General features: G+C 40.5%; 55 protein-coding genes, 1 other RNA gene and 1 riboswitch (2 of these 57 cut by a window edge). Of the genes, 12 read left to right on the forward strand and 44 right to left on the reverse strand.

Annotated elements, in window-relative coordinates:
- The 6 genes from ACJ9PY_RS16110 to hmpA form a co-directional block, all read right to left on the reverse strand.
- On the reverse strand, nt 1–960 hold the 5' portion of the coding sequence (locus ACJ9PY_RS16110) for a hydroxyacid dehydrogenase (RefSeq protein ID WP_411738570.1). It extends 15 nt beyond the left edge of the window; 960 of the gene's 975 nt are visible here — the first part of the coding sequence; it begins with the start codon at nt 958–960; its stop codon lies off the left edge, out of view.
- 188 nt (nt 961–1,148) lie between these two features.
- Nucleotides 1,149–3,083, reverse strand: a complete 1,935-nt coding sequence (locus ACJ9PY_RS16115) for a sigma 54-interacting transcriptional regulator (RefSeq protein WP_411738571.1) — start codon at nt 3,081–3,083, stop codon at nt 1,149–1,151.
- Between the two features lie 645 nt (nt 3,084–3,728).
- The gene (locus tag ACJ9PY_RS16120) at nt 3,729–4,163 is read right to left on the reverse strand and encodes a general stress protein (protein WP_063575789.1); all 435 of its coding nucleotides are present in this window, start codon (nt 4,161–4,163) and stop codon (nt 3,729–3,731) included.
- A gap of 80 nt (nt 4,164–4,243) precedes the next feature.
- A complete protein-coding gene (locus ACJ9PY_RS16125; RefSeq protein WP_411738572.1) occupies nt 4,244–5,491 on the reverse strand; it encodes a glutamate-5-semialdehyde dehydrogenase in 1,248 nt (415 codons plus the stop codon).
- 35 nt (nt 5,492–5,526) lie between these two features.
- A complete protein-coding gene (proB, locus tag ACJ9PY_RS16130; RefSeq protein WP_063575787.1) occupies nt 5,527–6,615 on the reverse strand; it encodes a glutamate 5-kinase in 1,089 nt (362 codons plus the stop codon).
- Between the two features lie 334 nt (nt 6,616–6,949).
- Nucleotides 6,950–8,158 (reverse strand): NO-inducible flavohemoprotein, encoded by a 1,209-nt coding sequence (gene hmpA, locus ACJ9PY_RS16135; RefSeq protein ID WP_063575786.1) that lies wholly within the window; start codon nt 8,156–8,158, stop codon nt 6,950–6,952.
- Nucleotides 8,159–8,328: 170 nt separating this feature from the next.
- Between hmpA and ACJ9PY_RS16140 the strand changes: the two genes are divergently transcribed.
- Nucleotides 8,329–8,793: an RrF2 family transcriptional regulator gene (locus ACJ9PY_RS16140; protein ID WP_411738573.1), complete on the forward strand. Its 465-nt coding sequence runs from the start codon at nt 8,329–8,331 to the stop codon at nt 8,791–8,793.
- On the opposite strand, the gene ACJ9PY_RS16145 is transcribed toward ACJ9PY_RS16140, so the two are convergent.
- The 4 genes from ACJ9PY_RS16145 to ACJ9PY_RS16160 all read right to left on the reverse strand — a co-directional run bounded on the left by ACJ9PY_RS16145 (nt 8,738) and on the right by ACJ9PY_RS16160 (nt 10,690).
- Nucleotides 8,738–9,025: a hypothetical protein gene (locus ACJ9PY_RS16145; RefSeq protein WP_411738575.1), complete on the reverse strand. Its 288-nt coding sequence runs from the start codon at nt 9,023–9,025 to the stop codon at nt 8,738–8,740. The genes ACJ9PY_RS16140 and ACJ9PY_RS16145 overlap by 56 nt on opposite strands.
- 8 nt (nt 9,026–9,033) lie before the next feature.
- On the reverse strand, nt 9,034–9,594 hold the full coding sequence (locus ACJ9PY_RS16150) for an HD-GYP domain-containing protein (RefSeq protein ID WP_411738576.1): 561 nt from the start codon (nt 9,592–9,594) through the stop codon (nt 9,034–9,036).
- A 233-nt stretch (nt 9,595–9,827) separates the two neighbouring features.
- A complete protein-coding gene (locus tag ACJ9PY_RS16155) occupies nt 9,828–10,013 on the reverse strand; it encodes a zinc-finger domain-containing protein (RefSeq protein WP_034307842.1) in 186 nt (61 codons plus the stop codon).
- A gap of 5 nt (nt 10,014–10,018) precedes the next feature.
- Nucleotides 10,019–10,690 (reverse strand): reverse transcriptase-like protein, encoded by a 672-nt coding sequence (locus ACJ9PY_RS16160; RefSeq protein ID WP_222619895.1) that lies wholly within the window; start codon nt 10,688–10,690, stop codon nt 10,019–10,021.
- Nucleotides 10,691–10,911: 221 nt separating this feature from the next.
- Here ACJ9PY_RS16160 and ACJ9PY_RS16165 point away from each other — a divergent pair, with 221 nt between their 5' ends.
- Together ACJ9PY_RS16165 and ACJ9PY_RS16170 are read left to right on the forward strand one after the other, a co-directional pair.
- On the forward strand, nt 10,912–11,325 hold the full coding sequence (locus tag ACJ9PY_RS16165) for a reverse transcriptase-like protein (RefSeq protein ID WP_063575784.1): 414 nt from the start codon (nt 10,912–10,914) through the stop codon (nt 11,323–11,325).
- Complete coding sequence (locus ACJ9PY_RS16170; protein ID WP_063575783.1) at nt 11,309–12,217, forward strand: DMT family transporter; 909 nt, start codon at nt 11,309–11,311, stop codon at nt 12,215–12,217. Before ACJ9PY_RS16165 ends, ACJ9PY_RS16170 begins: the two co-directional genes overlap by 17 nt.
- Nucleotides 12,218–12,258: 41 nt before the next feature.
- Here the strand turns inward: ACJ9PY_RS16170 and ACJ9PY_RS16175 are convergent, their stop codons facing one another.
- The 8 genes from ACJ9PY_RS16175 to ACJ9PY_RS16210 form a co-directional block, all read right to left on the reverse strand.
- Nucleotides 12,259–12,552 (reverse strand): DUF6123 family protein, encoded by a 294-nt coding sequence (locus ACJ9PY_RS16175; RefSeq protein ID WP_057277834.1) that lies wholly within the window; start codon nt 12,550–12,552, stop codon nt 12,259–12,261.
- 268 nt (nt 12,553–12,820) lie between these two features.
- Nucleotides 12,821–13,696 (reverse strand): 5'-3' exonuclease H3TH domain-containing protein, encoded by an 876-nt coding sequence (locus ACJ9PY_RS16180; RefSeq protein WP_057277833.1) that lies wholly within the window; start codon nt 13,694–13,696, stop codon nt 12,821–12,823.
- An 85-nt stretch (nt 13,697–13,781) separates the two neighbouring features.
- Nucleotides 13,782–14,609, reverse strand: coding sequence for a sulfurtransferase (locus ACJ9PY_RS16185; RefSeq protein ID WP_411738577.1), 828 nt, complete (start codon nt 14,607–14,609; stop codon nt 13,782–13,784).
- Nucleotides 14,610–14,620: 11 nt separating this feature from the next.
- The gene (locus ACJ9PY_RS16190) at nt 14,621–15,382 is read right to left on the reverse strand and encodes a DNA polymerase beta superfamily protein (RefSeq protein WP_411738578.1); all 762 of its coding nucleotides are present in this window, start codon (nt 15,380–15,382) and stop codon (nt 14,621–14,623) included.
- A gap of 15 nt (nt 15,383–15,397) precedes the next feature.
- Nucleotides 15,398–19,111 (reverse strand): dynamin family protein, encoded by a 3,714-nt coding sequence (locus ACJ9PY_RS16195; RefSeq protein ID WP_411738579.1) that lies wholly within the window; start codon nt 19,109–19,111, stop codon nt 15,398–15,400.
- 188 nt (nt 19,112–19,299) lie between these two features.
- Entirely contained in the window at nt 19,300–19,458 is a 159-nt protein-coding gene (locus tag ACJ9PY_RS16200; RefSeq protein WP_186442078.1) for a hypothetical protein, read from the reverse strand.
- A gap of 146 nt (nt 19,459–19,604) precedes the next feature.
- Nucleotides 19,605–20,135, reverse strand: coding sequence for an isoprenylcysteine carboxyl methyltransferase family protein (locus ACJ9PY_RS16205; protein ID WP_063575780.1), 531 nt, complete (start codon nt 20,133–20,135; stop codon nt 19,605–19,607).
- Entirely contained in the window at nt 20,135–21,223 is a 1,089-nt protein-coding gene (locus ACJ9PY_RS16210) for a type III polyketide synthase (RefSeq protein WP_411738580.1), read from the reverse strand. Before ACJ9PY_RS16210 ends, ACJ9PY_RS16205 begins: the two co-directional genes overlap by 1 nt.
- 342 nt (nt 21,224–21,565) lie before the next feature.
- On the opposite strand from ACJ9PY_RS16210, the gene ACJ9PY_RS16215 reads away from it, so the two are divergent.
- Entirely contained in the window at nt 21,566–21,745 is a 180-nt protein-coding gene (locus tag ACJ9PY_RS16215) for a hypothetical protein (protein WP_411738581.1), read from the forward strand.
- A gap of 349 nt (nt 21,746–22,094) precedes the next feature.
- Here the strand turns inward: ACJ9PY_RS16215 and ACJ9PY_RS16220 are convergent, their stop codons facing one another.
- Nucleotides 22,095–23,408 carry a nucleobase:cation symporter-2 family protein gene (locus ACJ9PY_RS16220; RefSeq protein WP_411738582.1) on the reverse strand — a complete coding sequence of 438 codons (1,314 nt, stop codon included), beginning with the start codon at nt 23,406–23,408 and terminating at the stop codon, nt 22,095–22,097.
- The gene (locus ACJ9PY_RS16225) at nt 23,401–24,000 is read right to left on the reverse strand and encodes a xanthine phosphoribosyltransferase (protein ID WP_057277826.1); all 600 of its coding nucleotides are present in this window, start codon (nt 23,998–24,000) and stop codon (nt 23,401–23,403) included. The genes ACJ9PY_RS16220 and ACJ9PY_RS16225 overlap by 8 nt, the downstream gene beginning before the upstream one ends.
- Nucleotides 24,001–24,161: 161 nt before the next feature.
- Nucleotides 24,162–24,263: riboswitch (purine riboswitch) on the reverse strand.
- Between the two features lie 432 nt (nt 24,264–24,695).
- Between ACJ9PY_RS16225 and ACJ9PY_RS16230 the strand changes: the two genes are divergently transcribed.
- Nucleotides 24,696–24,923, forward strand: coding sequence for a hypothetical protein (locus ACJ9PY_RS16230; RefSeq protein WP_098864328.1), 228 nt, complete (start codon nt 24,696–24,698; stop codon nt 24,921–24,923).
- Between the two features lie 252 nt (nt 24,924–25,175).
- Here ACJ9PY_RS16230 and ACJ9PY_RS16235 read toward each other — a convergent pair whose 3' ends face one another.
- From ACJ9PY_RS16235 to ACJ9PY_RS16285, 11 genes are all read right to left on the reverse strand, one after another.
- On the reverse strand, nt 25,176–26,687 hold the full coding sequence (locus ACJ9PY_RS16235; RefSeq protein ID WP_411738583.1) for a carboxypeptidase M32: 1,512 nt from the start codon (nt 26,685–26,687) through the stop codon (nt 25,176–25,178).
- A 132-nt stretch (nt 26,688–26,819) separates the two neighbouring features.
- Complete coding sequence (locus ACJ9PY_RS16240; RefSeq protein WP_095679354.1) at nt 26,820–28,733, reverse strand: ATP-dependent DNA helicase; 1,914 nt, start codon at nt 28,731–28,733, stop codon at nt 26,820–26,822.
- Nucleotides 28,734–28,958: 225 nt separating this feature from the next.
- Nucleotides 28,959–29,159, reverse strand: a complete 201-nt coding sequence (locus ACJ9PY_RS16245) for a cold-shock protein (protein WP_034307871.1) — start codon at nt 29,157–29,159, stop codon at nt 28,959–28,961.
- Nucleotides 29,160–29,352: 193 nt separating this feature from the next.
- Nucleotides 29,353–30,501: a class I SAM-dependent RNA methyltransferase gene (locus ACJ9PY_RS16250; RefSeq protein WP_063575774.1), complete on the reverse strand. Its 1,149-nt coding sequence runs from the start codon at nt 30,499–30,501 to the stop codon at nt 29,353–29,355.
- 609 nt (nt 30,502–31,110) lie between these two features.
- An RNA gene (rnpB, locus tag ACJ9PY_RS16255) (RNase P RNA component class B) lies at nt 31,111–31,500 on the reverse strand.
- 80 nt (nt 31,501–31,580) lie between these two features.
- Nucleotides 31,581–31,892: a cell division regulator GpsB gene (gpsB, locus tag ACJ9PY_RS16260; protein ID WP_034307876.1), complete on the reverse strand. Its 312-nt coding sequence runs from the start codon at nt 31,890–31,892 to the stop codon at nt 31,581–31,583.
- A gap of 198 nt (nt 31,893–32,090) precedes the next feature.
- On the reverse strand, nt 32,091–32,642 hold the full coding sequence (locus ACJ9PY_RS16265) for a DUF1273 domain-containing protein (RefSeq protein ID WP_411738584.1): 552 nt from the start codon (nt 32,640–32,642) through the stop codon (nt 32,091–32,093).
- A gap of 66 nt (nt 32,643–32,708) precedes the next feature.
- Nucleotides 32,709–33,206, reverse strand: coding sequence for a CotD family spore coat protein (locus ACJ9PY_RS16270; RefSeq protein WP_411738585.1), 498 nt, complete (start codon nt 33,204–33,206; stop codon nt 32,709–32,711).
- A gap of 452 nt (nt 33,207–33,658) precedes the next feature.
- Nucleotides 33,659–34,915: a ribonuclease H-like domain-containing protein gene (locus ACJ9PY_RS16275; RefSeq protein WP_098864332.1), complete on the reverse strand. Its 1,257-nt coding sequence runs from the start codon at nt 34,913–34,915 to the stop codon at nt 33,659–33,661.
- A 36-nt stretch (nt 34,916–34,951) separates the two neighbouring features.
- Nucleotides 34,952–37,228, reverse strand: a complete 2,277-nt coding sequence (locus ACJ9PY_RS16280) for a DEAD/DEAH box helicase (RefSeq protein ID WP_411738586.1) — start codon at nt 37,226–37,228, stop codon at nt 34,952–34,954.
- Between the two features lie 123 nt (nt 37,229–37,351).
- Nucleotides 37,352–38,113: an alpha/beta fold hydrolase gene (locus ACJ9PY_RS16285; RefSeq protein WP_098186732.1), complete on the reverse strand. Its 762-nt coding sequence runs from the start codon at nt 38,111–38,113 to the stop codon at nt 37,352–37,354.
- A 141-nt stretch (nt 38,114–38,254) separates the two neighbouring features.
- Between ACJ9PY_RS16285 and ACJ9PY_RS16290 the strand changes: the two genes are divergently transcribed.
- Nucleotides 38,255–38,707 carry an Hsp20/alpha crystallin family protein gene (locus tag ACJ9PY_RS16290; protein ID WP_057277819.1) on the forward strand — a complete coding sequence of 151 codons (453 nt, stop codon included), beginning with the start codon at nt 38,255–38,257 and terminating at the stop codon, nt 38,705–38,707.
- 69 nt (nt 38,708–38,776) lie between these two features.
- Here the strand turns inward: ACJ9PY_RS16290 and ACJ9PY_RS16295 are convergent, their stop codons facing one another.
- From ACJ9PY_RS16295 to ACJ9PY_RS16310, 4 genes are all read right to left on the reverse strand, one after another.
- Nucleotides 38,777–39,376, reverse strand: a complete 600-nt coding sequence (locus ACJ9PY_RS16295) for a YppG family protein (RefSeq protein WP_411738587.1) — start codon at nt 39,374–39,376, stop codon at nt 38,777–38,779.
- A gap of 76 nt (nt 39,377–39,452) precedes the next feature.
- Nucleotides 39,453–39,821 (reverse strand): YppE family protein, encoded by a 369-nt coding sequence (locus tag ACJ9PY_RS16300; protein WP_054400300.1) that lies wholly within the window; start codon nt 39,819–39,821, stop codon nt 39,453–39,455.
- 69 nt (nt 39,822–39,890) lie between these two features.
- Nucleotides 39,891–40,166, reverse strand: coding sequence for a hypothetical protein (locus ACJ9PY_RS16305; protein ID WP_048688368.1), 276 nt, complete (start codon nt 40,164–40,166; stop codon nt 39,891–39,893).
- A 355-nt stretch (nt 40,167–40,521) separates the two neighbouring features.
- Nucleotides 40,522–41,463 (reverse strand): DUF2515 family protein, encoded by a 942-nt coding sequence (locus ACJ9PY_RS16310; protein WP_411738588.1) that lies wholly within the window; start codon nt 41,461–41,463, stop codon nt 40,522–40,524.
- Between the two features lie 141 nt (nt 41,464–41,604).
- Here ACJ9PY_RS16310 and recU point away from each other — a divergent pair, with 141 nt between their 5' ends.
- Together recU and ACJ9PY_RS16320 are read left to right on the forward strand one after the other, a co-directional pair.
- A complete protein-coding gene (gene recU, locus ACJ9PY_RS16315; protein ID WP_034307899.1) occupies nt 41,605–42,216 on the forward strand; it encodes a Holliday junction resolvase RecU in 612 nt (203 codons plus the stop codon).
- A gap of 26 nt (nt 42,217–42,242) precedes the next feature.
- Nucleotides 42,243–45,005, forward strand: coding sequence for a PBP1A family penicillin-binding protein (locus ACJ9PY_RS16320; RefSeq protein WP_187049691.1), 2,763 nt, complete (start codon nt 42,243–42,245; stop codon nt 45,003–45,005).
- Nucleotides 45,006–45,035: 30 nt separating this feature from the next.
- Here ACJ9PY_RS16320 and ACJ9PY_RS16325 read toward each other — a convergent pair whose 3' ends face one another.
- The 4 genes from ACJ9PY_RS16325 to asnS form a co-directional block, all read right to left on the reverse strand.
- Nucleotides 45,036–45,587 carry a YpoC family protein gene (locus ACJ9PY_RS16325; protein ID WP_411738589.1) on the reverse strand — a complete coding sequence of 184 codons (552 nt, stop codon included), beginning with the start codon at nt 45,585–45,587 and terminating at the stop codon, nt 45,036–45,038.
- Nucleotides 45,584–46,240, reverse strand: coding sequence for an endonuclease III (nth, locus tag ACJ9PY_RS16330; protein WP_063593994.1), 657 nt, complete (start codon nt 46,238–46,240; stop codon nt 45,584–45,586). Before nth ends, ACJ9PY_RS16325 begins: the two co-directional genes overlap by 4 nt.
- A gap of 22 nt (nt 46,241–46,262) precedes the next feature.
- The gene (locus ACJ9PY_RS16335) at nt 46,263–46,958 is read right to left on the reverse strand and encodes a DnaD domain-containing protein (RefSeq protein WP_053535560.1); all 696 of its coding nucleotides are present in this window, start codon (nt 46,956–46,958) and stop codon (nt 46,263–46,265) included.
- 114 nt (nt 46,959–47,072) lie between these two features.
- Complete coding sequence (gene asnS, locus ACJ9PY_RS16340) at nt 47,073–48,365, reverse strand: asparagine--tRNA ligase (protein ID WP_034307905.1); 1,293 nt, start codon at nt 48,363–48,365, stop codon at nt 47,073–47,075.
- 485 nt (nt 48,366–48,850) lie between these two features.
- Between asnS and ACJ9PY_RS16345 the strand changes: the two genes are divergently transcribed.
- The 3 genes from ACJ9PY_RS16345 to ACJ9PY_RS16355 are packed head-to-tail and all read left to right on the forward strand — an operon-like array spanning nt 48,851 to nt 50,828.
- Nucleotides 48,851–49,639 (forward strand): fumarylacetoacetate hydrolase family protein, encoded by a 789-nt coding sequence (locus tag ACJ9PY_RS16345; protein ID WP_063575767.1) that lies wholly within the window; start codon nt 48,851–48,853, stop codon nt 49,637–49,639.
- A complete protein-coding gene (locus ACJ9PY_RS16350; RefSeq protein ID WP_187049693.1) occupies nt 49,636–50,424 on the forward strand; it encodes a fumarylacetoacetate hydrolase family protein in 789 nt (262 codons plus the stop codon). Before ACJ9PY_RS16345 ends, ACJ9PY_RS16350 begins: the two co-directional genes overlap by 4 nt.
- Before the next feature lie 17 nt (nt 50,425–50,441).
- Nucleotides 50,442–50,828 carry a 5-carboxymethyl-2-hydroxymuconate Delta-isomerase gene (locus ACJ9PY_RS16355; RefSeq protein WP_063577680.1) on the forward strand — a complete coding sequence of 129 codons (387 nt, stop codon included), beginning with the start codon at nt 50,442–50,444 and terminating at the stop codon, nt 50,826–50,828.
- 78 nt (nt 50,829–50,906) lie between these two features.
- Here the strand turns inward: ACJ9PY_RS16355 and hpaB are convergent, their stop codons facing one another.
- Nucleotides 50,907–52,379, reverse strand: coding sequence for a 4-hydroxyphenylacetate 3-monooxygenase, oxygenase component (gene hpaB / locus ACJ9PY_RS16360; RefSeq protein WP_063575765.1), 1,473 nt, complete (start codon nt 52,377–52,379; stop codon nt 50,907–50,909).
- A gap of 164 nt (nt 52,380–52,543) precedes the next feature.
- Here hpaB and ACJ9PY_RS16365 point away from each other — a divergent pair, with 164 nt between their 5' ends.
- On the forward strand, nt 52,544–53,431 hold the full coding sequence (locus tag ACJ9PY_RS16365; protein ID WP_176526383.1) for a LysR family transcriptional regulator: 888 nt from the start codon (nt 52,544–52,546) through the stop codon (nt 53,429–53,431).
- A gap of 157 nt (nt 53,432–53,588) precedes the next feature.
- Here the strand turns inward: ACJ9PY_RS16365 and ACJ9PY_RS16370 are convergent, their stop codons facing one another.
- From ACJ9PY_RS16370 to hpaE, 4 genes are all read right to left on the reverse strand, one after another.
- The gene (locus ACJ9PY_RS16370; RefSeq protein ID WP_411738590.1) at nt 53,589–55,157 is read right to left on the reverse strand and encodes a cation acetate symporter; all 1,569 of its coding nucleotides are present in this window, start codon (nt 55,155–55,157) and stop codon (nt 53,589–53,591) included.
- Between the two features lie 3 nt (nt 55,158–55,160).
- Nucleotides 55,161–55,499 (reverse strand): DUF485 domain-containing protein, encoded by a 339-nt coding sequence (locus tag ACJ9PY_RS16375; RefSeq protein WP_411738591.1) that lies wholly within the window; start codon nt 55,497–55,499, stop codon nt 55,161–55,163.
- Between the two features lie 542 nt (nt 55,500–56,041).
- On the reverse strand, nt 56,042–57,025 hold the full coding sequence (gene hpaD, locus ACJ9PY_RS16380) for a 3,4-dihydroxyphenylacetate 2,3-dioxygenase (RefSeq protein WP_134782127.1): 984 nt from the start codon (nt 57,023–57,025) through the stop codon (nt 56,042–56,044).
- 32 nt (nt 57,026–57,057) lie between these two features.
- On the reverse strand, nt 57,058–57,671 hold the 3' end of the coding sequence (gene hpaE, locus ACJ9PY_RS16385) for a 5-carboxymethyl-2-hydroxymuconate semialdehyde dehydrogenase (RefSeq protein WP_057276308.1). The gene runs 901 nt beyond the window's last position; 614 of the gene's 1,515 nt are visible here — the last part of the coding sequence; its start codon lies beyond the right edge, outside the window; it ends in the stop codon at nt 57,058–57,060.

The raw sequence follows: 57,671 nt of genomic DNA on the forward strand, positions 1-57,671 counted from the left end.
TTTAGTTAAAGGCTCATTTACAGCCCAGTTCGGTTTCACCCCAGAAAGAACTTTTTCCACCTGCATCGCGGCATGTACAGCCATGCGTACGGAACCTTCCTTCGTCAAAGCGGCATTATGAGGGCTGACAATCACATTATCCAATTTAAAAAGTGGATTCCATTTATCAGGAGGTTCAACTTCAAATACGTCTATTCCGGCACCGGCAATCTCGCCTGCTTGCAAAGCGTTTACTAGATCAATTTCCTTCACCACACCGCCTCTGGAAGCGTTTACAAAAAAGGAGGAAGTTTTCATCAAGGAAAACTCACGGCTTCCTATTATTCCTTTTGTTGTTTTCGTTAACGGCAGATGCAGACTAATAACATCAGCGTTTCTTAATACCCATTCTAAATCTGTTGCTATCTCCAGCCCAGAATTCGGGCTGGCGGTAACATAAGGGTCGTAGCCAATCACTTTCATATCGAAGCCTTCGGAAGCTTTTTTTGCCAGTATTCTGCCGATTCTCCCCAGTCCGATAATCCCCAAAGTCTTGCCTTCCAAGTCCATGCCAAAAAGTTGATTACGGATAGCAAAATTCCCGCTGCGCAGCTCTTTGTCAGCCAAGCTTAAGTTTTTGGACAAAGATAAAATTAATGCCATTACATGTTCCGCTACAGAATTCGCATTTGCCTCTGGGGTATTTGTTACATAAATGCCACGCTCTGTAGCAGCTTCAATATCAATATTGTCCAAGCCCACTCCATACTTGGCTATTACTTTGAGGTTTTCAGCTGCTGTAATAACTTCTCTATTTATTACAGCCGTTGATCTCGTTAGTACTGCATCACAACCCTTGATTTCTTCCATAAGAATTTCTTGCGACAAATCAGATCCTACTTTAATCTTAAAGCCTTTTTCTACTAAATAACTTTTCCCCTCTTTCTCAATATCTTGAGGAATATACACTAAATGACTCACACATTCCCACCAACCTTTCATGTTAACCTTGAAGGAAAAACCTTTCCTACTACATTGTTTATATACAATTATTGTGCCAACATAAAAAACATCCGTTTATTCAAGAAAGAAGCCAATTCGTTCTCAAATTAAGAGATAAATAAAGTAAACAATTTGTTTCATAATGAATGAATTTGTTTCAATCCGTTTCAATTTGTTTCGATATTCAAATTTTTCATCTTTCTCCATAAAGTCGTCCGACTCATCCCTAACTCAAAAGCAGCTTTTCCTTTGTTAAAATTCACCTTCATTAACGTTTGAACAATTCTTTCACGCTCGGATAAATGTATCCCAGGTGATATATCCATCTCTTCGTTTTGTTCCGAAAGAAGTATTTTCTGATTACTTTTATTCGGAAAATACATTTCGATATCGTACACATCAATTATCTTGTTCTTATAAAGAGCGCATAATCGCTCACAAAAATTTTGCAATTGGCGAATATTCCCTTCCCAATTCCCTTCACTCAGCCTTTTCATGGCAGTTTCAGAAATTTTGATTTGTTTCTGATCCGAATGACCTTTCCGAATAAAGGCATTCACCAATAACGGAATATCTTCTCTGCGTTCCCGAAGCGGAGGCAATACAAGGTCCAGCACACTCAAGCGATAATACAGATCCTCCCGAAAGTCATTACTCTTTACCATTTGCATGAGGTCTTTGTTCGTTGCCGACACTATTCTCACATCAACAGGGATTACTTTATCATCACCGATGCGCATGATTTCACGCTCCTGCAGGACACGCAGCAGCCGGCTTTGCATTTTTGGGGAGATTTCTCCTATTTCATCCAAAAAAATCGTACCTCTATGAGCCAGTTCAAAAAATCCTTGCTTTCCGCCTTTCATGGCTCCCGTGAAAGCTCCTTCTGCATATCCGAAAAGCTCACTTTCCAATAAATTTTCGGGAAGCGCTGCGCAATTAATGGCAACAAATGGGTTATTTTTCCGATTGCTATGATTATGTATGCTTTGGGCGAATATTTCCTTTCCCGTTCCAGTTTCTCCAATTATAAGAATGTTTGAATCCACTTCACTATAACGTTGAGCTGTTTCAATCGTCCTCTTGATTTCCGAACTCCGATACAATATATCATCAAATGTGTACTTTGCCACATGTCCGCGTGAATGAAGCTTTCTAAAGAACTTCCCTTCCATCTCCTGAATGCGGGTAACATCTTGAAAGGCGACCATATCCCCCACTTTTTTACCTTTTAAAAATATCCCGACCTTTTTTACCGATAATTGAATGGATTGGTAAGCAACGGTATCTTTTTCGTATTCATCGTCGCTTAAAAGCATATTACGAAATGTTCCGGGCTTTATTATATCGTATATAGAACTTCCAATTAAGCTCCCCTTGGAAATGGCTAATATCTCCTGAGCGGCCGTATTGAATACGGATATTTGTCCTTTTAAATCTATTGCAATAACCCCTTCATAGGCATAATTAAGAATCGTTTGGTAACGCTTGGTCTTCTCCTGTTCCCTTCTGCTGACAAGAGCTACCCTTTTCGCCTCAATCAACGCCTGCCGAAATGATTCCTTTCCAGTATCAACCAGAATGGCCCCCAACCCTATCTCTTCAGCATATTTACAGGTACTTAACCCACTTAACACAACCTCACAGCCATCTCTGGCGGCTAAATCCACTAAACTGACTGAGGACTCGATATCATTTAATATATAGGACTGAATTGGCAAATCAACGATATCCGAAAGGTTTTCCACGCCATAAATCATATTCAAAGCTCCTATGACGGCCACTTTTTTACTGCCGAAACGTGCCTTGCAATCATGCAGGGAACGAATGAGGTCAATGCCCTGCACAGGAATATCAACGATAGGAATGGATTCATTGCATTCTTTTAATAGTTTCGTGATTAATCCCCTTGAGATGATTACATCGGCATCAAGTTTCAACTTCCCAATCTTATCGGCATCCTCAACTACCTCCTCTAAAACAAACTTCACTGAAACGTTACCACCATTTTCTGATTCTTCCAACTTGTTGAACTCCTCAAATCTTTCAAAAGCATCCGTAATATACCCTTTTCGGGGAACAACGAGTTTTATTTTTATCAAAATACCCACCTCCAGCGTAAAATCAATTTGGTTTATTGGATGTAAGCTCTGGCAACCTGTTATTCTAGCCAGATCAAATAAGGACGAGATATAATAAAGGTAGCTAATACGCCGCAAAAGTTTTCATTTAAAGCCGCGATAAGAAAAGTAATGGCCATAAGTACGATTGAGGTTATTTCTGCATTTTATTAAGATTTTTCATTTTGAAAAATAAAAAACCCTGTTATCCTGGGTTTTTAAGGATTCCGATTGATATTAATTATTACAAAAAGAATGGACATTCAGTCATCTCATTTAAAACTAGAGAACGATTTTTAACATAACATCATCATAATGATCCTTATGGTGAAATTCATCATGCCTCTTTAATTTCTTAAAGGGCGGCTTCCATCTACGTTATTTTCCATAATTCCCCTTCCTTTCACGCTAACAGGACTATATTCCTTTTATTCTTCATACAAATGTGGAATTCCTTTTGATTTTATCGTTAGTGACAATAAAATTAGCCTACAAACAGATTAACCCCGTTCAAGAATCTTGAACGGGGTTTATCAATAAATAAGAGCTGTTTAATTTTGATTTTTTATGGAGTTTAGTTCTCAAACATCATAAGTCTGTTCATTCAAGGTAGTTTTACTTACGAACTTAAAAAGGATCGGCGATGACAAGGATTTTCCCTGCCTTAATATCCTCTAGATATTGATCGGCTTCGGCTTCCTCCAGTCCAATGTCCAATAATGGCTTTCTCAATCCGCCTGCTCCCGATGCTGCCCCGGCTGCGGCTCCGCCAAATGTGGTGAAAATCGGACCCGCTGCCAATATCGGACCTATTCCTGGTACGGCCAATGCACTCATTCCAATAAGCAGGCCTGTCAATCCGACAGCTCCGCCGGCTGCTGCCCCGGCTACTAATCCATCAGTTTTTGCCGGGCTGACTTCCTCTGCTTCAGTTGGTAATTTATCTATGTTTTTTGCCACTACTGATATTTGATCGGATGTATATCCTTGTTCCTTTAAATTTTTGACTGCTGAAGTCGCTTCATTTTCATTATCATATATTGCTATAAACCTCTTGTCCATGGTATCTGCTCCTTTAAAAGTAATGTATTGTACAATACCCTTAATTGAGGTTTAATAACCTTCCATGAAAGAAATGAATTCTATTCCCGGATTTGCCCCTGGCCGTATATGAAGTACTTGCTTGATGTTAAGGCAGGTAAACCCATTGGTCCGCGTGCATGCAGCTTTTGAGTGGAAATGCCGATTTCTGCGCCATAACCGAATTCAAAGCCGTCGGTAAAACGGGTGGAAGCATTGTGATAAACGGCTGCGGCATCCACTTTATTCAAAAATGCGTAAGCATTTTGTTCATCCCTCGTTAGGATTGCTTCAGAATGCTTGGAACCGTATTGGTTTATGTGATCAATGGCATCGGATACACCTTTTACAGTTTTCACGCTGAGTTTTAAAGCCAGGTACTCAGTTGACCAATCTTCCTCCGTAGCCGTTTTCGCTCTCGGAAAGGAGCTGCAAACCGCTTCATCTCCATATAATTCAATACCCTTTTCGTCCAGGAGTTCCAGAATACGCACTCCATTTTCTTCAAACCATTTTTCATGGATCAGAAGCCCTTCAATGGCATTGCATACGGATGGTCGCTGAGTTTTACCGTTTAAGACAATTTTCTCGACCATCGTGATATCTGCGGTCTGATCGATGAAGATATGGCAATTGCCTGCTCCTGTTTCAAGGACGGGGACAGTGGACTCCTTAATCACCGTTTCAATTAAGTTCTTTCCGCCGCGTGGAATCAAGACATCTAAATAGTCATTTAGATGAAAAAGTTCCTTAGCGGTTTCACGACTCGTATCCTCGATCAACTGAACAGCTTCTACAGGGATTTCCGTATTCTCCAATGCTTTATGAATGGAAGAGACTAGTGCGATATTGGAGTATTTGGCTGACGAGCTGCCTCTTAAGATGACAGCATTCCCCGTTTTCAAGGATAATGTAGCTGCATCGATGGTCACATTCGGCCTTGCTTCATAAATCATTCCGATTACCCCGATAGGCACCCGTTGTTTTTTAACCAATAAACCATTCTCTTTTTCAATCGTTTCCAAGCGTTCCCCAATCGGATCATTTAAATCGATTAAAAGCATAATGGCCGCTGCCATGTCATCAATACGGTTACCATTCAACATAATTCGATCTAAGATAGACTCGCTGAGACCTTTTTTCCTGCCATCTTCCAGATCCTTTTGGTTTTCCTTTATCAAAAAATCTTTATCGATAATAAGTTGTTTCGCAATTTTCCCAAGTGCCTCATTCTTTTTTTCCGTACTCAATCCGATTAGCTGATAACTGGCTTTTTTGGCTGCCTTTCCTTTCGCCGTCACTTCACTCATTTCTAAACTCCCCCTTTTTTCTTGAAATTGATTTTTTATGCTTTCACCCATTTATCGCGATGAATAACTTCTATGGAAGTGATTATAAGCTCGGATGTCCTCTTTCCCATCGCCTGTTTTAATTCTTCGTCGGAATAAAGGACCTCACCCCGCCCTAATAACCCATTTGCACCAAAGACTTCGACAACATCACCCTTATTGAAGACTCCTTTAATTTCATAAATTCCAGCTGGCAGCAGACTGCTTCCATTTGAAACTAAGGCCCTTTCGGCACCTTCATCAACGAAAATTTTCCCGGATACTTTTGAATGAAGGGATATCCATTGTTTGTTTTTCGTTACCATCGCCATGTCTTCATTCCCTATATATGTGCCATCACCATTGCCTTCAAGGATAGTTAGAAGTTTATCACTCCCCAAACCAGATCCGATGAATACTTTCACCCCTAGTGACAATGCCGTTTGCGCTGCAATCAGCTTCGATTTCATCCCACCGGTTCCGACATTAGATCCTGCACCTTCTGCCATTTGCAATAAATCATCCGTAACTTCGGATAATTCATCAAATCGTTTCGCCCCTGGATTTGTCTGTGGATTGGAATCATAGAGCCCATTAATGTCCGTTAATATGATCAAGTTCGTGGCGTGGACTAACCCGCTTACCAAGGCGGATAGCATATCATTATCACCAAAAGTCAACTCCTCGACCGATACTGTATCATTTTCATTTATGATCGGAAGGATGCCGCGTTCAAGCAATTCCATCAATGTGGCATATGCATTTTTATATCGATCTTTTTTCGAGAAATCTTTCCTTGTTAATAAAATCTGCGCCGGAATGATTCCAAAATGCCCCAATTGTTCCATATACGATTGAATCAATAGGCTTTGACCTACAGCTGCAGCAGCTTGTTTTCCTTTGAGAGTGACAGGTCGCGTAGGGTAGCCAAGCTTGCGAAAACCTGTCGCTACAGCACCTGATGAAACAAGGACAACTTCATGTCCGGCTTTCCTTAAAGCTGCCACTGCCTGGATATGATCGGAAAATTTATTCTGGTCGATTTCACCTTGTGTGTTGGTCAAAGAACTACTTCCTATCTTTACAACGATGCGTTTCTTTTCCATCGATTACTTCCTCCAATAAATATCTAAGACATGAAAAAAAGCCCTTTTCATCCTCGAAATAAGGACGAAAAGGGCTGCTCTCCGTGGTACCACCTTCATTGAATGCAAATTCATGCATTCCACTTTGCCTGATAACGCCAGGATTTGCGCCTATGTTTTGCATAGGACTCAAGAAGCAGGTTCAGCGCATTCCTGTCGCGGGCCTTCCAGCAAATGACTCCGCTCTCTGTCACAGTGATTCTCGCATACTAATCTTCTCTCAACGTTCATTGTTTTAATATAGTATGCAAAATTATCTGCTTGATGTCAATAACATTCCTTCGATGAATGAACCTTATAGCGCCATGGCCGGGCCGAAGAATTCATAGTGGATTTTATCCGTATCTACCCCAAGCTCTTTCAGGTAAGTGATGATGGCCTTCATGAAAGGCACAGGGCCGCACACATAATAATCAGCTTCAGGTTTAACAATACTGCTCAATAATTCCTTATCTACATACCCTTGCTTTGCAAAATTCGGCAGGTTCTTATCATCCTCACTCGGATTTTTAAAGACAAAGGATAATTGATAGTTGGTAAGTTTGTGTCCTAGTTCTGTCAGTTCCATTCTGAACGGCTGTAAATGGCCATTATCGGTTGCATGAATGAATTGTACATCACGCTCAGGTGTCTTTTCAGCCAACGCATGTACCATGCTCATGAAAGGCGTTATGCCAACGCCTCCGCTCAAGAATACTGCCGGTGTTCGTTTACCCAAGTCGATGGTGAAATCACCTGCAGGAGCCGTTACGTCAATACTGTCACCCATCTGAATGGATTCATGCAAGTAGTTAGAGACCCTTCCATCAGGAGAGGTTCCCGGCTTTTCTTTTTTAACGGAAATACGGAAATAATCTTTACCCGGTACATCAGATAAACTATACTGACGGTTGAATAAATGAGATTCACCCGGTATCTCGATCCGAACGGTAATATATTGTCCTGGAAGAAATGCCGGAACCTGATTTCCATCTGATGGCTTTAGATAAAAGGATGTGATTACGTCACTTTCCCGTACTTTTTCCACCACTGTGAATCGTTTGAAATCAGACCATCCGCCGACCTGATTGGAAGCTTCGTCGTACATTTCCTTTTCGATGCTAATGAAAACATCCGCAATGACTCCGTACGCCTCTCCCCAAGCTTGAAGGATTTCTTCTGTAGCCGCATCTTGTAACACTTCTTTGATTGCGCCTAATAGGTGTTCTCCAACAATCGGATAATGTTCGGCTTTGACTGCAAGGCTTCTATGTTTTTGTGCTATTTGCTTCACGGCAGGTAAAATCGTTTCAAGTTGATCTATATATTTAGCTGCTGCCAATACCGTGTTGGCAAGTGCAGTTTGCTGGCGCCCCTTTTTTTGATTGGCATGATTGAAAACATTTAATAATTCAGGATGTGCTTCGAAAAGATTTTTATAGAATACAGTTGTGATAGTTGTACCATGCACTTCTAATACAGGTACGGTTGATTTTATAATATCGATAGTTTTCTGGGATAGCATAGGTAAACCTCTTTTCATAAACAAGTATTTTGAATACATGTTTATATTAGAACTTAAATGCATTAAAAGCAATATTTTTTATACATCTTTTCAGATAATAAGTTTTCATGTTTATAAAATGTTCACATTTATGATATAGTCAAATGGGGATAGAATGTGAGGCGATAAACATGAGGTTGACGAGTTATTCCGATTACTCACTTAGAGTGTTGATTTACCTGGCTACCCACGACCAAAGCAAATTATCAAATATCAAAGAGATTTCTGAAGTATATCAACTGTCTAAAAATCATTTGATGAAAATTGTTCATAATCTAGGTAAATTAGGCTATATTGAGACGATACGTGGAAGAAATGGCGGTTTCCGGCTTGCAAAAACACCCGCTGAAATAAATGTAGGGGAACTTGTGCGGAGAACCGAAGAAGATTTTTATCTAGTGGAATGTTTTAAAGATCACGATAACTGTGTGATTTCTCCCGTTTGTTCATTGAAATTTGTCCTTAACAATGCCTTGGATGCTTTTCTTCAAGTCCTTGATCAATATACGATTGCAGACTTCAGCGAAAATAAAGTGATGCTCAAAACCTATTTTGATTCGGTAAAGCAGAATGACGAAGAGCCCGATTTTTTATAATCGGGCTTTTTTCCATTAACCGATGATTCATTCGATTTTCCATTCGTAAATCTATGATCTCTGTACCGGTTTTCAATAAAGCTTTATGGGGATTGTATGGATCGATCATGATGATCGTCCCGAATCGTCCATTGGTAAGCATGACTTCTTTTCCTACCAACGTGGACATTAATCGGCTTACAAGCTCCATTAGGATCTCAGGATTGAATTTACTGACCATTTCCCTGTTCATTTGCTCAATCACCTTATAAAACGGCATGGCCTGATGATGATGACATCGCATGGACTACGTCGGCTATCGACGATTTTCGCATGAAGATGGATATCCTTTCCACTCTTCCCTTGAGGATAGCCTTGCCCATCTTCCCGTTCATGGTGCTGGAGGGCTGTTAATGCAATCGATGGTGGGATTCCAGGGATATTTTTAAGTAATTCATATCCATAAATGGCATGGCGTTTCATATCTTCATATTCTGCCTCATTCAGTTTACCCGGTTTTTCCACTATATTATCCGAAATCCTTGTTTTCCCCACATCATGCAGCATGGCTGCCAAAGTCAGGGCTGAAAGGTTTTCTTTGGATAATCCAAGCTTCATCCCTAGATAAGTGGCGATTATCCCGACACCTATATTATGCCGATACGTGTACTCGTGATCTGCATGCGGCTCATCGAAAAGGGAATAAATATCAGGGTTCATTGCAGCTTCTGCAATGACAGGTGCAACTTTTGCTTTAATCAATACAATCTTTTCAAGCTGTATTTTTCCTTCTTTACGTATATCTTGAAAGATGTTTTTCAAATGAAGAGAAGCTTAATTGATTCTATCCTGAATATTTACGTTAGGTTGTACATGTTCTACCCTTAAAGCAAATGCATCTTTTATCAATTCTTCCCTTATGAAATCATTTTGGGGGTATGGTAAGAGGCTGTTTCACATGCTTCCCTCTTCTATTTTTCATTGCTCTCACACTTTTCTCTATTTTTTATCTGTAATACCATATCCTTCTTTCTCTTGTGTCTTAATGAAAGCAATTAAGTTCGGTCACTAAGTTCATTGCCGAGCTGTTTTAGTTTTTCACCAACCGTGCATTCTGAAATACAGAACTGATGGGCATACGTACGCCCCTTCTCTTTTCGAAAATGCTTTCTTAAAAAACAATCTTGGCAAAATGAAGCGAGAACATCTTCCACTTCTTCATATATTTTTTTCCTGTTCATTTTTGTTATGGCTCCTTTGACCCAGCAATTTCTATTTTACTGAAAATGGCCTTGCCCTGCAGTGCAAGTGTGGCCAGGCGATCGGCTTCCTGGTTTTCCTTTCGAGAAATCGGCTTGCAGACAGGAATGATCTTTAATTTATCCAATTTCGCTTCAATGCGGTCCAGCCATTTATTTAAGTTTTCTTCCATACAGGGCCATTCACCGGAAAGTTGATTTAAGACGACAAGAGAATCACCTTTAAAGACACAGCTTTGATGGTGGATTCCAAGTTCGTCCATCTGCCTGACCGCTTCATGAAAAGCCGCATATTCAGCTTCATTATTGGATTCGAATTGCTCCAATTTCACATTGGTGCGTAACCGTAAGAACTTCTTTCCTTGACGATAATAAATGGCAACACCAATTCCTGCCACCTTTTCATCTTTTTGAAAACCTCCATCAAAGAAGACCGTCACATCCTGCGGTTCTTCCTCAATTTCCGTCAGGAGTTTCTTTAACTCCTTCTTGTTCCATGTTGTATCGAATTCATCCTTGAATTCCACTTCTTTCAGCCTTCCTGCCTTTTCAAGATCTTCTGTAATGACCAGTGCAGTCCCGGCATCAAGCCAATCCGAAACGAAATCGGCAGATGGTTTTTTTGAAGCTTGATATGTCCATTGCATAATTACCTTCAAAGATTTCCAGCTCCTTATCCATTCACGATTCATGCAGAACAGCTTACATTTTTCATACCTTTTTTTCGTCATACCCTTTATAATATATTGTAAGCATTTTAATCACTCTTTTTAATTATAGTTCCCATATAAGCCTGAAATTCTCATGTTTCAATCTTAATTTTAAATGGAACGTTATTATATCGAACATTTAAACAGTTAAACTCGAGGAGGAGCACATCTTGATCGAAGTGTATATTGATGGTGCCAGTGCGGGCAATCCAGGGCCTAGCGGTGCAGGTGTTTTCATAAATAATAACGGTGTGGTCGAGAGGCATTCCTTTCCGCTTGGGAATATGGAAAACCATGAAGCGGAGTACCATGCCTTAATCAAAGCATTGGAGATTTGTGTGGCCAATGAGTATCAAGTCGTTTCTTTTCGTACAGACTCCCAAGCCATCAACCAAGCCATTGAAAAAAGATTTGCAAAAAATAAGTATGCCCTTTTGCTGGAACGGGCGTTAAAGCTTTCCGACGAGCTTGATTTATTTTTCATGAAATGGATTCCAAATATCGAAAATAAGTCCGCGGATGAGTTGGCGAGACGGGCCATTCGCTTGAATAAGGCTGAGGAAAATCATGAACAAGACAGCTGATTTTTCATTATTATTCGTTGTATTCATCTGGGGCGTCACTTTTGTCATGGTCCAAAATGCGCTATCTTTTCTTGACCCCTTCACGTTTAATGCCGTCCGTTTTTTCATGGCATTCGTATTCTTGCTCATCCCTTATTTATTTACTCTACACAAAAAGGGGAAAAACGGGAGCAAAGGCCTTTTTAAAGCTGGGTTTCACATTGGTGTATGGCTTTTTCTCGGCTATGGACTTCAAACGATCGGATTGAATTATACAACACCTGCCAAGACTGGCTTTATAACAGGATTAAGTGTTGTCATGGTACCTGTTTTTTCCCTGCTGCTATTAAAGCATAGGCTTTCCCGCAATACAATAATAGGTGTCGCAGCCGCAACCATCGGACTTTATTTAATGACTTTCGCTGACCGCTCCAATTTGAATATCGGTGATTTGCTGGTATTTTTGTGTGCAATCAGTTTTGCCATGCAAATCATCACTACCGCTAAATATGCCAAGACCCTTCCCGCTTTACCGCTGACGTTGATTCAGGTTTCCACCGTATCTTTATTATCATTTGTTTCAGCTTTCATTTTCAAAGAGAATCATTCCGTCATCTTCAGCTCAGAGGTCATGTTACAGAGAGATGTATGGACTGCTTTGCTGGTTACGGCAGCCCTTGCCACGGCCTTCGCCTTTTTCGCACAAACCTTCTTCCAAGCCTACACGACACCTACAAGAGTGGCGCTGATCTTTTCAATGGAACCGGTTTTTGCAGCGTTATCCTCATACATATTGATAGGGGAAAAATTAACTTCCGCTTCCATCATCGGCTGCGCATTCATATTCTTGGGAATGATTTTTGCAGAACTGCCTGTTAAGAAAAAGAAACCGGTGACACAGGGGTTTTCTTGAAAAGCCCAAAATAAATCGGACTTCCAGTTACGAAGTCCGATTTATTTAAGTAGCCCCTGTTCTTTTGCAAACGATACCGCTGCACTACGCGTTTCAATGCCATTTTGTTTTAAGTTTTCCAAAAAGGAGATATAAAAGCTGCCATCAAAATTCTTTTGTACCTTTAATGTCAACTCTATTGCTGCATTGACTAAAATATCACTTGCATCCGTGTAGCGCTTACCAAAATAAATAAAACCAATCGCGTCATTACCAAAAGTGAATCCCTTACCCTCTAAAAAACTAACATACTCTTCAGTTGATTTCGCCACTTGCTCATCCACTCCATACTTCATGCCTTATTTTCATCTTACCGTATATCAAAGAATTTGACTATCCATTTTTCGACAAAAAAATCATCGTACAAAATAAAGGACCGATGTCCCGGACTGTACAATTTGAACGTTGATTGGAACTAGGGCACTCGCTTTCCGCGGGCGGTCCGCCTGCGGGGTCTCCCTTCGACTCGCGGGCTAGTAGGTCCCCAAACTCTTAAATTCAGGCGAAAATTTAAAGGGAATTTCAAAAGGGGGAGCTCCCATTAGGAAGCTCCCCCTTGTTTGATTAGATCATGCGCAGTAATGTCCTGAATTCATGATCCCTAGCCAGGTTTTTGACCTTTTCGCGATCATACTGATAAACCGCATCGTCCAAAGGACATGAAATTGGTACATCGCATTTTATTTCTGCTAGCTTTCTGGATAAATGAAGCATATCGACAGCGGATTCAATTTTAGCACGTTGCCCATTCGTCAATGATGCAACATTTTCAAGAATGCCTTCGATACTTTGATACTGTATCAATAATTTCAACGCTGTCTTCTCCCCAATTCCTTTAACTCCGGGATAGTTATCAGCTGTATCACCCATTAAAGCTTTTAAATCGATCATTTGCCTTGGTGTAATCCCTTTCCACTCAAAAAAGCTATCGGGATTATGCACCTCATAGTTACCATACCCTTTTTTTAATAATAGTACGGAAATGTTTTCCTCTATTAACTGAAGCATATCTTGATCGCCAGTCAATATACCCACTCGGCTATGTTGTGCAGATGCTTTGGCAATTGTTCCGATACAGTCATCCGCCTCATAACCAGATAGTCCTATGTTAGGGATATCGAATGCTTCAACCGCTTTTTTCGCTAAGTCGAATTGAGGAATCATTTCGACTGGAGCTTCTGATCGATTCGCCTTGTATCCATCAAATAATTCATTTCTGAAAGTCTTGCTGCCCATATCCCAGCATACCGCTACATGACTGGGTGAAAAGTGATTCACCGCCGTCAGCATATGCTTCAAAAAACCTTGAACGGCATTGGTCGGGATGCCTTTGGAGTTAATCATGAATTGACCAGTAACGGCCGTTGCATAAAAAGCTCTAAATAAAAGCGCCATTCCATCGACAAGCATAAAGGATGGATGCTGCTCATTTTCTTTCATTAACACATTATCACCTCTATCATGATGTACTTCCATTTTAACATAACTGTCCCTTTTTTTAAGGATCGTTTAATTGGAAAAAATATTATTCAATTGGATTATCATCATACGAGATCCAGTCACTGAAACTGCCAATATAAATCTTTACATCTTTAAAGCCCGCTTCTTTCAGGGCGATATAATTGGGTGAAGCCGTTACACCTGAACCGCAGTACACAATGATTTCCTTATCTTTACCGATGCTTGTGAAATTCGACTGAAGATCTTCCTTCTTTTTAAAATAGCCATTTTCCAGAACGTTCGTCCACACCTTATTTACTGCACCAGGTATATGACCGGCTTTTTTATCAATTGGCTCCTCGATTCCCTCGTAGCGCTTAGATTCCCGTGAATCCATTAATACGATATCGTCAGGTCTATTCAAAGTGTAATCCTTCACTTTTCGAAAAGATGCAAAAACGTGTTCATTTAAATCGATACGATATTCGGTTGGCATATAATTCATTTGAATCGAGTCAATCGGATAGCCCGCATCCCTCCAAGCGCGGTATCCCCCGTTCAGGACAAAGACTTTCTGATGCCCAAGGTAGCTTAGCAACCAGACAAACCTGGAAGCAAAAGAACCTTCCCCGCCATCATAAGCGATAAGTACAGTATCGTTGGTGATTCCATTTGATTCCAGTTTATCTTTAATGGTTTCCAGGTCAGGAAGAGGATGTCTTCCGCCATGATCTTGAACCTGACTTGATAAGTCCTTTTCAAGATCGAAATAAACAGCGCCTAAAATATGGTCTTTTTTGTAATCATTATACCCTGCATCAGGAGAGCCTAGTTGAAAGCGGCAGTCACAAATTCTGATATCTTTAGAATTCAACAACGGCAACAGCTCTTCTTTTTCGATTATAAAACTCATGTCATATCCCCCTATTCCAAAATGGCCCAAATCAATTCATTAAGTTCCATTTCCATGTTCTTCCCTTGATGTAGCCTAGTTATCTCATTCTTTATGGAAAGTGATTTCCCTTCTATTAGCGAAAGATTATTTTCACTTTCATTGTTGCTTATACATTCTTCCATTTGTTTTGCTTTAAATATCCGGATCATCCTGTTTTTCATTCCTTGGTCCATTGAAACCGAATCAAGTAATTCCCATACCGATAATGGTGGCAGCGAACCCCGTTGGAAGATATATTCAAGGGTTAAATACGAACGGTATACTTGTACCCATATTTTTAGCTCTTTTCTTTCGGAACCCCTTGTTTTTGTCAATTGTTGAAGATTGTCGCTCATCATCCGATAGTAATGGTGCCCCAGTGCCTTTTTGGAATAGCAATCCGTTATCAAACCAGTCATCTTCCTATAATAATCCGGATGGGTTATCAACCTGATAGGTGACTGAAACAATTCAAATAGAGCAGGGTTACTCTTTAAGGTAAGTCGGGATGATTTAAAGAGATCCCAGCCTTCCATGTCAAATAGGCCTTCTTTCACTTGAATGACTTCAACTGGCTGACTCAAGCTCAAGTATGATCGCTTATCATTATGAACATATATAAACCGAACATCGAAATCCGATTGGACCGATGATAAACCAAAAGAATGGCTGCCAGTAACAGCAGCCATCAATATCGTTATATCCTCATTTTTTTCCAGGTATCTCAAGCGTGAAATAAGGTTTTCTTTCATGAATGAACCTCGTTTCTATTTCGAATGCATTTTAGCCAATTCCGCTACAGCATTTTCATAATACGGTAAATCAACCGTTTCCTCCAATGCTGCACGTAAACCTGCAAAGATATCCGATACTTCCGTCTTAAACTCTTTTTGAATCGCGAGTAGCTCTTGATCGAGGACTTCATTATACATTTCGTAAATCCGCTCACCCTGTTCTTTTGCATATATAAGGGCAGGTTCATCCAAACGCTTCTGAAGACCTTCGCTCATTTTCGCTTTTTCATTCTTTTCAAAGAAAGATTTTGGATTCTTGAATAATGCCAATTCCTTTTTGAATTCCCCTGTATCCAATTGGGCAAAAGCTTCAGTGAATTCAAGGGATTCCCTCTCATTGGGTTCATATGGCTGTAATGAAAGGGTTCTTCTTATTTTTTGCATTTGCTGAAGCAAACTGCCCTGTTTCTCATTCAGTAATTTATTTACGAACATTTCCGTCCTTAAAGCCGTTGCCCGCATTTCCTGGGCAAGGTCAAAGCCTAACGCATCCAATAAGTTCTTCATCGATTGCTTGAGGACAATTTTCAGATCGCTTCCATCATCTTTTAAAACAGCTGGATTGAACGATTCTTTGAAGAAATCATTAAACCGGAAGAAGACCCGTTGTTTACTATAGAAAGTCAATTCGTCTATCTCTTTTTTCAACCGTTGCTTTTCGGCATCCCCTTTAATGACTGAAAGGAGTTCCGAAATGGCCTGTGACTCATGAGAAAGTGTCTCCAGGGCTTTTCGTTTCGCTTCCTCATCCTGTCTGGAAGCTGTAATTACATCTCGTAGCAATTCTTCGGTTCTTTTTACAGCCGCTTGAGCCGATTCAATCGCAAGTCCAGTTAAATCGTTTTCTATGAAAGAATCGAATTGGCCTTGGAATTCCATGATTCCGCTATTAGGAAGGAATGAATGCTTAAACGAACCAGGCGTTTGTTTTTCCATCAACGCCCCCTTACTCGTAAGCGGGAACAGTTTTGGAAAACGGATACCGAATCCATTCAATTGATCTGTGACATAATCCATCACTTCGTCCAATTCGTCAGTCGTTTGTGCCAGGTCGACGGCATTGACGATGAAAAACATCTTATCCATAGCGAAAGAATCTTTCACACGTCCAAGCTGTATCAGGAACTCCCTGTCTGCCCGGGAAAATGGATGATTATAATAAGTCACAAATAGGATGGCGTCCGAATTCTTAATATATTCGAAAGCTGCTCCAGTATGGCGTGCATTAATCGAATCGGCCCCAGGTGTGTCAACAAGGACCATCCCCTGCTTTGTCATTTCACAGTCATAACGCAATTCGATCAGATCAACAAGACATGACTTGGACTCTTCCGCAGCAAACCGTTTAAATCCTTCAAGGTCTACCGTAACCACATTTCCTAAATCATTTTGGTACTCGGGAAGCCCTTGATGAAACGCCCTAAGAAACGATAAGTGCGTTTTACCCTTATCAACTTCCCCTGCCTTCGCAATGATTTGCCCTGCTAGTTGCAGTGCTTCATCCAGAGTCTTTGCCGATTTATCAAAAGCTGCCAATGCCAGGCTTACATCTTCCAACAGCATCGCTTCGGTCTTTAATTTGACGGTTGCCGTTCCATGTGGATGCTCAGCGTCCGAAGACATGATTTTGTTGATTGCGGCAGTTGTCGGATTTGGTGAGACAGGAAGGACGCTTTCTCCCATCAAAGCATTGGCAAAGGAAGATTTACCCGCACTGAATGCACCGAAGAGGGCAACCGTGAACGTCTGTTGTTCCAAGCGATTTGCCTTCTCTTTCAGTTCTTTATAAAGCGATTGAAACCCTCTCAGAGGTTGGATCAGCTCGGCCGCCTGTTTTAAACTCGCTGCAGTTTCCACCAGCTTTTCTTTTCCGCGTAAATCAGTAGCATCAGATGAAGAAACAGTCACGGAAGGTACAGCATCCGTGATTTCTTTAACATGATCACTTACAGATTGTTCGTTGACGGACCTTGAATTACTTACTTTATCGGTTGTCATGATTTTGACTGTAATATTATTTTCCTCTTCATTCCATTCAGTTAACAGCATATCGATTTCACGCTCATCGACCAATGATTCAGTTTGATGGGCAATGGCCTCTAAACGTTCCGTTTGGTACTCGATTTCCGCGTTCATCGCAGCAGTAACTTTAAGGGCTTCCGCAAATTCAGAAAAACCTTCAAGTTCCTTATCGATGGACATGGACTGCTGTTCCACTATTCCTTCCATAACGGTAACCATATCATTCAAAAATCCTTCTGATACATCACGTGCTTTCTTTTTGATGGCTGATGCCAAATCATTCGTATAGTTTAAAACGTATTCACCCGTAATATCGACTTGAGGCTTCAAAGAGTTTTTTATGTAAGATTCCGTTACCTCGATCTGAAGTGCCTGAGCCTTACTTTCAAGTGTTGAATCATGGATTTCCGCTTGATTAAGCGTTTTAACCGCCAGTTCTTTAAGATGCCATTCAAGCTGGGTTTTCACCTTTTCTTGCAGATCGCTCAAGAACGCCTTAATACGTGCCTCACGTTCGGCATCCGTTTTTTTCTTGGCAAATAATAGACCCATTTTAAAGTCCGGCTGAGCCGATTCCAAGAATGATTTACCTAGGTCCCGTGTTGCCGCCGGCATGATGTATGCGCCTTTTAAAATGGTTTCCAATGCATCGGCATACTGGCCCTTGATTTCCTCTATGCGTCCAGTCAATGATTTTTTTTCTTTCAATAGGCTGTCCACCTGATTCGTCAGGTGTATCCGCTCTTCATGAGGCAGTTCTGATAATACTTCAATATCATCGGCATGTTCCTCTTCATACTGCTCCTTCAGCCAATTAAGATGTCGTTCGACAAGGGCATTAGCCGATTGCATGATGGCATCCTTCCCATCATTTAAACCTTTGCCCGCCATTTCATATATGAATTGCTTGACCACTTCTATTTCATTTTCGGTATTGTTCAAGTCTCTTACGGATGTATAAAAAATACCATCAGGATATACATTCCAGTTCGCAAAAGCTTCAGAAACGGAAAGCTTGAAGTCTTGAAACCCAAGCTCCTTTTCATCATGCTTATCGATCATATTGATAATTAAGTATGTCGGTTTTTCAGCCTCCAACAATTCTTTCGTGAATAGGAAGTTCACTTCTGATTGGACGTGATTGTAGTCCATGACATAAAAGACGACATCAGCTAGATGCAGGGCAGATTCCGTAGAAACTCTATGTGCATCGTCTGTCGAATCGATTCCTGGCGTATCCATGATCGCACATGAATCCGGCAGTGAAAAATCATTGGAACTTATCGTTATTGCCGATACTGAATCTCCATCCTTGGCAAATTTCTTGACCTCTTTAATATCATAAGGTGCAGGAAATAAGACTGGTGGCTGATGATGGTAAAAGACTTTGGCATAGTCTTCCCCTTTTTGTACCTTTACCGTATTTGCACTCGTAGGAATCGGACTTGAAGGCAATACTTGATCACCAAGGAGAAAGTTGATCATACTAGATTTCCCCGCTGAAAAATGCCCGCAAAAAGCAATGATGAACTCCTCATTATTCACTTTCATGATTAACTGTTTCATTTTATCTGCATTGCCTGTATCACCTGCCGATTGAAATTTCTCATACATGGCAGTCAAAATTCCCAATTTGGACTGTTGCTTTAATGTTTCTTGAATCATGAATCCATACCCCTTAATCTATCGTCATTTTGATATTCTTATTGTAAACGATTTCGTTTGTTATTCATACCGTCAGCTTTATTTTTACTATATGATTCATTACAGGCCATGTTCAAAAAAAAACCACCAATTGGTGGATTCGCGCAATTTGATCCTATTGTTGGAATGCAAAAAAAAAACCAGGATGTTTACCTGGTTGTTGGGGTGGGGTTAAAAGCAGCTCGGTTTTCCATTGGTGACCCGGTATAAGGTTTTACTGCCTTTGCCGGTTTTTGAATATTATTCAATACATGTTTCATCACAAAACCATATGTAGCGATTGTCAATAAAATGAATACCCAAACCATTACCAACACCATCCTCTTTTATATTGATTAGCTTTTAGTTTTTAATTAAAATAAATGATTGAAATCCGAATGAGAATAATTTTCATCTTCATTTAGAATCTTATCACGAACGATAATCATTTTCAATAAGTAATTAAATTTTTTTATTATTCTCCCTTAAAAACCGTAGAATATTCCGTGTGTTCCTTTAATGCCTTCTCTTCCAGTGGAATTCTTACCATCATCATCCAAACATTCAATAAACTAAAGATGATAGCAGTATAATATGCATTGAATAATAAGGAAATAACTAAAATCTCAGTTGCCACTATGATATAGTTCGGATGTTTGAAAAATTTATAAGGACCTTTAATGACTACATCAGCATCAGGAACCACTATGATTTTTGTATTCCAATGTTTTCCCAATGAACGGATTACCCAAATCCTTCCTGACTGCGCAATTAGAAAAAGGGTCAGCCAAATCGGCCAAAGTCCAGATATATCCCTTTCAAGGGCGACCACTTCAATAATGAGAACAATAAAAAAACTAAGATGCATCAGAACCATCCATTTGTAATGGGACTCACCGTATTCTATTGCTCCTCCGGCTTTCAACTGTTTTTCATTTTGTTTGGCGATATATAATTCAACAAGGCGCTGTATAGCGATCAAGATAATGAAAATGGCGAAGATCATCACTTCCACCTCATTAACACAAGTTCAGATGAAAACCCAGGCCCCAATGCAGCAGCCAGGCCCACCTCACCTTTATTCCCGCCCCGCTGCATGAACCTCTCCAGAACGTACAAAATAGTCGCTGAGGACATATTGCCGAATTCACGCAATACGCTCATTGACTCTCCCGTCATGCTTTCATCGAACCCGAGGGCTTCGTGATAAGCATCAATTACTTTCTTGCCTCCAGGATGAGCGATGAAATCTTTTACATCGTTTAGATCGAATCCATTCTCCAATAAGAACTCTTGAACATTCGGTTTAAGCCAATCCTTGATGATTGTAGGGATATCTTTCGAAAAAATCACGTATAACCCTTGATCTTTAACATCCCACCCCATTACATCCAATGAATCCGGCATTAGTGTCGATTGCGAATCCAAAAATTGCAAATGTCTTACTTTTTTTGAGAACTGTTCCCTCGGTACATCATCACCGCAAACCAAAACACAGCTTACTCCGTCGGAAAATAGGGAAGTCCCAATTAAATTGCTTTTGGAGATGTCATTCCTTTGAAATGTCAGACTGCATAACTCCACGCTTAAAACAATGACCTTCGCAGTCGGGTATGCTTGGCAATATTCAAAAGCACGTGATAGGCCACTCGCTCCCCCTGCACAGCCAAGCCCCCAAATCGGAATCCTTTTAGCATGAGGGTTAAATGTAAGTTCATTCATTATTCTGGCATCAATGGTCGGGGTGGCAATCCCCGTGCTTGAGATAAAGAAGAAAGCATCTAGCTCGTTTGCCTGCAGTCCTTCTTTTAAAAATTCTGTGTTGGCTAAGCATTTTTCTATAGCTTCTTTCCCAAATTTGATTGCCTGCTTTATATATAAATCATTCCGATCGGCAAAAGAATGATCCTCTTTAAACCAATCGAGATCATTTGAAAAATATCGATTTTCCACTTGTCCATTCTTAAAGGCCTTTAGTAACCGTTCTATATTCTTAAATGATGCTCCAAATATTTCTCTCGAAAATTCCATGATTTTTTCTTGTGAAAGCAAATGTGGCAGCTTTACATGAGATGCAGATAATAAATACGGCATGATTCCACCCCTAAATATTATGATATGGTTAATATACCCACCATGACATCAATTATGCTTTATAGCTAAATGGTGATATGTATAGGCATTTAATAATTTTTTTTCTTTTCTTCTAAATACTCAGGCAAAAAGGACTGCACAATACCATAAAACGGAAAGTACAACAATACAAGTGGAGGAACATCTTCCACAATATCACCTTTCATGCAGATAAGGGCGCTAATGCATTCCTGTACGAAAGGCTGACTTATGAGGTCCGGCTTTTGAATGTCCAAAGAGAAAGGAATAACGGAGTCAATGATCGAGGGAACAAACGGATGGGATGAGTAAAACGGTGAAATCATGCTTGAATCCTTTGCAGCAGAATTCGGCAGCATGCTTGCCGGTAATGTTACCGCCTCTTTAGCAGGAGACAAAGCATTGGTTGGTATTACAACCTCCCACGTCATGATGGGCAATGGCGATAAAATGGCGAGGTACTCTTCATATCACCTTAATAATCGATATGTATACACGATTTAATAAAACCCCCTTACCTATAATTTGGTAAGGGGGCGCTTTCAGTCATCTTTCTTTACTGAAGATTGATTTTGCACTTGTATAATAATGTTTTGAAACTCCTCTTTTCCACACACACTGCACCTATACTCCTGGCTTAGTATGGTCCTGCAATGAATACAATATTTTTTCTCCATCCCTATCACTACTTTCCTGAACATATACTATCAATATATTCAAAAAGTGAAGAGAGTTTCCTTTTATCTGACAAAACTCCAAATTCATTATCCTAAATGAAAAAAATACCCAAAATCCTCTTCACTTGAGGATTTTGGGTAGGTGAATCTATCAAGATTACCGAATCTATTTTTAATCAGGCTACATTTTGCCCTTCAATACGCGCTTCCTTCACTTTCCCTTTTGTAGGGATGATGTTAAAGACGATATTCAAGAATATGGCTGTCAAACTTCCGGCAACAATACCGTTTTCCGTTAAGATTTGAAAGCTTTCCGGAATTTGCGCAAATAGCTCAGGAACGACGGTCACCCCTAGTCCCATCCCTACTGAACAAGCGATGATCAATAAATTTTCTTGAGAAGCAAAATCAACTTTGCTCAACATCTTAATTCCAGCGGCAATTACCATGCCGAACATCGCCACCATTGCACCGCCAAGCACGGAAGAAGGGATAATTGTCGTGAATGCACCGATTTTTGGAACAAAACCTATGAAAATAAGAATGCCAGCCGTTGTGAATATGACATTTCTTGTTTTAATGCCTGACAATTGAATCAGGCCGACATTTTGTGAAAAAGCTGTATACGGAAACGCATTGAACAAACCGCCAATCATGATGGCAAGTCCTTCAGAACGATATCCGCGAGCCAGATCGTCTTCTGAAATTTCTTTGTCCGTGATTTCACCAAGAGCATAATAAACACCAGTCGATTCCACCAAGCTGACGATCGCCACCAATGCCATTGTAATGATTGCCGTGACGTTGAATGTCGGGATTCCAAAGTAGAAAAAATGAGGCATATGCAGCCAAGTGGCACTGACAACCGAGCTAAAGTCCACTTTCCCAAGGAAGAAAGCTGCAAATGTTCCTACTAACAGCCCCAATAAAATAGAGATGGAGCGTACGAATCCTGATGAGAATTTATACATGAATATAATGAATAACAAAGTTCCGAACCCAAGAGCTACATTATTCAAGTCTCCGAAATCAGCAGCTCCTTGGCCACCACCAAGGTTGTTGATGGCAACAGGAATGAGCGTAATGCCAATAATCAAAACGACCGATCCAGTGACAATGGGCGGGAAGAACCTTGCCAGTTTTCCGAAAAACTTACTAATGATAATGACAATTAATCCCGACGCCAAAATAGATCCATAAATGGAGTTGATTCCATATTGCGTACCAATTGCAATCATCGGGCTAACTGCTGTAAATGTGCAGCCCAGGACGACCGGAAGCCCAATTCCAAAGAATTTATTTTTCCATACTTGCAATAAAGTTGCTATCCCGCACATCAAAATGTCTATCGAAACTAAATAAGTTAACTGCGCTGCAGTCAATCCCAGCGCTCCACCGACTATCAATGGAATGACGACTGCACCGGCATACATAGCAAGAACATGTTGTAATCCTAATGAAGCAACTTTTAATGGTGATTGATTAGACATTGACGGCTTCTCCTTCCTTTTCCTCAGCAAACGTTATCTCACCGAATTTCAACTCAGCAATCCGTGCAAGTGATTCCACTTGAAAACCTTGTTCCCTAAGATCCTTACCACCGCTTTGGAATGCTTTTTCAATCACGATGCCGATTCCGGCGACTTCTGCTCCAACCTGCTTACAGATTTCCACCAACCCACGTGCTGCCTGTCCGACAGCAAGGAAGTCATCGATGATCAAAACCTTATCTCCGGCTTCAATATATTTATTGGAAACCGTAATGGTATTGGTTTCTTTTTTTGTAAAGGAATGAACGGACGCCGTTATTAAATCATTTGTTAAAGTAAGTGATTTACGTTTACGGGCAAAAATGAGCGGAACTTCCAATTCCAGCGCAGCCATCAAACCAGGTCCAATGCCAGAAGATTCAATTGTCAGCACTTTCGTTATTTCCTTTTGTTCGAAACGTTTTACGAATTCTTTACCAATTTCTTTCATTAACATAGGATCCATTTGATGATTTAAAAATGAATCTACTTTTAAAATATCTTCTGATAAAGCTTGACCCTCGGACAAAATTTTATCCTTTAAAAGTTGCATGAAGGTTCCTCCCAATCTTGGATGTTTATTGACCCATAATCTATGCAATTGTTTCGAGGCATATAAAAAAGCCCAAGAAACATTGCTGCACTTTTTTTGAGTGAAGCAATACTTCTTGGGCATGAATGAAAAATGAATCAGCAAAGGCCTTCATTATGCAACAAGATCTATTACTCACCCATAGTCGAATTATTTACGGTAATCCGGTAGAAACTTGCAGGCCATATCCCTGCTATTATACGAGTGAAACTTAATATTTTATTAATATATGAATTATAACAACGCTGACTCTATTTGAAAAGTTATTTTTGTTAAAAACCGAACTTTCAATAAAAAAAATAAGTCATCATTCGTATTAATAGAAAATTGTGAAATCACTAAACCTAAATAGCATGGATTTACCTATAAAGAAAAAACATCGCTGTCCTTCAAATAACATTTACTGGTATTTTGCTCATGCCCTTTTATGGTTTGTACAATTTGACCGTTGATTTCCTCAACAGGTACTCGCTTTCCGCGGGCGGTCCGCCCACGTCGCTTATGCGCCTGCGGGTCTCCCCTGGACTCGCTTTTCTAAGCAGGCGTCTCGCATATTCCGTTCAACTTTGTTTTAACTTTTAGAACCCTTTTGCCTATAAAGCATGATTCTATTCAGCGAAATGAACTGGAAATGATTACTTATAAAGAGGGTTATCGTGAGTACAAATCGCCAAAACACATCTGTGCAACATCCTCATCTTTATCACAGTGTGCAAAAAGAATTTCAAAAAGTGGTGACACGGCCTATCTGGCAAACATATGTGGAAGAGGCAGATCATCAGCGTCATCATTTTGATGTAAAAACTATATATGCGAAACGTAAAGAAACGATTGAGCGTGTATTCGGGAGATGCAAAGGAATGGTATGCAGTGGACTACTTTAAGGGGACTTAAAATTGTAGATGCAGGCGATGCTTACTTTTTTCTCTGGATTACTTTAAAAAAGATGGCCAATTGGACATAGTAAGGTCCAAAAATGGCCTAACCTAGTGGGCTTGTAGAGCCCCAATCGCTTAATTCCAGACGGAAATTTAAAGGGAATTTCCAAAAGGGGTTCGGAATTTTTAATTCCGAACCCCTTTTGTCTACAAACTTAGAAGGCCTTTACACTTAATGCAAGTCCTTCTTCCTTTGATTCATTTGATTTTATAAACTTCTTTATATTTATCTTCAAGATACTTTATTAAATACTGAACATTCAGACCTTCCCCTGTCGTTTCTTTCAAAATCTCCAAAGGTTTTTTTGTTTTTCCATATTTATGTATATTTTCATTAAGCCATTCCCTGATTGGCGCAATATCCCCCGCTTCCAACAGTCCATCAAAATCAGGCAAATCTTTAAGCATCGCTTGCTTGATTTGGGCTGCATACATATAGCCCAATGCATAAGAAGGGAAATAACCAAAGCTGCCATCTGCCCAGTGTACATCTTGCAACACGCCCATGGCATCATTTTCAGGAACAATTCCCAAATAATCCTTATATTTTTCATTCCAGACTTCCGGTAAATCCTTCACTTCAAGTTCTCCATTAAAAAGAGCCTTTTCCAGTTCATACCGAATCATTATATGTAGAGGATACGTCAGTTCATCTGCTTCAATACGGATGAACGATGGTTTCGATTCGTTAATGCCCCGGTAAAATTCCTCCAGTGTCACGTCATTGAATTGTTCGGGGGCATATTCTTTTAATAAGGAGAATTTATTTTTCCAGAAGCTATGGTTCCGTCCAATGAAGTTTTCGAAAAATAAAGATTGTGATTCATGGATCCCCATGGATGTCCCGGAATCAAGAAGTGTTCCGGTTAACTCATTGGCGATATTCTGTTCATAAATGGCATGTCCACATTCATGAATGGTACCAAAGATTGCCCCCCTAAAATCATTTTCATCGTATCGGGTCGTTACCCGGACGTCTCCCCTATTTATTCTAATTTCGAAAGGGTGAACCGTTTCATCCAGCCTGCCAGCCTTGAAATCGTATCCTAGCTGTTTTAGAATTTCCAAGTTGAGTTGATGCTGTTTTTCTTTTGGAAATTCTTTATAAAGGAACCCTGTTTCAGGTCTATGTTCGCTTGTTGCAATCTGTTTTACCAAAGGAACGATCCTCGACCGAAGCTCACTGAATACGCTGTCAAGTACATCTACAGTCATGCCTGGTTCATACATATCCAAAAGGGTATTATATTTAGTCCCTTCATATCCCCAGTATTCTACAAACCTGCGGGTATACGCTACAATTTGCTCCAGATAAGGTTGAAATAAAGAAAAATCAGCTTTTTCCCTTGCCTCTTCCCATGCACTTTCAGAACGCGATTGTAAAATGACGAATTCCTTATATTCGTTTGCAGGAATTTTCTTATTCCTTTCAAAATCTTTCTTACACTCTTTCACCATTTTATTAGTCGTTTCACTAAGAGACTCCTTCGAAAGTTCTGTAATGAAGGATTCCATTTCTTTACTTGTGCTCATATTAAACACTTCGGAGGAAAGCACCCCGATAACTTCGGAACGCTGCTCAACTCCCTTTTTCGGTGCACCTGTACGCAAATCCCAAAAAATTAACGCGAGTGCTTCATTATACGCCGAGATTTTCTTAACATATTCTTTAAACTCGTTTTCTATCAGATCGATACCCTTTTTAGTCATAGTCACTGCTCCTTCCAACTACACTTTACCATATTATACAAAAATCATTCCTATCAGAACCACTCCGATTAAAAAATTAAAATAAAAAAAGAACCAAGGGGCACCTTGGCTCTTTTTTTGGATTGACTTTAGTTAGAGCGTGACAGGAAGAATGGATACAATCTTCTCTTTCACCTGCTCCGAAAGATCCTTATCAATCAAAATCTGGACTGTCCCCGAATCATTGCTCGTCCTGATCAAACGCCCTATTCCCTGGCGCAAGCGAAGGAGCATGTATGGAAGGTCCACTTCTTCAAATGCGTCGGAAACCGAGTTGCGTTTAGCCTCGAAAACTGGATCGCGCGGCGGGAATGGCAGGGAGTGTATCACAACATTTTGTAATGAAGGCCCTGGAACATCAAGTCCTTCCCATAAATGATAGGAGAAAAGAACAGATTGCTCATCCTCTTGGAACTTCTTAACCAGCTCGCTGATTTCCGCTTCCCCTTCAAAATAAAATGGATAAGAAGACATTGGGCAGTTTTCCTTGAACCAATGCAATTCTTCTTTTGATTGGAACAACACGAGTGTTCGACCTTGATTTTCCTCAATTGTCTTCATCGTAAATTGAAGTTTAGCCAATTGATCTCCATTTTCGAAGGTAGGCATGTTCATTTTCATGACTTCATCGTAATCAAACGGTGATTCAACGGAAAAGCTGTCATACTTTTCTATCCCTAAACTATCTGCAATGTACTGAAAGGATTTATTATCCGATAATGTTGCCGATGAAAAAATGTAAGGGATTTTTTTAGAGAATACCTGTTCAGACAAAATATCCTGTACGAGCCTTGGCATGATGACCAATGTTTTGGTCATTTCATTTTCTTCAAACCAGGAAACGGCCTGTTCATCCTTTATAAATAGAGAAAGGGAGTAGCCAAGCTGCTCTAAATATTCTTCCGTCACTTTTAAATCATAATCATTGATCGTGTACATTTCCGCTTCAAAAACTAGGTTCTCCTCTAACTCCTCAACCTTTTTGTGAAGCTTATGGGCAAAGCTTGTAATTTCTTTGGACATTGGGATTTCATAACGATTAGATCCGCTGACATGTATCGCTTTTTCATCCAACAAATCAAAAAATTCTTCATTAATATCAATTAAATCCTCAATGATGTATAAGGTTTCTTCACGAACCTGATTGGCTGTAAGCAATTCCAAAACCGAGGCAAGGGTTTGTTCCCCAACTTTATAAGTTAAAGCCTTTTGAGCAGCAAATTCCAATAAGTGACCTTCATCAAAGACAACGCAGCTATGATCTGGCAGCAATGGTAACTGTCCTTCACGCTTACGCTTTTCCTTGGTCCATACATGCTCCATGAAGAAGTCATGTGAACAAATGATCAAATCACTTGATTTTCGATAGTGGTCCCGTGATAGGGTTTGCCCGCATCGATGGCGTTTATCACAAGTGAAACAGTTTTGGAGTTGATCCCAGCCAACTTTAGACCAGTCTTCATCATTTAAATATGGGTACTGTTTACGGTCCCCATATGCAGTATAGGCGTTCATGGATGAGTTATCATGGACAAACTTGGGAAGTTCATCATATAGCTGATCTATTCCCTCTGAATCTTCATGATTCACTGCATAATCCAACTTCTTCAGACATACATATTGATCGTGATATTTAGCAAGCCGAACATCCACTTCAATACCTAAAGCATTCTTGATTTTTTGGATGTCGCCTTCCTCTTTGACAAGCTGTTCAATCAACGTTTCATCTGCACACGAAATAATGGCCGGTTTATTCGTATATCTCGCATAACAAATCGCATATAGTAAATAGACCAATGTCTTACCGGTCCCTACCCCTGCTTCAGCAAAACTTACATTCTTTTCCTTAAAGGCTTTTTCTAATTGAAATGCCATGAAGATTTGTTCGTCACGCAGCTCAAATCCTTTTTCGGGAAGAATATCGTAAAAGACATCACCGATCCATTCTGAAAGCTTATCGTAAAAAGAATCTTCCTTTGTTACCGAAAAAGGCAGTGTTTTAAGCATCCTGGTCTCCCCTTTTAACTATCATCAGTATATAGAATCCGAATCATTATAATCTTAGGCAAAAGTATATTATCCTTTATTTCACATTAATAGTCAAGATATTTACCAACCATTAGAAAATGAAACGTATTATGTTTTTTCTATGTATGCTGCCTGGTTGTCCCATTCGTAAAATAAAAGACAGGCTCCAAAAGAGAGCCTGTCTGTAAATAATATAGGGTTGAATTAAGCTTTGTTTACGTTTGATGCTTGTGGTCCACGTTGACCTTGTTCTACATCAAATGTAACGTCTTGGCCTTCTTCAAGAGTTTTGAAACCTTCGCCTTGGATAGCTGAGAAATGTACGAATACATCGTCTCCACCTTCACGTTCGATGAATCCAAAACCTTTTTCTGCGTTAAACCATTTTACTTTACCTTGTTCCATTTTTGTTGCCTCCTAGTGTGTTCTCCACACATTATATTACTATCCTTGTTCAAAAGAATATTAAGGTATTCCTTAAATCTGAACAAAAATAATTCATTATTAGAATAACAGAAAAGGAAATGATAAGCAAGACTGGAACCTATTATGAATAAATCGTCCTGACTAGCAAAATCCTCCGTTATATTCTACCTACTTATTCACCTTGAGGCTGTCTTGGCGGCCTTTTCCCCCAATATTGATAAAGGTCAGCACGGATGAAACCATTGAACAATTTCCTTTTTTTCGTTGCAGGCTTACCATAATGCTGTTCGAAGTCAGGGTTGGAGGTAATCATGTATACTGACCAAGTATCAAGCTTCTTGAAGGCTTGGCCCATTTCCCTATACATCTGCTCAACCGCTTTTTTCTCGCCAAGACGTTCTCCATAAGGCGGGTTCCCGACAATGACACCATACTCTTTCCTGGTTGAGATATCCCTCACCTGCATTTGTTTAAATTCAACCAGATCACCAAGACCGGCTTCAAAACTATTAGCTTTTGCTATATCGACCATTCGATGGTCAATATCACAACCGGTTATGTCCAAGTACTGATCATAATCGGCTAAATCTTCAGCCTCGATCCGTGCTTCATCCCAAACCTTGCTGTCCATCCATGACCAAGTTTCAGATACGAATTCCCTATTAAACCCAGGCGCTATGTTCTGACCAATTAAGGCCGCCTCGATGGGAATCGTTCCAGATCCACAAAATGGATCAATGAAAGGTTTATCCGCTTTCCAATTGGTCAGCATGATTAACGCAGCCGCCAATGTTTCTTTAAGAGGTGCCTCCCCCTGCCCGGTTCGATATCCCCGTTTATGCAGACCTGCACCTGAAGTGTCCATGGTAAGTGTCACAACATCTTTTAAAATAGATACTTCAATTTTAAACAAAGGACCAGTCTCGGCAAACCAAGACACTTGCTTGTATTTACTTTTCAATCTATCAACAATTGCCTTTTTGACAATTGCCTGACAATCAGGGACACTGTATAGCTTTGACTTAACGGATTTTCCACTCACGGGGAACTCGACATCGGCCGATAAGTAATCTTCCCAATTCAATGCCTTTGTTTTTTCAAACAACTCATCAAATGAATATGCTTTAAATTCCGCGACTTTAATTTTCACCCTATCGGCAGTACGCAGCCATAAATTAGAGCGGGCAATGGCGGATTGATCCCCTTTATACGTGATTTTACCATTTTCGACTTGACAATCGTAACCAAGATCCCGAACCTCCTTGGCAACAATTGATTCCAATCCCATTGCTGATGTTGCGATAATATCGAATTGTTTCATTATTTCTGCACCTTCTTTCCATTAATCCAAATCAATGGCACCTTTTCACGAACTTCTTCATTTATGTATTTTAGAAGCAGGCATTGATTTTTTACATGTAAACCTTATTTAAAAGGTCCACTACCATTTATCTTGTCGTTAGAATTCTTCATTGTTGGCCTAGCTTCTATCATGATCCATATAGCGGGAACGTCTATGGATTACCGTGAAATTAAAGCTTTACACTATTATCACTGCACCTTAAGACAATCGCTGCAATTATATGATTGAAATCAGCCAAACCAATTATGTATGGTTCCCATCCATTATCCGCCTTCAGCTAACAGAAGAATTAAGGAACCTTTATAAATAGGATACCCAGAATCAAGGAATGCTTAACATTCCAACACTATTTTTAACAACGTTTCCGAAGACTTCATTCAAGCCATTTTCTTTACGCTGGACACTTTTCGAATGGTATGAAAAACTTGCCAAGTTCTAAGTTTAACACAGCGGAGTTTCAAAAAACGAAAAATAAAAGGAAATGCCCAATCTTTTTTAGGGCAATCTCCATAAACAAAAACTCTCCTTTTAAAAGGAGAGTTGTGCTTTTGGTGTAATATGATAACGTTTTGTAAGCCATGTTTTGTTCCTCAGTACTGCAAGCGACTCGCGTCTCGTACTTCGGCGGTAATCATCTATCTACAGAAGCATGTGCTTCTGTCCTTCTCCTCGTTCATTTCCAAGGAAGAAAGCGCCCCTACCATTAATTTGGGTTTCTCGCTCGTGGGGTTTACCTCGTTCCACCCTTTACATTTCTGTAAAGGCTACGTCACTGTGGCACTTTTATAGGTATTCATGCCATATCCAAAAGGACTTAGGCATTTTCCCAGCCGTCAGCAATCCAAGATTGCTGCCCAAGCTTATTTTTTCGCCAGGCACGAACACTACGGACATCGCAGTCCGTGCGAGCATGGACTTTCCTCTACTGCATAAATGCAGCAGCAATTACCCAAACGTTAACATAACATAATTGATTATACTCCATTATTCACGAAAACACAATACCACAATAATTTTTACTTTTACAATGCAAAACCTCAATCAAAAAGCTTGTTACCAAAAACGTGCTTTTCCAAGTTGGATAACCGTTTAAGGATGTCAAAGTTAGTGGTTCCCGGGGTAGCACTTGGAGCAGGTTGATTTGGACGTTTTGTACTCTCGTCGGCTTGTTTTTTCAATTTAAGATTTTCTTGTTTAAGATCTTCAATTTCCTGATGGAACACTTCATAATCTTTAATGATCAGATCCAGGAATTGATCCACATCTTCAGGTTTATACCCGCGCATGGCTGTTTTAAAATCTTTTTCAAGAATATCTTTAGCCGTTAATTTTATCTTATCGGATAGCATAAGACTTCACCTCAATACTTTCGCCAATACAATCGACTTTTTATTATTTTTTCAAATCTGCTTGGGTTTGTCAACGAAACACCTTTTTGTATCTTACTGTTTCAGTGAACGGTATGTATTCCCATTAAAACTGTATCTAAATTTCATAATAATATGATTATGCTTTAGAAACAACTTTTAATCCATAATTATTTTCTCTCATTCTTCGGACCAGCTCGCTTCTTCCGCAGCCGATTGCAAATCATCAAAGTTTATCTGAAAGATGGGGTATGGCTGTGTTTCAGCTTTTTTCAACGCTTCGAAATAAGGATATCGGGCTGATCCCTCTTTTTCGGCTTCGAAAATGATGAGCATGGCATCGCTTTTATGGACCATATACCTATTTTTGATTTTAAGCTGTTCGGGCCCTTCATATGGTTTGTTGAAAATCGATTCAACAAAATCGGCACGGGCCAATGTGGATCGGTAAAACTCTTGATTCGTTTCATTCCATGACTCTTCCTGTTTCAGGAAAGGAGTAAGCACACCTAATTTAAGCTGTTGAAATTCTTCCTGTAATTCGAAAACCACTTCGGCAGCCCATAATTCCGTACCCAACTGACCTGAGATGATCACCCATTCCAGCCCATCTTCCACCAATGGCAGGAGACGCTGTTTCATCGCTTTCTTTATATATTTTACGGCTTCATGATCATTTTTAAATATCCCGAATTCAAAAGCTTTGTAGCCGGTCATATACAAAACCTTCATTGCATAGTCAATCTCCCTTTTAACATGATTATATAAGAAAACAAGGGCTTGATAAGCCCTTATTTTTTAGTATCCGAAATGCTTAGGCGGACAGCATGGGTTTTGCGGCGGCATTCCACAAATCAAGTGTTGATTATAGCACTCGTTCACCACGGATTGAGTATGCGGGAAATAATGCTTAAACGTGTTCACATGTTTATTGACATTTGTAGTATGTGATGGATGAACGACAGGAATCACTGTGTTCGATACATTCGTATTGACATATTGCTGTGTTGGAGAAACTTGCGCTGGGGCAACTTGAGATGGAGATGTTTGTGTTGGACCATATTGCGCTGGAGACACAGCCGATGGACTATAGGCTCCCATTACGTTAGAGTTTTTACCGGTTGACGCCCCCATTACATTATTGGGGTTTTTACCGGTTGATGCGCCCATTACGTTGTTGGGGTATTTACCGGTTGATGCGCCCATTACTCCAGGTGCGTTCCCGTATGCTCCCATTACATTGTTGGATATTCCCATTACATTGGGTTTATTTCCTCCACAATTACGAAAATACATTTATAATACGTCCCCTTTCATCATGATAAGTTTAGTCTTACCATTACAGACTATGAAAAAAAGGGGATACGTGTACTGATGAAATGACCTAATTATACAGAATAAGTATAAAACGATGTATGGCTGTCGATAAGTACACTATTATATGAATGCTATCTCTTCAAATATGGAGGGTGATTTTCTACAAAAAGGAATAGAGACTGTCTTTTAATGAAGTAAATAAAACAATCGTTAAACAAAGGACAACAAAAAATAGAAATAAAGTCGTTTTATACATTTCTCCGCTCCGCTTTCACCTTAATTTTATTTGATGTAAAGGTATGAAATGAACGCTTGGAATTTCACCCTCAACTCTTTCCATTTTACACACAATAGTTGAAGGCTACAATAATTGAATACATATTTTTTATTTTCATCCTTTTGCACTAAAAGACCATTCTCATTCCTTTATTTTATACAGAAATATCCTTTGAACCTTCTTTCTTTTCGAGCCGCCGAATCCTCTTTTCCAATTCCAATTGTTTTTTTTCCTGAGTGATCCCTTCTCTTACCATCTCTTGATGGGCGATTATTGAACATTTTAGAGCATGACCGACTTCCTTAAATTGATGTTCGTATAATTTTGCACATTCAATCTGCGCCTGTATCCTTATTTGCACATTCCCTTTTAAGGCAACTTCCTTCCAAATCTCCAAAGCTTCATTGAATTGTTTTAGCTTCTTTTTCTGGAAAGCTAAGGCATGACCAGCCATTATCCGATCTTCCTCACTTCCCGCTTCCAATATTTTTTGATATGTCTCAACTGATTCCTCTTTTTTTCCCAAATAATCGAGCCATCGTGCAATCTCCATGGACTCTTCCGTATATCCATCGATTTGGAGGATTTTTCGGGACAAATGAATATACAATGTGATCAGTGATAAGATATCCCATTCATTATGCTTCATGATCCCAAACAGAATTTCCGGATTCTTCCTCTCAACAAAATCAAAATAAATCATGGGCGCCAAATATCCAGGAATATCATCCTCTCTATGTACACCTAGAATATCTGTTTCGACCGCAGATAATTTCACTCGCTCCAATTTGTTTCTCCAAAGGCGCCTTGAAGCATGATACAAATCAAAATGTCCGAACTCCGGTAGTTTTGGTACATGTTCTTTTATCAAGGTATGTCTTGTTTTTAGCTGAGGCCAATCAAAGGATTTACCATTATATGTGACAAGGGTTTCGTAATTGATGTTTTCCAGAAAGCTTTGATAAAGCGGGATTTCACTTCCTGGCTGCGGAAGGATATGTTGCTTCACGACAACTTCTTCACCTTCTAAATACGCATAGCCAAGTAAAAAAATGGTATTGCCCGCTCCGCCTCCAAGCCCTGTCGTTTCCGTATCGAAGAAAAACAGATCTTCACTTTTAACGCCCTTGGCGGAGAGTGGATGCTCCAATGAAGCTTGATTCCACTCCTTTACGACCTTTTTCAGCTCGGAAAATGCATATAAGCCGTGTTTGTGATTTATAGGGTAGCGGACTTCCCTAATGAAACAATAGTCACCATCGAAATGAAAGGAAACGGTATCGTTCTCCAGCCACTTTTCCAAGTAAGGAATTTCTTCATTCTCTTTCTGGTCAATTACTTCTATAGGAGAAGTATGTTTCTCTAGGTTCATATGGGTTTTCATACGGTTTAGTTTATTTTTTAAAGACATGAAATTACACCTCTTTTCACGGATCCCTGTAATCTATTAATGTTTTTGCTTACAAAATTGACCTAATAATTGTTTGGCATCACTCTTGGCTGTTTTCGTTGCGGATTCCGTTCCAATACAGGAAGGACAGCCGCTTTCACAAGTGCAATTCTCGATCATTGATATTGTTTCCATCAGGATGACTTCAGAGTTTTCATATACTTTATCACTTAACCCTATGCCACCCGGATAACTATCATAGATGAAAATGGTCGGTTTTTCATTATGCGCTGCCTTAACCTGCGGATACACATGGATATCATGCGGATCGCACATAACATATAGCGGAATCATGTAATTCAGTGCATGGGAGGCTCCTATCATTCCTTGTTCTATTCGATTTTCGTCCCAATTGAATATATCAGAATCCATGGAAAGCATGGCCGAACTCGTATGCAGCTCCATCTCCGGAAGACTGATTGGTCCTGAACCAATATTTTCATGAGTTTCGAATTTGATTTTCTTGAAGATCGTAGGCATTGCCCGGATTGCGACATCACCAAAAGCAGCTGATGTGGAAGCGAAAGATCGCTGTTTATCGACTTCCAATACAGACAACTGGACAGCAAGGTTAGCATCCGTATAATAGTCCACATTGACTTCTCGTACATAAGCTTTCTTTTCATCCCAATCAAGTTCTTCCACCTGAAATTGAATTCCCTGGTGCAAATAAATGGCTTCATCGTGGAGAAGGGTCATTGCACTGAACGTATCCATTTCCCCGATGACCCGATTAACCGGTGCATTCGTTTGGTCGATGATCACGACATTTTCCTGTGCCGCTGAACGCAGGCTGATATTGCTTGCGGGAAAAGCATCATTCATCCAATGCCATTTGTCCCCATTCAAGTGTAAGACCCTTTCTTCTGTAAGGAATTCAAGAACGTCCATAATCTCTGTTTTCCCAAATGTATCGCCTTTTTTAAATGGCAGCTCATATGCTGCACATTTTACATGATCAACCAGGATCAAAAGATTATCCGGATTGATTCTTGCCGTTTCTGGATTTCTGGTAAAGAAATAATCGGGATGCTGTACGATATATTGATCAAGGGCACTGGAACTGCCAACCATGATGATCAATGCTTCACCATGTCTCCTTCCTGCCCGTCCCGCCTGTTGCCAGGCACTCGATATGGATCCAGGGTAACCAGTCATTATGCAAACCTGAAGCTGGCCGATATCGACACCCAACTCAAGTGCATTTGTGGACACCACTCCATAAATGGAACCATCCCTAAGGCCTTGTTCAATTTCCCTACGCTGTGTTGGCAGATATCCGCCGCGATAGCCCCTGATTGATTTTGGCCCCAATTGCTTTGATACAAGCTCCTGTAAATATGTCAATAGAATTTCCACACGAACCCTGCTTCGCGCAAAAACGATGGTTTGAATTTTATTTTTCAAAAATTCATTTGCCAGCTTCCTGACTTCCAAAACCGCACTCCGGCGTATGTTCAGCGGTTTATTGACTATTGGGGGATTGTAAAACACAAAATGCTTTTTCCCACTCGGGGCTCCGTTATTATCGATAAGGACCATTTGTTTTTCCGTAAGCTCTTCTGCCAACTCTTTTGGGTTATTGATTGTAGCGGAAGTACAGATGAATACAGGGTCGCTTCCATAAAAGTTGCAAATCCTTTTTAACCTTCTAATGACGTTGGCTGTATGACTTCCGAAAACGCCGCGGTAAATATGAAGTTCATCGATGACCACATACTTCAAATTTTCAAATAAAGAGACCCATTTCGTATGATGGGGCAGGATTCCTGAATGGAGCATATCAGGATTGGTGATCACGATATGTCCGGCCTGGCGGATTTTTTGCCTGATATTTGAAGGTGTGTCCCCATCGTATGTATAACTATTTATTTCAGCATCCATTTCATGAATCATTTCATTCAATTCGCTTTTTTGATCATAGCTCAGTGCTTTTGTCGGAAAAATATAAAGCGCCCTGGTTTTTTCATCTTCCAGTATTTTTTGAAGGACCGGCAAGTTATAGCATAATGTTTTACCAGAAGCTGTAGGTGTTACCGCTACAAGGCTATTGCCGCTGACAGCAGTATCAAATGCAGTTGCCTGATGGGTATACAACCCATTAATCCCCCGTTTTTCAAGAGCATGCTTGATCTTATCATTCATTGCTTCGGGAAAGGGAACATGTTTTGCCTCCTTTGCTTCAATGACTTGCCAATGTACTATATTTTCTTTAAAATCTTCATTTGTTTTTAGATCCTTTATGACTTCCAGTAAATTTTTTCGCAGTTTCATTTAACCACCTCATCCTCCTATTCTACCGAATGAACGTTCTATGCAAAAGGGAAACTATTTCCTATTCAAAAAAAAAAGCTGGAAACGTCAACATCTCGTTTCCAGCCCGGTCATTATTTTCACTTAATTCTTCTCGACAAAGCGAATGATTTCTTCAATTAGTCTGCCTGGAGCTTCCAACATTCCCATATGGCCGCTGCCCTTAAGTATTACTTCATTGATATGGCTCCCTTTTACAGAAAAGGTTTTTTCAACGGGAATCACCTTATCCTTTTCACCTGCAACCAAAAGGACAGGCAACTTCGTATCTTCGAGAACATGATTTCTGTCCATTCTGTTCCTCATGGCATGTAAAGACCCTATCGCACCAATTTCACTTGTTTTATATCCGATTTCCTTTGTATGTTCAATATTGGGATCATCGGAATGAGCGAAAAGCTTCGGTATAAGTCCATCAATGAAAGCAGGGATTCCCTCACTTTCGATTTTCTCGACTGATTTTAAGCGCCCCGCCTTTCCAGTCTCATCATCCGGGAAAGCGGTGGAATGTACCAATGAAAAACCAGACAATTTCCCAGGAAACCTTTCTGCGAATGCCAAGGTGATATATCCCCCAAGCGAATGACCAAACATATATACCTGTCCGATTTCCAGTTCTTCCAAAAATGACGCAATATCAGCTGCCATATCTTCAATCGAGAAAGACTCCCCTATTTCCTCACTTGCACCATGTCCCCGTAAATCAACGGCAATAACCCGGTATTCTTCCTTTAATCCAGCAATGATGTCGCTCCAATATTCATGGCTTCCGCAAAATCCATGGATAAACAACAATGTCTCCTTTCCTTTCCCGGTATCTATGTAGGAAAGCTTGCTATCTGTCATATTAATCCCTCATTTCCTTTATTAATCATTCAGTACCGTTATTCCCTATGGACCTGAATCTGAAACCCAACAGTCCATTCACATTTCTTCATTCCTCACATAGCTTATAGGCAAAGGAATTTTTTAGAAAGGAGCACCGTGATGACCTCTTCTGAAAAAAATAATAACCGGAATCGAATGGAACCCTTTTCCCATTTCATTAACAAAATGGATCGGCTGTTTTCCGAAAGGCCACCTAAAGGCATGCTGAAATCCCTTGACGATTTCTTCGGCTCGGCGAAAGAACGCAGCTTTCCGGTTGATATTCATGAAACGCATTCAGAATATACCCTAACTGCCACCTTGCCCGGAATTCCACGCAGCCAAATATCAATTGATGTACTGGCCCATTCCGTAACCATATCTGCAAAGCATGGAGATAGAAAGGATAAAAATCAAGGATTGTTCCAAAAGGAAGTTTCAGCCGGTACTTTTTCAAGAACCATTTCCTTTCCAAAACCGATTGATGAAGCAAATGTGACCGCTCGACATCGCGATGGCATCCTCACGCTTCACCTACCCAAAATCAGGGGGAATCGGATTGAAATCCATTAGGCATGAATAAAAGCAGACTTAAAAAAGTGGCTGGTCACTTGTAAGTCTGCTTTTTTCTTTATTCACCATCTATGCTTTGAAGAAGCCCCCTACTCCTTTGACCATTGAAGATACTTGGGAAACTGTATTCATCATTTGTCCAGCTGTGTTCATCATCTTCGTTATATCCATGGAGCCATCCTGTGTTTTGAATTGATTCATGACCGATTTGAAACCCGATGGCTGGGGTTTTTGCATGAACTGCTGCTTTGGATATGGATTATGAGCCTGCTGCTGACTTTGCGGAGGTCTTTTAGCTGGCTGTAACGGATTTGCGAACGGACTAAAAGCTTGCGGCTGAAGATTGGACTGGATTGGCTGCATTTGTGCCATTGGCTGCATTTGTGCCATTGGCTGCATAACACTGTTGCCCGGATAAGCTCCCACGGGCATCGCCTGCTGCGGGACTGGTTGAAATGGGTGATACGCTGCCTGCTGATAAGGATCATGATATGGCGTCATATAGCCCCCTGTATCCTGGTAATGATATGGATACATAAATGGTTGTTCAAGATTATGATTATTTGGCGGAGGATACGGCATTGGCTGTTGGTATCCTCCCCAATTTTCCATTGATTGAGGAAACTGTCCTTGATTTGGGGAGATTTGGTTATAACCGGATCTCATCATGACAATAAGCCCTCCTCTTTTTCATTACATGGTTCTGATAATATATGAAAAAAGAAGGAATAAAGTGTAGGTGTTTTTATGATAAAATCCGATCGATTTCCGTTTTTACATTATTAAGGATGAATTCGATCGACTGGACATGGCTTTTAAATCGCTTATAACTTGTTTTAGGAAAAAATGCCTGAACGGCCACATCAGAAAGGTTATGGGCGGTTTGTTCGATTTGCTCGGGGAAAAGATGCCTAAATTCGGTTTCTTTCATCCACTCCTTCATTCCGGTTTCCCATTCGATGCATACGGTCCTGACCTGATCTGCAAACGGCTTTACTTCCGAAAAGAAATCCTTTTCCTTTCCTTCCAGGCGTACACCCTCATAAATATCATCTGCCTGGTCCGTATATTTAATCAATTGTTCTGTTAACAGCTGCAGTTTTTCTTTTTGCACAATATATTCCTCCGTACATTTGTTTCCCTTAGTATAATCCAGTTCTCCATAAAATGAAATTCCTGCGGATTATACGTGCAATTCAGTGAAAACCTTGTGTTTTATAATTGTTTTTTCCGGAACAATGGAAAAGGAGTGGTTCACACCTTCAGCATTCACCCAATAATCCTCGGCTTTCTCAATGGCTTCCTGGGCTTCATTAACTAATGTATATTGTTCCGCCCATAGTTTACACCGCACTGTATTTACAGTTTCCCCATATGAAATTTCCAAACGATCCAGGCTGGTACTGATCTCAGCTATCATCCTTAATATCTCTTCTGTTGCGACACTTTTATTGACCATGCTGATCCCTCCCATTCTTTACCTGTACTATTCTTTTTTTTATCTGAAAGCCCTTCATGACTGACAAAACTAGAAGCTAATCGGCAAAGAAAGTGCAATTCACTTAATTTATTATGCCCTTCGACAACAATGGCAGAATGAAGAATGGAGTTTTAAACAAGAATACAGACAGGAGGTGATTTTATGCAGTCGAATGAAAGCAGACAGCAGAAAAACGAAAAACGACAAAAGCCGCCCACTAAAGAGGCAGGAACGGGAAACCCGAAACTTAGTGGAGAAAACCGCCCCTCTACGTAAGTAATAAATACTGAACGATAAACAGGGAAGGCTTCATCGATGCCTTCCCTGTTTCCTATTATAAAATCCAATTTTTGATTATTGCTGCCGTGTGCAGCTGCTTTTGTTTATGATCATACCATTCCGTCAAATGCGGGTCTTCTTCCCATTTGGGTTCTTTGAACCATTTTTTTTTAACCTTTTTTTTCATATCCCATTGCTCTGTCTCCCCTGCTTGATGATGAATCAATGGATATACTCCTCTCAGCATCGGGGTTTCATGGTATCTAGGCTTTTTTCGATATTGTTCATAATCATATCTGGCACCCGTTGGTTCAGTCCTGCAGGAAAATTCATAAAATAGTGGAAATAAATCTTCAGAAAATAAAAGTCCAGCCAACCTTTTCCCCAATTCAATCCTTTTATCGATATTTCTAAAATGCGCAACGGACGATCCATACAGTTCTCCATTGCAAGTAGGAAATAAAACGGTGCTAAAATGCATCCAATCCTGCAGGAAAAATAACAGAGAATGAAAAACGAAGGATTGCTTTTTAATAACCGATTCTTCAATGATGTTTTGTTCATTTATGATAAGCGCAGTGACTAATTTTTCACGATTTCCATATTTCCAAAAGGAATGCCATTCGTTCTTCATGAATTTGGTAATAAAAAAATAATGACATAAGTGAAACAATGGACGTCCATATTTCGTCGAATAATGATAGAGAAGTAATTGCGGATATGCATCTTGGAATATTCTCCAGTTGGCTTCTTCATACGTTAGGAATAATTGATGCCTGTATTTAAGGCCAAGTAAATTGGAAAACCAAATCCCTTCAAGATCACACATATTCCAGCCTGCATTCCTGGAAACCATACCGGCTAAAAAAGACCATTGTATTTCTGGATGGATTCTAAAAAATTGTTCATATGCTTTCGTTCTTGATATATTATCCCTATTCCCTTTTGCAGTTTGGGCTTTTATGGATCGGAGCAACTGCTTTTCCGTCTTTAACATTCGCATCTAGCCTTTCTATAGCGATGAATTGTGACATATAGTTGTACATAAATCCTATCGTTCTAAGAAACAATTCTTTTTATTCACATTTTGGATTCTTTTTTTGCTAATATAGATAAGTGAAAAAAAGGAGGGGTAAAAGTGGCATTTCATTATCCCAACGGACGAAGATTTGTACCGCAGGCTATGGAAGAAAAGAAAAGTCCACTAAAAAAAATCAGTTACAGCAACCGGGGAAAAACATTGGAAGACGATTTGAACGAAACCAATCAGTATTATTTAGCACACGGCATTGCCGTCATCCATAAAAAACCGACACCCATACAAATTGTCGATGTCCACTATCCGAAAAGAAGTGCTGCAGTCATTAAAGAAGCTTATTTCAAACAAGCATCGACCACCGATTATAATGGTGTTTATAAAGGAAAGTACATTGATTTTGAGGCAAAGGAAACGAAAAACAGCAGTTCGTTCCCGCTGAAGAATTTTCATGACCATCAAATTGAACATATGAAGCATATCGTTCAGCATGACGGAATTGCGTTTGTCATCATCCGGTTTTCCGCAATGGATGATATATATTTAATGAGTTCCGAACAACTGAGTTTTTATTGGAAGAGAATGAAAGAAGGCGGACGCAAATCTATAACTCTTCAAGAGGTTGAAAGCAGTTCACGAAAGATTACTCTTGGCTTTCAACCGAGAATTGACTATATTAAAGTAGTAGATTCGCTCATCTCAGAAAATTTTTAGTTTTTTAGAAAGGCAGGTTAGCTGTAATGGCTGAAAAATATAATACTAGAGAAGAACGCCGAAAGCAGGGGCAGACTCAAAAAAAGGGACAGAATAAAAGTCCTAAAAAACCAACCAATATGCTTAAGCGGATTTTCCTTATACTTGTTACATTCGGAATAATAGGCCTGGTTGCCGGAGGAGCTGCAATGGCTTATTTTATAAGCGACGCTCCAGAACTTGACGACAAGCTTTTAAAAGATCCGGTCACATCCAAGATTCTCGATGAAAATGGTAAATTACTTGCTGAAATCGGAAAGGAAAACCGGGATTATGTAAATTATGAAGACATTCCCGATCTTGTCGAAGAAGCTTTCCTGGCAACGGAAGATTCCCGCTTTTATGAGCATCACGGGGTCGATTTCTTACGTCTGGGCAGTGCCGTCATAGCCAACGTCAAAAACGGATTCGGCTCAGAGGGTGCAAGTACATTGACCCAGCAGGTCATCAAGCGTTCTTATTTAACGCCTGATAAGACCATTAAAAGGAAAGTCCAGGAAATGTGGCTATCCATACAGCTTGAAAGAAAATATACAAAAGAAGAAATTTTCGAAATGTATGTGAATAAGATTTTCTTTGCAAACCGTGCCAACGGGATCTTAACTGCATCACAAACTTATTATGGAAAAGATCTTAACGAATTGAAATTGAACGAAGCGGCCATGCTTGTAGGATTACCGCAAAGCCCAAGCAGGTATGACCCGTATAAATACCCTGAACGTGCGAAAGAACGCCGTGATATTGTCCTGCACTTAATGAACAAACATGGATATATCACTGAAACGGAAATGAAAAATGCACAAAGCATCGATATAACAGAAGGACTTCAAGAAATCGATAAGAGCCAAATCGATACGACCGCATACGATGCATTCATCGATTTGGTAATTGAGGAAGTCGGAGATATGGGTGACTATAACGTATTTACCGATGGTCTGGAAATCCAGACGACCATTGATAAAGATGCCCAAGAATATGTTTATAACATGTTGAACAGTGATGAAATCATCAATTATCCAAGTAAAGATCTCCAAGCCGGAGTCACATTACTCGATACAGAAACTGGTGAAATTAAAGCAGTGGGCGGCGGCAGGAATACGACGGTTAAACGCGGCTGGAATTATGCAACGGATGCCAAGCGATCACCTGGTTCGACCATTAAGCCGATTCTGGATTACGGTCCTGCCGTGGAATATTTAAATTGGTCCACCTACCACCAAATCAAGGATGAGGAATACACTTACAGTAATGGAACACCGCTTAAAAATGCTTCAGGACGACATTATGGCACTGTAACGACTCGGGAAGCACTGGCACGGTCATTAAATATCCCTGCCTTAAAAACGCTTCAAGCAGTCGGATTGGACCGGGCACGTGATTTTGCCACTGATCTTGGGATTCCTTTCGACAAGGAGATTACCGAATCGGCAGCATTGGGCGGCGGTAAGGATGTTTCTACACTTGAACTTGCCGGTGCATACAGTTCATTCGGAAACAATGGTATCTATAATGAACCGCATAGTGTGAAAAAGATTGTTTTACGTGATAAAACAACCATCAAAAACAAGACGGAATCAAAGCCGGTCATGAAAGATTCAACAGCTTTCATCGTGACGGACATGTTGAAAAGCGTCATGAAAGAACCTTATGGAACAGGAAGGTTAGCCAATATCCCTAGTCTCCCGGTAGCCGGTAAAACAGGTTCAACCAACTTCACGCCTGAACAGCGTGCAGCGAACAACATCCCATCTTCGGGTGTAAAAGATAGCTGGATGGCAGGTTACACTACCAATTATACAGTCGCGGTTTGGGCTGGTTATGATAATGCATCTGGTGAGAAAATGGAATATCTGGGTGAATCATCTCAAAGGATCCCTAAATTCATCTTTAAGAATTTAATGGAACATATGGCCCAATCAAAAGAAACGAAAGACTTTGATCAACCTGACAGTGTTGTGAAGGTTGGAGTCATCAAAGGTTCGAATCCAGCTGTTAAAGCCAATGAATATACACCAAGCAGTAAAATCACTTATGAATATTATGTTAAAGGTCACGAGCCTACACAAGTGACGACAGAATATGAAAAAATCGACTCACCTGGCATTAACGCTTCTTACAACCAGGAAAGCAATGAAATCAATCTATCATGGTCATATCCTAAAGGTAATGGGAATACCCAATTCGAGGTTAAGATGTCCGTTGACGGCGGCGCACAGAGCGTATTGAAAAAATCGAAGGATACTAGTTTAACGATTCCTAATCCAACCCCTGGAAGTAAATATACTTTCTCAGTGGTAGCTCTAGTGGATAACCAACAAAGTGATCCTGCGAGTACATCTGTCAAAATACCTGCTGAAGCGGTAGTCCCTGAGGATACTGAGGACGAGAAGATTGAAGATCCTGCCGAAGGTGAAAATCCGGAACAAGAAACTCCTGCTGAAGGCGAAGAGGATAAACAAGACGAAGACAAAAATAACAATGGCGAAAACGGCAATAAAGATAATAACGACAATAATGGCAATAACGGTAATAATGGCAATAACGACAATAATGGCAATGGCAACAATGGTAATAATGGTAATGGTGATGGAAATGGCAACAACACGGATGACGGAAATGGCAATAATGGAGAGGATGTCGAGGGCGGGGATGATACCACTGACCCTGGAACGGTAGAAGAGGAAAAACCAGTCGAGACCCCTGATCCCGATCCTAATCCGGACCCAGATCCAAACCAAGATACCGAATAAATATATATGAAGATTGACCTAAAAAAACGTCTAAGCTTTTGGCTTAGACGTTTTTTGGCTGTTCTTATTTTTGATCATGAACTTTACATATTGTTTTTCAAATTCTCGGAACAACTCACTGAGCTGTCTATAAGAATGAAAAAAAGCGGGTCTGGCAAGGATGAAAGAAAGCCTTTCATCCATGTTCACCGGAATATTGTTAAAGGATTGTATTTGGCACCGGATATCATTCAATGCCACTGGCTGCCCATGCATCCAGAAGACTGCGGTTAAAAATAAACCGATCCCCTGCTTCATGAGTCCCAAGGTCTGTCCCGCTTTTCGCTCAGAATATAGCAATCTGCATTCCGAATCAATTCCCTTCCAACTCTCCAGCAGTTCCTTTACATGCATTGCCCCCTTCGTCCAGGGAGCATAGGCTTCTACATTATTATAATAAAGTAACTCATACGGGAAAGCCTCGAATGGAATCGTTTCACTCCAACCTGCATATCGTTCTTTTTCCAAGATGGTTTCCTTTTCAGGAAAAAACAAATGATGGGCCAATTCTTCAGGGACTTTTAATGATATGGACTGCGTCAATTGGCTTCTTTCCTTTTCATTCTTTTTTTTCCTTCACGGCATAATTCGAGAAGCGGGCAGGTTTCACACCTTGGTGACTGGGCCTTGCAATGATAGCGTCCAAAGAATATCAGGCGGTGATGCGTAACGGACCACTCATCCTTTGGTATCTTAGCCATCAGCGTTTTTTCAACGTCGAGGACACTATCCTTCCAACGGCATAATCCCAGGCGCTTGGAAACACGCTCTACATGGGTATCCACAGCGATCGCCGGCACATCAAAAGCAACGGAAACGACTACATTCGCCGTCTTTCTGCCAACGCCAGGCAATTTAACAAGCTCATCACGATCTCTCGGAACTTCCTTACCGTATTCTTCGATCAGCATGCGCGACAGCTTTTGTATATTCTTAGCCTTGTTACGAAACAAACCGATTGAGCGAATGTCATTTTCCAACTCTTCAATCGGAACGCTTATGTAATCCTCAGGCGTCTTATATTTCTGAAATAAATCCTTCGTCACTTTATTGACTAATACATCCGTACACTGAGCTGACAGGGCAACAGCAACCACCAATTCAAATGGATTGGAGTGATTCAGCTCACAATGGGCATCTGGAAACATTTCACCCATCGTATCCAGGCAATATCGAATTTGAGCTTTATTCAACATATCGGTTCTCCTTCAATTTACATTACTGCTCGAGCCAGTTATAGAAAGGCACATCTTTCAATGGTTGTGCAGTTTCCGTCTTTCGGTCCCTCTTTTGATGAACTCTAAATTTTTGTCCTTGCTCCCTTGCCTGTTCCAAGGTTTTAATTCCATTCTTTTTCCACTCGAATAAAATTCGATCAATGTATCGGAAATTCAATTTTCCGGAAATGACAGACTCCCTCAGAGCTGACTTAATGATTTCAGGTTGATGGTCATCCTCCATCCACATTGCCAATGTCTCACATTCAAAGGGAGATAAAGGGCGGCCGAACTCCTGTTCAAAAATCGTATAAAGGCTCTCCCCCGCTTTTTGGATTTCTGCAGACTCTGCCTGTTTCAAAGTTTTCAAGAAACAGTCCATCATTTTTTCATACAGTGGAGACAACGAATATTTTTCCTGTCCGATTTCTTGGCTCCCCTCAACCACCATTTCAACAAATCCCCTTTGGACCAAACGCTGGATCATGAATAGACATTCCGTTTCCTGCAATGTCATTCGGTCAGAAAGTTGGGAGGGTGCAGGGAAATGATTACCTTTATCGATGAAGCTTTGCAATTGTAATAATAGGACCATTTCTTGTTCATTCAGTCCCATTGCACTATAGTTAGTCAACAAAAAGGATGGAATCGTTATCGTTCCTTCCTTAAACCACGCATATAAATGTTCTTTATTCATGTTTTTGGACACCTCTGGTTTAGTATAACATGAATACGGCTCATCGAATAAGTTTATAATTTTAACAAAAAACGGTTATCTGCCAATTGGCAAGATAACCGCTTCATAACGTAATCAAGGATATAATCGATTTAATAGACGTGGGAACGGGATGGTTTCACGGACATGCTCGACTCCACTGATCCATGCTACGGTGCGTTCCAATCCCAAACCGAAGCCTGAATGCGGCACAGAGCCATATTTTCTTAATTCCATATACCATTTGTAAGCATCTTCGCTCAAGCCATGCTCATTGATTCTCTGTTCAAGCAATCCCTGATCATGAATCCGTTCTGAACCGCCAATTATTTCTCCATATCCTTCCGGAGCGATCAAATCGGCACAAAGAACGACTTCTTCCCTGTCAGGATCTGGCTGCATATAGAAAGGCTTGATTTTGGTTGGGTAATGAGTTATGAAAACGGGCTTATCATAACTTTCCGCTATCGCAGTTTCATGCGGAGCTCCAAAATCATCCCCCCATTGAATATCATCAAATCCTTGTTCATGAAGGAACTTAATGGCTTCATCATATGTAATGCGCGGGAAAGGAGCTTGGATTTGTTCAAGCTTCGATGTATCACGGCCCAGTGTATTCAACTCAAGCTCACAGTTTTTCAATACGGATTGGATGATGGAAGAAACGAATTTCTCCTGTACCTCCAGGTTTTCTTTAAATTCGATGAAAGCCATTTCAGGTTCAATCATCCAGAACTCGATTAAGTGTCGTCTTGTTTTGGATTTTTCTGCCCTGAAGGTTGGGCCAAAGGAAAATACCTTCCCAAGTGCCATGGCAGCCGCTTCCATATAGAGTTGACCACTTTGTGAAAGGTATGCATCCTCATCAAAGTATTTAGTCGCGAACAATTCACTTGTTCCCTCTGGTGCGCTTCCCGTTAAAATTGGGGGATCCACTTTAACGAAGCCTTCTTCATTAAAGAATTCATATGTAGCACGGATTATTTCGTTCCGGATTTTCATGACTGCATGCTGCCGTTTTGAACGCAGCCACAAATGGCGGTTATCCATTAAAAATTCAGGACCATGCGCTTTAGGTGTAATGGGATAATCCAATGATTCATGAATGATTTCAATATCTTTCACCTGTAATTCAAAACCGAACGGCGAGCGTTCATCCTTTTGAATGACACCAGTTACATACAAGGATGATTCTTGTGAAACCGATTTCGCACGAGCGAAAATCTCTTCTCCCACTTCAGCTTTCACGACCACCCCTTGAATAAAACCAGAGCCATCACGTATTTGAAGGAAAGCAATTTTCCCACTGGAACGTTTGCTGGCAAGCCAGCCTCCAATGGTTACTTCTTGATCGACGAATTTGCTAGCATCTTTTATTGTAATTTTCACGGAATTTACCTCCAAAAATAACTTAACTTACTAATGAATTTACTCTACTTATTATACCCATAGCCCTGCTTACAAGCAAATAAATCAATTGAAGCGGAGGTTCCATGCCTTTTATATCATTCTTATTATGTTTTTGTCGCGTATTCGCCAGATTGTTTCATGGTAAATTACTTTTCACTAATGCCCATGCTCTTATTACAGTAAAATCATCTCGGTACATGTATAGGCCAACATTTCTAATATTGAACATAGGATTGAATCCAATCAACCAATGGTAATCAAATACTCTTTACCATTCATAATCTTTCAATTTGAACTCCTAGCTTCATACTAACTAAATGTTCCAGGCATTTTTCTGTTGAAACCCAGCTTTTTTCTAACATTTTTTGTCTAATTATACTGAATAATCTAAATATGTTGAACTTAAACAAAAAATCATATACGATATCATATATGATTAATTAAAAAATCAAGGGGTGAGTGCCATGGCAAAAGCAAGAGTTAAACTCCAAAAGTCAGATTACTCAGAAGAAGTGGAAATACTGTCGAACCGCTATATATTAATGAACGGTGTTAAGTATGAGGTATCACGAATCAAGTTGGATAACCCTATTTCCGGAACGGTATATGGAACATTATTAAACTATAAAGGATCATTGGAAGCAATGAAGGGAAAGATCGACCATCCGCCTTATAATGAACCTCCTAAAGGGCCGATCCTTTATATTAAACCTAGAAACACGTTTTCTTCTTATTCAAATCCGGTTCCCCTTCCGACCGGCATACCTGAATTGGAAATCGGAGCCGCACTTGGAATAGTGATCAGTAAAACGGCGACAAGAGTCAAGAAAGAACATGCCTCTGATTATATAGAAGGTTTTACGATCGCCAATGATATTAGCATTCCTCATGAAAGCGTTTTCCGTCCTGCTATCCGCCATAAAGCCCGTGATGGATTTTGCCCGATCGGTCCATGGGTCGTATCCAAGGAATCCATCTCCAACCCCGATTCTTTAGGACTTCGTGTATATATTAATGGAGAGCTAAGGCAAGAAAATTCAACTTCAAATCTAATTCGCTCCATCCCCCGGCTTATTGAGGATGTAACGGACTTCATGACCTTGAGTACGGGTGACGTCCTTCTAGTTGGAGTGCCTGAGAATGCACCGCTGGCCAAAGCCAATGATCAAGTCAGGATAGAAATAGACGAAATCGGTTATTTGGAAAATACGATCATTTCCGAGGAAAAATTATCACTGGAGGGGATTTTATGAAGAGAGCACGTGTAGCCTATGCAGGTGCCATACATCCAGCAAGTGAATATCATGGCCAGCTCCAATTGGCGGATGGCCGGCTTGTCAATGAGCAGGACGTTGTCTGGCTTCCCCCTGTGGAACCACGGACTGTCTTCGCGCTTGGCTTGAATTATGCAGACCATGCGAAGGAGCTAGCTTTTAAAGCCCCGGAAGAACCCCTTGCATTCTTAAAAGGTCCCAATACATTCATCGGCCACCGGGGACAGACAAGGCGGCCTGCTGATGCAGCTTATATGCATTATGAATGTGAACTGGCAGTGGTCATCGGTAAAAAGGCGAAGAACATAAAAAAGGAAGAAGCCTTTAATTATGTAAGTGGATATACGATTGCAAATGATTATGCAATACGGGATTATCTGGAAAACTACTACCGGCCAAATTTAAAGGTCAAAAATCGCGATACCTGCACCCCCATTGGTCCCTGGCTCGTCGATACCGAAGATATTCCAGATCCTTCGAATCTTGCCATCAAAACTTACGTCAACGGAAAATTGACTCAGCAAGGCAACACGAAAGACATGATTTTCGGCATTGCTGATTTAATTGAATATTTCAGCAGCTTCATGACTTTGAGTCCAAACGATATCATATTGACAGGCACACCTGAAGGCTTGGCGGATACTGCTGTAGGCGATGAAATCATTACTGAAATTGAAGGTATCGGAAAACTCGTTAGCACAATAGTCGGGGACGATGTATTTACTGAAATCGGGGATCGGCCTCATCTGAATATCCACAAATAATGGAAGGGACTGATCATATGCCTCATATAATTATTGAATATACGGATAATATCAAAGATGAAATCCAGATTGACGGCTTATTAAGAAAGGTGAATGATGTACTGATATCCTATCCCTCCATCTTTCCCATTGGCGGGATTCGATCCCGGGCCATTGAATTGAAGCATTATCGTGTTGCCGATGGTACAGAGGATGATGCTTTTGTTCATGTCATACTAAAAATTGGCGCTGGACGCAAGGACAGTGATAAAACGAAAGTATGTGACCACCTTTTCGAAACGATGGAGTCCCATTTGGCATCCCTCTTTTCAAAAAGATATCTTGCCCTCTCCATGGAACTTACGGAATTCAGTGATTTTGGCACATATAAAAAGAATAATATCCATAATCGATATAATAAATGAACAATATTTCATATTTAAAGGCCTTCCACATCATCGGAAAGGCCTTTAAATTAATATGTTTTGCCAATGCTACCGGGCTCAGTTGATTTCTGCAAGGTTTTCAGTACGGTTCAAGAACTCCTTGACACGGTCCACATATTCCTGTTTATCATAGCCGTTATATAAAGCGCTAGCCATACGGACCGGATCCCCAAAAAAGAATCTTTCGTACAGGGTTTGCCTGGATCCAAATGAACTCATGCATACATCCCATGCGAGACGATACAATTTAACCCTGTCATAGGCTCCACCATTCGCAGCTTGAAGATATTTATCCAAATCCGGTCGAAGCTCCGAATTGAAATCGGCTTCATTTGGTATCGCCATTAAGCCACTAGCCCCAAGAAGCTGCATTATTTCACTGAATCTAGGGTAAATCTTCGGATAATAATTACGGGCAATGTTTAACGGTGTGAAATCGGGTGTCATCATTCCCCACTTATCCACTTTCGCGTTTGCCTCCGAAGCTGTTATGAAAGCCTTTACCGTTTCAAGCGCTATGATGACTTCCGAGATTTTTTCCTGAACATGCTGGTATTGCCCGATATTGATGGTTTCCACCATTAGTTGCAGAATCCCCAGAATGAACTCGGTTTTGGCGATATTCTTCGCTACCACCTGATGGGTCATATGAACAACCGCATTGCTTTCATTATAAGCCTGGTTGCAAATGCCGACATCCCCATATGCAAATACCCGATTCCAAGGAACGACTACATCATCAAAAACGATAATCGTATCCATTTCCTCAAATCTTGAACCAAGAGGATGGTCAAAATGTGATTTGCCATAATCGAATGATTCACGACAGATGAATTTCAACCCTGGTGTATTATTTGGTATGGAGAATGCAAATGCATAAGGGTTTTCTTCTTCCGATTGTTTAAGCAATGTTGAAGGGAATACCATGATTTCATCCGTTATTCCTCCTTGTGTAGCTAATAATCTAGCTCCCTTTATAATAAGCCCTTCTGAATTCTTGCCAGCAATCCGTGCAGCGATGTAAGGATCCGGAAGCTTTGCGGCACTAACTCCCCTATTAACCTGGGGTTGAATCAGGGTATGTGTCAACGACAAATCCTTTTCCCTGCAGAGCTCATAATAATCTTTCATATTTTTAGCAAATGTCGAATCCTGAGTGCCGAACATATCAGCTGCTGTACCGTACGCCATCATCCCACTGTTGATATAGTCAGGGGAACGTCCCATCATTCCATTATTATGCCTTGCCCATTCTTGAATCATTTTCCTCCTTTTTTCAAGGTCTTCCTTAGTCCGCGGCTGCATGAATGAGGTCCCTACTCTTTCGTTTGAAGTTGGTGAAATATAAGTCATGATGTCAGTTTTCGCGGAATCATGCTGCAAATCATATAATTCGGCCTGTGATTTCATGACCCCTTTAAAAGCTGGGTGTTGACTGATCTTATTTTTTACTTGCTCTCCATTGATCCATACATTCGCCTTTGCTTTGTCTACCCTCTCGATATATTCTTTACCTGTTTTAGCCGGCATGCTTACATCCCCCTTTAGTATTAATTTAATAAAGCGCTTACAATTTAATAAATTCCAAAAATTGAATTAATTCTTATAACAAAATATACCATGTGTTATGATATATATATAATACTTAAAAAATTCAATATGTATATGTAAATCATATGTATGAGGTGTATATAATGGACATCCGGCAGTTAAAGTATTTTGTGACGATCGTTCAGGAAGAACAAGTAACCAAAGCCGCAAAAAAATTACATATGGCTCAACCGCCCCTTAGCCAGCAACTTAAATTAATGGAAATGGAAATCGGTGAAAAACTTTTCGATCGGAATGGAAAGAAACTTGAACTCACTGAAACTGGCAAGGTCCTTTATAAAAAAGCTGAAGCTCTATTAATCCAGTTCGAAGAATCACTACTGGAAGTGAAGGAAGTCAGTAAAGGGGTAAAGGGCACTCTTTCCATAGGTTCAGTAAAAACTTGCTTTTCTTACATTCCGCAAAGGATGAGAACCTTTAGGGTTAAATACCCTGACATTCGTTTCAAGTTAATGGAAGGTGATACGTTCCGTTTGACAGAAGGCTTAATAAACAGGGAAATCGAGTTGGCCATTGTAAGGCTTCCTATTAACGGTAAGCAATTCTCATCGATTAACCTTCCTCCGGAAGATTTTGTGCTTGTCACCCCAAAAGATTGGGATATCCCAGACTCGATCGAATTCAAACAAATTAAGGAATATCCCCTCTTATTGCTGCATAGGGTTAGCGGTCAAGGTACTTACGAACTGATAGTGGATGAATGCCTAAGACATGGATTTGACCCTACGATTGTATGTGAATGTCCTGATGCTGCCATGATCTTATCCTTAGTGAAGGAAGGAGTAGGCGCTACCATCATGCCACGTACCACGTCCAAATCGTTTTCAACCCAGGGGATAAAAATAGTCGAATTGATAGATTGTGTAGTACAATCGGAAGCCGCCCTTATTTGGCTCGAAGAACGCTATCTTTCCAAAGGAGCCGTCAAATTCCTAGAAACATTTTCTGAAGGAATGCCCAGTTATCCCTGAATATTAGTGCACCTGTACCTCTTTGTAGTAATCCTTGTATTTGTTCGAATTTCTTTATCCTTGAAAAGAAAAAAGCAACCTATCATTTGATGGCCGCTTTTTCAAATCCATTCACAATTGCGTTGGACTGCGCTTTATTAATAGGCATGCCTTTACATCATTTAATGTCGCAAAACCCCCTTAACATCATGACCGTATTGGACTTTACCAGGATTTCATTATAATTGTCTTTTGCAACCGTTTTCGGACCGGTCCTGCGATTACCGATCAAGGCACCTAAATAGCAGGCGATGAATCCAAGCGGAATGGAAACGATTCCTGGTGAATTCAAAGGGAAAATCGGGTCACCTGTCATTATAGATGCTCCGGGGACCGGGTTCCAGACATTTGGACTGAGGGCCACGAGCAAAAGTGTTCCAAAAAGACCTGTCATCATACCGACTATCGCTCCAGTTTTATTGAATTTTTTCCAATAGATCGTAAGAAGGATTACTGGCAAATTCGAACTGGCGGCCAATGTAAAGGCGATAGATGCCAGAAACGCTACATTGAATTCCTGCAGACCTAATGATAAAACAATCGCAAGTGCAGTCACACCAATAGAAGCCCATCTAGCCATCGTCATTTGCTGTTTTTCCGTCGCTTTTCCATCTTTTAATATTTCATTATAAAAATCATGTGAAAATGCCGTAGCACCTGTTAAAACGATTCCTGCAACTACTGCGAGTATCGTTGCGAAGGAAACGGCCGCAATAAATGCGAATAAGATGTCCCCGCCCACAAGTTGGGCCAATAAAGGTGCAGCCATGTTACCTGCTGGATTAGCGGCCATGATATTCGATGTTCCGACCAACTTAGCAGCACCGAATCCGAGAAAAATGACCATGATATGAAATGCACCCATAATCCACATCACCCAAACAACCGACTTTCTTGCCACTCGTGCATTCGGGACAGTCAAAAAACGTATTAAAATGTGAGGCAGACCTGCCGTTCCCAGAATCAGGCCCAGTGACAAGGATGCTGCATCCCACCCACTGGCATACTTAATTCCTGCCTTCAGGTAATCTGCACCCATGGGTGTCGCTGTTTTCATATCCGTGAAAATTCCGATGAAGCTAAAATTCAACTTCCACATGACGATCATGAATAATATAAACACTCCGCCTATCAGCAGGATGGCTTTAATGATCTGCACCCAGCTCGTCGCCGTCATTCCCCCGAATAGAACAAATACCAGCATTACAATACCTACGATGATGACAGAGGTATTATACGTGATGTCCAAAAGCAATTTAAATAAAGCGCCTGCAGCAACAAGTTGCCCCAGCATGTACATGACTGATATCACCAGGGTATTAAAAGCGGTCACTCCCCGGACCTGTTTATATTTAAACCTTGTAGTCACCATATCAGCCAATGTGTATTTCCCTAAGTTCCTTAATGGCTCAGCCACTAGGAATAACACGACAAGAAATGAAACAAGTGCTCCATACATCAGGAAAAATCCATCATATCCCGTTAAGGAAAATGCCCCTATCAACCCTAAAAACGTGGAAGCCGACATAAAATCCCCGGCCAATGCAAGTCCATTTTGCCTAGCGGTCAACCCGCCCCCAGCCGTATAAAAGGAGCCTGCCGTTTTAGTTTTTTTGGAAGCGAAATACGTGATGAAAAGCGTACCTATCGACATTAGCGCAAAGAGAATGATAACTGTCCAATTCATGTTTCAAAGCCCTTCTTTCTCGATGATTTCTTTTATTTGTTCATCGATTCTTTCAGATTTCCTTACATATATACTGCAAACCCATACAGACATAACCGTAATGGAGACACCGTACGCCCACGCCCAGGTTATGTCCCCGATGAAAGGGTGATCCAGGATATCTGTGTAAAAAACTAAGAAGGGCAAAAGCATGGAATATCCCATAAAGAAAATCGTAAAAGGGATGACGAACTTCTTTTTGTCGGAGAGCATATTCTGAAACTCTTTCGAGGCAACAATCTTTTCATAATCCACTAGATTGGTTTGTTCCGATTCATCAAGGTTTTTTTCCAGCCGAACCATCTCTACACACCTCTTCTGATATTTATTTTTACAAGGACGGTCCTGGTAGTGTTCCTCCAATGTCAGCCGCATTCTTCAATGGCACAGATCCCCCTCCATCCCAGAATACCTACAACCTCATCTGCCCAAAGAGGGTCTGAAGCCCATTCCCTAAGCTTTCCATACTCCTTTTGTGAAACCGATGAAACTTACAAATAGGGCAGCAGTAAGCTCCCACTGCTGCCCTGTCCCAGACCATATCTTTTAAAAGGTTTGCACTTTCACAATAGTCTTGGCTCACCTATCCTTCATCTGTTTCGACTTCTTGATACATTCACTTTTCCATTTGATATGAATCTTCTTTCCTTTCAAGGGAAGAGAATCATTGAAATGTAAGTGCCAACTCACTTGAGAGGATCCGTCCATTATTTGATGGGCTATTCCTTATCCAGCAGTCTTCCATCAACTTTTCACCATTTGCACAGGCGCCCTATTGAAAAGACTATGAGAGTCCATGTATTTTTGCTGAATTTCCCATCTTTCATCCTAAATCCCGCTTCTTTTTAGATGATGAATTCAGGCTTACTTTTTGCCAGGATCGGTTCTTTAAGAGGAACTTCTTCTCCTGATATTATATCAAGCACAGAAGATGCCTCATCAAACCATGAATCCGGAGCTTGGGCTCCCCAGAATGTCTGGCGTCTTGGATCATTCAAATCCCAATGAATCGGTTCGGTATCCGGGTCAGATGTTAAGTAATCCCCATTGTATAATTCAATCCTGTGACCATCCGGATCTCTTAAATATAGGAAGAATGCATTGGATAGGCCATGCCTTCCCGGGCCGCGTTCGATTGACTGTGCATATCCAAGAGATGCCAGTACATCACAGGCATGGATAAGTGCAAGCGGGTCAGGCAGAAAGAAGCCTACATGATGAAGTCTTGGACCGATACCGTTCATGAATGCCTGGTCATGGACCGTTTGCTTTCTATGTAGCCACGTTGCCCATAATTTGCCCGACTCATCCACAGTATCTTCCGAGCAGGCAAAACCTAATTCTTTCATATAAAAGTCAGAGGCTTTTTGCACATTTGGCACACAACAATTCACATGATCGATTCTTTGGACCCTCGAACCCCTATGCATATCATATCGTTGCAGCAATCTCTCGGCTTTATCCATTTTGTAAAAAAACTCCACTGGCAATCCTGAAATATCCTGAACTCGCAGTGACTTGCCTAGTGCATGCTGTGTTCCTTCCTGCATCCACTTCATTTTCATTCCCTTGGATAGGAAGAAAGATTCCAACCCTTCAAGGTCTTCCTCTTTTTCAACCTTGTATCCTATTGCTTCAACGCTTGGCTTTTCTGCCTTTTGCAAGATAAGCGAATGATGATGCGCTTCCTCTAAACCACGTAAATATATGTGGTCATTCGTTCTTTCCGTTTCAATAAAACCTAAAGCATCCACATAAAAGGCTCTTGATTTATCTAAATCTGTTACATTAAGTATCGTTCTCGCAACACGAATAATAGAAAAATTCATAGTATTTCTCCCCTTCTTTAATGAAACCCGGATTATTTTTCAGCAGAAGAAACGGCATTTTGTTTTACGTCGCCAAATTTCGGAATGTGATGTTCTCCAATTGCCACGTGGATAACTTGTGTTTCCGTATAGAATTCAAAGCTATAATGGCCGCCTTCACGTCCTACCCCACTATATTTCGACCCTCCAAAAGGAATCCGCAAATCCCTAACGTTTTGGGAATTCACCCAGACCATCCCACTATCGACAGCTTGAGCAAACCTATGTCCACGTTTCATATCATTGGTCCATACATAAGCAGCTAGCCCATACTTTACATCATTAGCCATTCTCAGTACTTCCTCTTCAGTCTTGAAAGGAATGACTGCCATGACAGGGCCAAAAATCTCTTCTTGTGCCACCGTCATATCATTTGTACAGTTCAAAAGAAGCGTCGGGGCAATATAATTCCCTTCCTTGAAAGCACTTGGTATGGCACCGCTTACAATTTCCGCCCCTTCATCTTTTGCTATATCCAGATATCGGGAGACATTATTAAAATGGTTACGATGGATCAGCGGTCCGATTTCCGTGTCTGGATCCATTGGGTTTCCAATCTTGATATTATGAACACGTTCCTTCAATTCTGCCACGAACTGGTCTATTA

This window comes from Peribacillus sp. S4, assembly GCF_046715815.1.
Taxonomy (GTDB): Bacteria; Bacillota; Bacilli; order Bacillales; family DSM-1321; genus Peribacillus; species Peribacillus frigoritolerans.

What these genes read in the sequence shown, in the direction of transcription:
- ACJ9PY_RS16120 (WP_063575789.1), bottom strand. Translation starts at nt 4,163, where the DNA reads ATGGACAAGAGGTTTATAGCAATATATGATAATGAAAATGAAGCGACT.
- ACJ9PY_RS16125 (WP_411738572.1), bottom strand. Translation starts at nt 5,491, where the DNA reads ATGAGTGAAGTGACGGCGAAAGGAAAGGCAGCCAAAAAAGCCAGTTAT.
- proB (WP_063575787.1), bottom strand. Translation starts at nt 6,615, where the DNA reads ATGGAAAAGAAACGCATCGTTGTAAAGATAGGAAGTAGTTCTTTGACC.
- hmpA (WP_063575786.1), bottom strand. Translation starts at nt 8,158, where the DNA reads ATGCTATCCCAGAAAACTATCGATATTATAAAATCAACCGTACCTGTA.
- ACJ9PY_RS16140 (WP_411738573.1), top strand. Translation starts at nt 8,329, where the DNA reads ATGAGGTTGACGAGTTATTCCGATTACTCACTTAGAGTGTTGATTTAC.
- ACJ9PY_RS16145 (WP_411738575.1), bottom strand. Translation starts at nt 9,025, where the DNA reads ATGAACAGGGAAATGGTCAGTAAATTCAATCCTGAGATCCTAATGGAG.
- ACJ9PY_RS16155 (WP_034307842.1), bottom strand. Translation starts at nt 10,013, where the DNA reads ATGAACAGGAAAAAAATATATGAAGAAGTGGAAGATGTTCTCGCTTCA.
- ACJ9PY_RS16170 (WP_063575783.1), top strand. Translation starts at nt 11,309, where the DNA reads ATGAACAAGACAGCTGATTTTTCATTATTATTCGTTGTATTCATCTGG.
- ACJ9PY_RS16175 (WP_057277834.1), bottom strand. Translation starts at nt 12,552, where the DNA reads ATGAAGTATGGAGTGGATGAGCAAGTGGCGAAATCAACTGAAGAGTAT.
- ACJ9PY_RS16180 (WP_057277833.1), bottom strand. Translation starts at nt 13,696, where the DNA reads ATGAAAGAAAATGAGCAGCATCCATCCTTTATGCTTGTCGATGGAATG.
- ACJ9PY_RS16185 (WP_411738577.1), bottom strand. Translation starts at nt 14,609, where the DNA reads ATGAGTTTTATAATCGAAAAAGAAGAGCTGTTGCCGTTGTTGAATTCT.
- ACJ9PY_RS16190 (WP_411738578.1), bottom strand. Translation starts at nt 15,382, where the DNA reads ATGAAAGAAAACCTTATTTCACGCTTGAGATACCTGGAAAAAAATGAG.
- ACJ9PY_RS16195 (WP_411738579.1), bottom strand. Translation starts at nt 19,111, where the DNA reads ATGATTCAAGAAACATTAAAGCAACAGTCCAAATTGGGAATTTTGACT.
- ACJ9PY_RS16200 (WP_186442078.1), bottom strand. Translation starts at nt 19,458, where the DNA reads ATGGTTTGGGTATTCATTTTATTGACAATCGCTACATATGGTTTTGTG.
- ACJ9PY_RS16205 (WP_063575780.1), bottom strand. Translation starts at nt 20,135, where the DNA reads ATGATCTTCGCCATTTTCATTATCTTGATCGCTATACAGCGCCTTGTT.
- ACJ9PY_RS16210 (WP_411738580.1), bottom strand. Translation starts at nt 21,223, where the DNA reads ATGCCGTATTTATTATCTGCATCTCATGTAAAGCTGCCACATTTGCTT.
- ACJ9PY_RS16215 (WP_411738581.1), top strand. Translation starts at nt 21,566, where the DNA reads ATGCTTGAATCCTTTGCAGCAGAATTCGGCAGCATGCTTGCCGGTAAT.
- ACJ9PY_RS16220 (WP_411738582.1), bottom strand. Translation starts at nt 23,408, where the DNA reads ATGTCTAATCAATCACCATTAAAAGTTGCTTCATTAGGATTACAACAT.
- ACJ9PY_RS16225 (WP_057277826.1), bottom strand. Translation starts at nt 24,000, where the DNA reads ATGCAACTTTTAAAGGATAAAATTTTGTCCGAGGGTCAAGCTTTATCA.
- ACJ9PY_RS16235 (WP_411738583.1), bottom strand. Translation starts at nt 26,687, where the DNA reads ATGACTAAAAAGGGTATCGATCTGATAGAAAACGAGTTTAAAGAATAT.
- ACJ9PY_RS16240 (WP_095679354.1), bottom strand. Translation starts at nt 28,733, where the DNA reads ATGCTTAAAACACTGCCTTTTTCGGTAACAAAGGAAGATTCTTTTTAC.
- ACJ9PY_RS16245 (WP_034307871.1), bottom strand. Translation starts at nt 29,159, where the DNA reads ATGGAACAAGGTAAAGTAAAATGGTTTAACGCAGAAAAAGGTTTTGGA.
- ACJ9PY_RS16250 (WP_063575774.1), bottom strand. Translation starts at nt 30,501, where the DNA reads ATGAAACAATTCGATATTATCGCAACATCAGCAATGGGATTGGAATCA.
- gpsB (WP_034307876.1), bottom strand. Translation starts at nt 31,892, where the DNA reads ATGCTATCCGATAAGATAAAATTAACGGCTAAAGATATTCTTGAAAAA.
- ACJ9PY_RS16265 (WP_411738584.1), bottom strand. Translation starts at nt 32,642, where the DNA reads ATGAAGGTTTTGTATATGACCGGCTACAAAGCTTTTGAATTCGGGATA.
- ACJ9PY_RS16270 (WP_411738585.1), bottom strand. Translation starts at nt 33,206, where the DNA reads ATGTATTTTCGTAATTGTGGAGGAAATAAACCCAATGTAATGGGAATA.
- ACJ9PY_RS16275 (WP_098864332.1), bottom strand. Translation starts at nt 34,915, where the DNA reads ATGTCTTTAAAAAATAAACTAAACCGTATGAAAACCCATATGAACCTA.
- ACJ9PY_RS16280 (WP_411738586.1), bottom strand. Translation starts at nt 37,228, where the DNA reads ATGAAACTGCGAAAAAATTTACTGGAAGTCATAAAGGATCTAAAAACA.
- ACJ9PY_RS16285 (WP_098186732.1), bottom strand. Translation starts at nt 38,113, where the DNA reads ATGACAGATAGCAAGCTTTCCTACATAGATACCGGGAAAGGAAAGGAG.
- ACJ9PY_RS16290 (WP_057277819.1), top strand. Translation starts at nt 38,255, where the DNA reads ATGACCTCTTCTGAAAAAAATAATAACCGGAATCGAATGGAACCCTTT.
- ACJ9PY_RS16295 (WP_411738587.1), bottom strand. Translation starts at nt 39,376, where the DNA reads ATGATGAGATCCGGTTATAACCAAATCTCCCCAAATCAAGGACAGTTT.
- ACJ9PY_RS16305 (WP_048688368.1), bottom strand. Translation starts at nt 40,166, where the DNA reads ATGGTCAATAAAAGTGTCGCAACAGAAGAGATATTAAGGATGATAGCT.
- ACJ9PY_RS16310 (WP_411738588.1), bottom strand. Translation starts at nt 41,463, where the DNA reads ATGTTAAAGACGGAAAAGCAGTTGCTCCGATCCATAAAAGCCCAAACT.
- ACJ9PY_RS16320 (WP_187049691.1), top strand. Translation starts at nt 42,243, where the DNA reads ATGGCTGAAAAATATAATACTAGAGAAGAACGCCGAAAGCAGGGGCAG.
- nth (WP_063593994.1), bottom strand. Translation starts at nt 46,240, where the DNA reads ATGTTGAATAAAGCTCAAATTCGATATTGCCTGGATACGATGGGTGAA.
- ACJ9PY_RS16335 (WP_053535560.1), bottom strand. Translation starts at nt 46,958, where the DNA reads ATGAATAAAGAACATTTATATGCGTGGTTTAAGGAAGGAACGATAACG.
- ACJ9PY_RS16345 (WP_063575767.1), top strand. Translation starts at nt 48,851, where the DNA reads ATGGCAAAAGCAAGAGTTAAACTCCAAAAGTCAGATTACTCAGAAGAA.
- ACJ9PY_RS16350 (WP_187049693.1), top strand. Translation starts at nt 49,636, where the DNA reads ATGAAGAGAGCACGTGTAGCCTATGCAGGTGCCATACATCCAGCAAGT.
- ACJ9PY_RS16355 (WP_063577680.1), top strand. Translation starts at nt 50,442, where the DNA reads ATGCCTCATATAATTATTGAATATACGGATAATATCAAAGATGAAATC.
- hpaB (WP_063575765.1), bottom strand. Translation starts at nt 52,379, where the DNA reads ATGCCGGCTAAAACAGGTAAAGAATATATCGAGAGGGTAGACAAAGCA.
- ACJ9PY_RS16365 (WP_176526383.1), top strand. Translation starts at nt 52,544, where the DNA reads ATGGACATCCGGCAGTTAAAGTATTTTGTGACGATCGTTCAGGAAGAA.
- ACJ9PY_RS16370 (WP_411738590.1), bottom strand. Translation starts at nt 55,157, where the DNA reads ATGAATTGGACAGTTATCATTCTCTTTGCGCTAATGTCGATAGGTACG.
- ACJ9PY_RS16375 (WP_411738591.1), bottom strand. Translation starts at nt 55,499, where the DNA reads ATGGTTCGGCTGGAAAAAAACCTTGATGAATCGGAACAAACCAATCTA.
- hpaD (WP_134782127.1), bottom strand. Translation starts at nt 57,025, where the DNA reads ATGAATTTTTCTATTATTCGTGTTGCGAGAACGATACTTAATGTAACA.